Source organism: uncultured Methylovirgula sp. (genome assembly GCF_947646745.1).
In the GTDB taxonomy this organism is placed as follows: domain Bacteria; phylum Pseudomonadota; class Alphaproteobacteria; order Rhizobiales; family Beijerinckiaceae; genus Methylovirgula.
In genome coordinates, this window is record NZ_CANSHK010000001.1 from 57,672 (window position 1) to 112,518 (window position 54,847).

58 protein-coding genes, 1 tRNA gene, 2 pseudogenes and 1 riboswitch (2 of these 62 only partly in view) are annotated in these 54,847 nt (G+C 63.2%); of the genes and pseudogenes, 39 read left to right on the forward strand and 22 right to left on the reverse strand.

The genetic code is table 11. The annotated features are described in order from the left end of the window. Positions 1-778: the 3' portion of a fatty acid desaturase gene (locus Q0025_RS00270; RefSeq protein ID WP_297294988.1), read on the forward strand. It extends 230 nt beyond the left edge of the window; 778 of the gene's 1,008 nt are visible here — the last part of the coding sequence; the start codon falls outside the window, past its left edge; the stop codon is at positions 776-778. A gap of 29 nt (positions 779-807) precedes the next feature. Here the strand turns inward: Q0025_RS00270 and Q0025_RS00275 are convergent, their stop codons facing one another. The 3 genes from Q0025_RS00275 to Q0025_RS00285 form a co-directional block, all read right to left on the reverse strand. Further along, positions 808-1,668, reverse strand: a complete 861-nt coding sequence (locus Q0025_RS00275; RefSeq protein ID WP_297294989.1) for a DMT family transporter — start codon at positions 1,666-1,668, stop codon at positions 808-810. Between the two features lie 236 nt (positions 1,669-1,904). After that, positions 1,905-1,980 (reverse strand) — tRNA-Ala (locus Q0025_RS00280). Positions 1,981-2,125: 145 nt separating this feature from the next. Next, on the reverse strand, positions 2,126-2,488 hold the full coding sequence (locus Q0025_RS00285; RefSeq protein WP_297294990.1) for a TIGR02300 family protein: 363 nt from the start codon (positions 2,486-2,488) through the stop codon (positions 2,126-2,128). Positions 2,489-2,754: 266 nt separating this feature from the next. Between Q0025_RS00285 and aroA the strand changes: the two genes are divergently transcribed. Next, positions 2,755-4,107: a 3-phosphoshikimate 1-carboxyvinyltransferase gene (gene aroA / locus Q0025_RS00290; RefSeq protein WP_297294991.1), complete on the forward strand. Its 1,353-nt coding sequence runs from the start codon at positions 2,755-2,757 to the stop codon at positions 4,105-4,107. After that, a complete protein-coding gene (cmk, locus tag Q0025_RS00295; RefSeq protein WP_297294992.1) occupies positions 4,104-4,745 on the forward strand; it encodes a (d)CMP kinase in 642 nt (213 codons plus the stop codon). The genes aroA and cmk overlap by 4 nt, the downstream gene beginning before the upstream one ends. Here cmk and Q0025_RS00300 read toward each other — a convergent pair. Both Q0025_RS00300 and Q0025_RS00305 read right to left on the reverse strand, forming a co-directional pair. Further along, complete coding sequence (locus tag Q0025_RS00300; RefSeq protein WP_297294993.1) at positions 4,727-5,413, reverse strand: anti-sigma factor; 687 nt, start codon at positions 5,411-5,413, stop codon at positions 4,727-4,729. The genes cmk and Q0025_RS00300 overlap by 19 nt on opposite strands. Next, complete coding sequence (locus Q0025_RS00305; RefSeq protein WP_297294994.1) at positions 5,410-5,964, reverse strand: sigma-70 family RNA polymerase sigma factor; 555 nt, start codon at positions 5,962-5,964, stop codon at positions 5,410-5,412. The genes Q0025_RS00300 and Q0025_RS00305 overlap by 4 nt, the downstream gene beginning before the upstream one ends. A 198-nt stretch (positions 5,965-6,162) precedes the next feature. Between Q0025_RS00305 and Q0025_RS00310 the strand changes: the two genes are divergently transcribed. From Q0025_RS00310 to Q0025_RS00385, 16 genes are all read left to right on the forward strand, one after another. Continuing rightward, the gene (locus Q0025_RS00310) at positions 6,163-6,732 is read left to right on the forward strand and encodes a fasciclin domain-containing protein (protein ID WP_297294995.1); all 570 of its coding nucleotides are present in this window, start codon (positions 6,163-6,165) and stop codon (positions 6,730-6,732) included. A 227-nt stretch (positions 6,733-6,959) separates the two neighbouring features. Then, positions 6,960-8,714 (forward strand): 30S ribosomal protein S1, encoded by a 1,755-nt coding sequence (rpsA, locus tag Q0025_RS00315; protein WP_297294996.1) that lies wholly within the window; start codon positions 6,960-6,962, stop codon positions 8,712-8,714. Positions 8,715-8,969: 255 nt separating this feature from the next. Beyond that, positions 8,970-9,938: a signal peptide peptidase SppA gene (sppA, locus tag Q0025_RS00320; protein ID WP_297294997.1), complete on the forward strand. Its 969-nt coding sequence runs from the start codon at positions 8,970-8,972 to the stop codon at positions 9,936-9,938. Positions 9,939-10,079: 141 nt separating this feature from the next. Continuing rightward, complete coding sequence (locus Q0025_RS00325) at positions 10,080-10,370, forward strand: integration host factor subunit beta (protein ID WP_297294998.1); 291 nt, start codon at positions 10,080-10,082, stop codon at positions 10,368-10,370. A 21-nt stretch (positions 10,371-10,391) separates the two neighbouring features. After that, positions 10,392-10,676, forward strand: coding sequence for a LapA family protein (locus Q0025_RS00330; RefSeq protein ID WP_297294999.1), 285 nt, complete (start codon positions 10,392-10,394; stop codon positions 10,674-10,676). A 41-nt stretch (positions 10,677-10,717) separates the two neighbouring features. Next, positions 10,718-11,389: a phosphoribosylanthranilate isomerase gene (locus Q0025_RS00335; protein WP_297295000.1), complete on the forward strand. Its 672-nt coding sequence runs from the start codon at positions 10,718-10,720 to the stop codon at positions 11,387-11,389. 30 nt (positions 11,390-11,419) lie between these two features. Further along, positions 11,420-12,631, forward strand: a complete 1,212-nt coding sequence (gene trpB / locus Q0025_RS00340) for a tryptophan synthase subunit beta (protein WP_297295001.1) — start codon at positions 11,420-11,422, stop codon at positions 12,629-12,631. Between the two features lie 77 nt (positions 12,632-12,708). Beyond that, on the forward strand, positions 12,709-13,545 hold the full coding sequence (trpA, locus tag Q0025_RS00345) for a tryptophan synthase subunit alpha (protein ID WP_297295002.1): 837 nt from the start codon (positions 12,709-12,711) through the stop codon (positions 13,543-13,545). A 70-nt stretch (positions 13,546-13,615) separates the two neighbouring features. Further along, on the forward strand, positions 13,616-14,494 hold the full coding sequence (accD, locus tag Q0025_RS00350) for an acetyl-CoA carboxylase, carboxyltransferase subunit beta (protein WP_297295003.1): 879 nt from the start codon (positions 13,616-13,618) through the stop codon (positions 14,492-14,494). Beyond that, positions 14,491-15,834: a folylpolyglutamate synthase/dihydrofolate synthase family protein gene (locus Q0025_RS00355; RefSeq protein WP_297295004.1), complete on the forward strand. Its 1,344-nt coding sequence runs from the start codon at positions 14,491-14,493 to the stop codon at positions 15,832-15,834. The genes accD and Q0025_RS00355 overlap by 4 nt, the downstream gene beginning before the upstream one ends. Positions 15,835-16,104: 270 nt before the next feature. Next, on the forward strand, positions 16,105-16,194 hold the full coding sequence (gene pqqA, locus Q0025_RS00360; RefSeq protein WP_297295005.1) for a pyrroloquinoline quinone precursor peptide PqqA: 90 nt from the start codon (positions 16,105-16,107) through the stop codon (positions 16,192-16,194). A gap of 50 nt (positions 16,195-16,244) precedes the next feature. Further along, positions 16,245-17,144 carry a pyrroloquinoline quinone biosynthesis protein PqqB gene (gene pqqB, locus Q0025_RS00365; RefSeq protein WP_297295006.1) on the forward strand — a complete coding sequence of 300 codons (900 nt, stop codon included), beginning with the start codon at positions 16,245-16,247 and terminating at the stop codon, positions 17,142-17,144. Further along, a complete protein-coding gene (pqqC, locus tag Q0025_RS00370) occupies positions 17,141-17,899 on the forward strand; it encodes a pyrroloquinoline-quinone synthase PqqC (protein WP_297295007.1) in 759 nt (252 codons plus the stop codon). Before pqqB ends, pqqC begins: the two co-directional genes overlap by 4 nt. After that, positions 17,896-18,183: a pyrroloquinoline quinone biosynthesis peptide chaperone PqqD gene (gene pqqD, locus Q0025_RS00375; RefSeq protein WP_297295008.1), complete on the forward strand. Its 288-nt coding sequence runs from the start codon at positions 17,896-17,898 to the stop codon at positions 18,181-18,183. Before pqqC ends, pqqD begins: the two co-directional genes overlap by 4 nt. Then, the gene (pqqE, locus tag Q0025_RS00380) at positions 18,180-19,316 is read left to right on the forward strand and encodes a pyrroloquinoline quinone biosynthesis protein PqqE (RefSeq protein ID WP_297295009.1); all 1,137 of its coding nucleotides are present in this window, start codon (positions 18,180-18,182) and stop codon (positions 19,314-19,316) included. Before pqqD ends, pqqE begins: the two co-directional genes overlap by 4 nt. Positions 19,317-19,433: 117 nt before the next feature. Continuing rightward, positions 19,434-20,315, forward strand: a complete 882-nt coding sequence (locus tag Q0025_RS00385; protein WP_297295010.1) for an SDR family oxidoreductase — start codon at positions 19,434-19,436, stop codon at positions 20,313-20,315. Here the strand turns inward: Q0025_RS00385 and Q0025_RS00390 are convergent. After that, positions 20,309-20,683 (reverse strand): hypothetical protein, encoded by a 375-nt coding sequence (locus Q0025_RS00390; protein WP_297295011.1) that lies wholly within the window; start codon positions 20,681-20,683, stop codon positions 20,309-20,311. The genes Q0025_RS00385 and Q0025_RS00390 overlap by 7 nt on opposite strands. A 179-nt stretch (positions 20,684-20,862) precedes the next feature. On the opposite strand from Q0025_RS00390, the gene rph reads away from it, so the two are divergent. The 3 genes from rph (at position 20,863) to Q0025_RS00405 (ending at position 22,638) form a co-directional block, all read left to right on the forward strand. Next, a complete protein-coding gene (gene rph / locus Q0025_RS00395) occupies positions 20,863-21,576 on the forward strand; it encodes a ribonuclease PH (protein ID WP_297295012.1) in 714 nt (237 codons plus the stop codon). A gap of 1 nt (position 21,577) precedes the next feature. Next, the gene (rdgB, locus tag Q0025_RS00400; protein ID WP_297295013.1) at positions 21,578-22,213 is read left to right on the forward strand and encodes an RdgB/HAM1 family non-canonical purine NTP pyrophosphatase; all 636 of its coding nucleotides are present in this window, start codon (positions 21,578-21,580) and stop codon (positions 22,211-22,213) included. Between the two features lie 131 nt (positions 22,214-22,344). Continuing rightward, a complete protein-coding gene (locus Q0025_RS00405) occupies positions 22,345-22,638 on the forward strand; it encodes a hypothetical protein (RefSeq protein WP_297295014.1) in 294 nt (97 codons plus the stop codon). A gap of 9 nt (positions 22,639-22,647) precedes the next feature. Here Q0025_RS00405 and Q0025_RS00410 read toward each other — a convergent pair whose 3' ends face one another. Continuing rightward, on the reverse strand, positions 22,648-23,610 hold the full coding sequence (locus Q0025_RS00410; RefSeq protein ID WP_297295015.1) for an NAD(P)-dependent oxidoreductase: 963 nt from the start codon (positions 23,608-23,610) through the stop codon (positions 22,648-22,650). Positions 23,611-23,704: 94 nt separating this feature from the next. Between Q0025_RS00410 and Q0025_RS00415 the strand changes: the two genes are divergently transcribed. After that, on the forward strand, positions 23,705-24,496 hold the full coding sequence (locus Q0025_RS00415) for an SDR family oxidoreductase (protein WP_297295016.1): 792 nt from the start codon (positions 23,705-23,707) through the stop codon (positions 24,494-24,496). Positions 24,497-24,507: 11 nt separating this feature from the next. On the opposite strand, the gene queD is transcribed toward Q0025_RS00415, so the two are convergent. The 3 genes from queD to trxA form a co-directional block, all read right to left on the reverse strand. Beyond that, the gene (gene queD, locus Q0025_RS00420; protein WP_297295017.1) at positions 24,508-24,864 is read right to left on the reverse strand and encodes a 6-carboxytetrahydropterin synthase QueD; all 357 of its coding nucleotides are present in this window, start codon (positions 24,862-24,864) and stop codon (positions 24,508-24,510) included. Positions 24,865-24,911: 47 nt separating this feature from the next. Then, entirely contained in the window at positions 24,912-25,544 is a 633-nt protein-coding gene (gene queE / locus Q0025_RS00425; protein WP_297295018.1) for a 7-carboxy-7-deazaguanine synthase, read from the reverse strand. Positions 25,545-25,620: 76 nt separating this feature from the next. After that, positions 25,621-25,941 (reverse strand): thioredoxin, encoded by a 321-nt coding sequence (trxA, locus tag Q0025_RS00430; RefSeq protein WP_297295019.1) that lies wholly within the window; start codon positions 25,939-25,941, stop codon positions 25,621-25,623. A gap of 142 nt (positions 25,942-26,083) precedes the next feature. Between trxA and Q0025_RS00435 the strand changes: the two are divergent. Continuing rightward, positions 26,084-26,414, forward strand: a pseudogene (locus Q0025_RS00435) (tRNA-binding protein); the annotation flags it as partial. A gap of 25 nt (positions 26,415-26,439) precedes the next feature. On the opposite strand, the gene addA reads toward Q0025_RS00435, so the two are convergent. The 4 genes from addA to Q0025_RS00455 are packed head-to-tail and all read right to left on the reverse strand — an operon-like array spanning position 26,440 to position 33,713. After that, a complete protein-coding gene (gene addA, locus Q0025_RS00440; protein WP_297295020.1) occupies positions 26,440-29,868 on the reverse strand; it encodes a double-strand break repair helicase AddA in 3,429 nt (1,142 codons plus the stop codon). Beyond that, a complete protein-coding gene (gene addB / locus Q0025_RS00445) occupies positions 29,865-32,987 on the reverse strand; it encodes a double-strand break repair protein AddB (protein WP_297295021.1) in 3,123 nt (1,040 codons plus the stop codon). The genes addA and addB overlap by 4 nt, the downstream gene beginning before the upstream one ends. A gap of 57 nt (positions 32,988-33,044) precedes the next feature. Next, positions 33,045-33,413: a cell division protein ZapA gene (locus Q0025_RS00450; protein ID WP_297295022.1), complete on the reverse strand. Its 369-nt coding sequence runs from the start codon at positions 33,411-33,413 to the stop codon at positions 33,045-33,047. A gap of 18 nt (positions 33,414-33,431) precedes the next feature. Further along, positions 33,432-33,713 carry a DUF4164 family protein gene (locus Q0025_RS00455; protein WP_297295023.1) on the reverse strand — a complete coding sequence of 94 codons (282 nt, stop codon included), beginning with the start codon at positions 33,711-33,713 and terminating at the stop codon, positions 33,432-33,434. A 624-nt stretch (positions 33,714-34,337) separates the two neighbouring features. On the opposite strand from Q0025_RS00455, the gene gap reads away from it, so the two are divergent. From gap to Q0025_RS00480, 5 genes are all read left to right on the forward strand, one after another. After that, positions 34,338-35,345, forward strand: coding sequence for a type I glyceraldehyde-3-phosphate dehydrogenase (gene gap / locus Q0025_RS00460; RefSeq protein ID WP_297295024.1), 1,008 nt, complete (start codon positions 34,338-34,340; stop codon positions 35,343-35,345). Next, positions 35,342-36,565 (forward strand): phosphoglycerate kinase, encoded by a 1,224-nt coding sequence (locus Q0025_RS00465; RefSeq protein ID WP_297295025.1) that lies wholly within the window; start codon positions 35,342-35,344, stop codon positions 36,563-36,565. Before gap ends, Q0025_RS00465 begins: the two co-directional genes overlap by 4 nt. Before the next feature lie 39 nt (positions 36,566-36,604). Beyond that, entirely contained in the window at positions 36,605-37,627 is a 1,023-nt protein-coding gene (locus tag Q0025_RS00470; RefSeq protein WP_297295026.1) for a class I fructose-bisphosphate aldolase, read from the forward strand. Between the two features lie 141 nt (positions 37,628-37,768). Next, positions 37,769-38,389 (forward strand): thiamine phosphate synthase, encoded by a 621-nt coding sequence (locus tag Q0025_RS00475; protein ID WP_297295027.1) that lies wholly within the window; start codon positions 37,769-37,771, stop codon positions 38,387-38,389. Between the two features lie 83 nt (positions 38,390-38,472). After that, the gene (locus Q0025_RS00480; RefSeq protein WP_297295028.1) at positions 38,473-39,354 is read left to right on the forward strand and encodes a tetratricopeptide repeat protein; all 882 of its coding nucleotides are present in this window, start codon (positions 38,473-38,475) and stop codon (positions 39,352-39,354) included. On the opposite strand, the gene Q0025_RS00485 is transcribed toward Q0025_RS00480, so the two are convergent. Together Q0025_RS00485 and Q0025_RS00490 are read right to left on the reverse strand one after the other, a co-directional pair. Further along, on the reverse strand, positions 39,351-40,334 hold the full coding sequence (locus tag Q0025_RS00485) for a tyrosine recombinase XerC (RefSeq protein WP_297295029.1): 984 nt from the start codon (positions 40,332-40,334) through the stop codon (positions 39,351-39,353). The genes Q0025_RS00480 and Q0025_RS00485 overlap by 4 nt on opposite strands. A 51-nt stretch (positions 40,335-40,385) precedes the next feature. After that, on the reverse strand, positions 40,386-40,880 hold the full coding sequence (locus Q0025_RS00490) for a DUF1476 domain-containing protein (protein ID WP_366939368.1): 495 nt from the start codon (positions 40,878-40,880) through the stop codon (positions 40,386-40,388). A 234-nt stretch (positions 40,881-41,114) separates the two neighbouring features. Between Q0025_RS00490 and purC the strand changes: the two genes are divergently transcribed. The 4 genes from purC to Q0025_RS00510 all read left to right on the forward strand — a co-directional run bounded on the left by purC (position 41,115) and on the right by Q0025_RS00510 (position 44,245). Next, entirely contained in the window at positions 41,115-41,912 is a 798-nt protein-coding gene (purC, locus tag Q0025_RS00495; protein WP_297295030.1) for a phosphoribosylaminoimidazolesuccinocarboxamide synthase, read from the forward strand. Between the two features lie 107 nt (positions 41,913-42,019). Beyond that, positions 42,020-42,259 carry a phosphoribosylformylglycinamidine synthase subunit PurS gene (gene purS, locus Q0025_RS00500; protein ID WP_297295031.1) on the forward strand — a complete coding sequence of 80 codons (240 nt, stop codon included), beginning with the start codon at positions 42,020-42,022 and terminating at the stop codon, positions 42,257-42,259. Between the two features lie 8 nt (positions 42,260-42,267). Next, positions 42,268-42,954 (forward strand): phosphoribosylformylglycinamidine synthase subunit PurQ, encoded by a 687-nt coding sequence (purQ, locus tag Q0025_RS00505; RefSeq protein WP_297295032.1) that lies wholly within the window; start codon positions 42,268-42,270, stop codon positions 42,952-42,954. 34 nt (positions 42,955-42,988) lie between these two features. After that, positions 42,989-44,245 (forward strand): aminopeptidase, encoded by a 1,257-nt coding sequence (locus Q0025_RS00510; RefSeq protein ID WP_297295033.1) that lies wholly within the window; start codon positions 42,989-42,991, stop codon positions 44,243-44,245. Between the two features lie 28 nt (positions 44,246-44,273). On the opposite strand, the pseudogene Q0025_RS00515 reads toward Q0025_RS00510, so the two are convergent. Beyond that, positions 44,274-44,697 (reverse strand): annotated as a pseudogene (locus Q0025_RS00515) (cupin domain-containing protein). Positions 44,698-44,799: 102 nt separating this feature from the next. Next, positions 44,800-44,920: riboswitch (TPP riboswitch) on the forward strand. On the opposite strand from Q0025_RS00515, the gene Q0025_RS00520 reads away from it, so the two are divergent. The 4 genes from Q0025_RS00520 (at position 44,909) to Q0025_RS00535 (ending at position 47,504) form a co-directional block, all read left to right on the forward strand. After that, positions 44,909-45,934: an FAD-dependent oxidoreductase gene (locus Q0025_RS00520; protein ID WP_297295034.1), complete on the forward strand. Its 1,026-nt coding sequence runs from the start codon at positions 44,909-44,911 to the stop codon at positions 45,932-45,934. It overlaps the preceding riboswitch by 12 nt. After that, positions 45,903-46,100, forward strand: a complete 198-nt coding sequence (thiS, locus tag Q0025_RS00525; RefSeq protein ID WP_297295035.1) for a sulfur carrier protein ThiS — start codon at positions 45,903-45,905, stop codon at positions 46,098-46,100. The genes Q0025_RS00520 and thiS overlap by 32 nt, the downstream gene beginning before the upstream one ends. An 11-nt stretch (positions 46,101-46,111) precedes the next feature. Then, positions 46,112-46,912: a thiazole synthase gene (locus tag Q0025_RS00530; RefSeq protein ID WP_297295036.1), complete on the forward strand. Its 801-nt coding sequence runs from the start codon at positions 46,112-46,114 to the stop codon at positions 46,910-46,912. After that, positions 46,905-47,504: a thiamine phosphate synthase gene (locus Q0025_RS00535; protein ID WP_297295037.1), complete on the forward strand. Its 600-nt coding sequence runs from the start codon at positions 46,905-46,907 to the stop codon at positions 47,502-47,504. Before Q0025_RS00530 ends, Q0025_RS00535 begins: the two co-directional genes overlap by 8 nt. Before the next feature lie 111 nt (positions 47,505-47,615). Here Q0025_RS00535 and Q0025_RS00540 read toward each other — a convergent pair whose 3' ends face one another. Together Q0025_RS00540 and Q0025_RS00545 are read right to left on the reverse strand one after the other, a co-directional pair. Then, positions 47,616-49,355, reverse strand: coding sequence for a heparinase II/III family protein (locus tag Q0025_RS00540; protein ID WP_297295038.1), 1,740 nt, complete (start codon positions 49,353-49,355; stop codon positions 47,616-47,618). Between the two features lie 79 nt (positions 49,356-49,434). After that, complete coding sequence (locus Q0025_RS00545; RefSeq protein WP_297295039.1) at positions 49,435-50,802, reverse strand: transcription antitermination factor NusB; 1,368 nt, start codon at positions 50,800-50,802, stop codon at positions 49,435-49,437. Between the two features lie 265 nt (positions 50,803-51,067). Between Q0025_RS00545 and Q0025_RS00550 the strand changes: the two genes are divergently transcribed. Then, the gene (locus tag Q0025_RS00550) at positions 51,068-51,268 is read left to right on the forward strand and encodes a DUF1674 domain-containing protein (protein WP_297295040.1); all 201 of its coding nucleotides are present in this window, start codon (positions 51,068-51,070) and stop codon (positions 51,266-51,268) included. A 13-nt stretch (positions 51,269-51,281) separates the two neighbouring features. On the opposite strand, the gene pheS is transcribed toward Q0025_RS00550, so the two are convergent. Then, positions 51,282-52,364 carry a phenylalanine--tRNA ligase subunit alpha gene (gene pheS / locus Q0025_RS00555; RefSeq protein ID WP_297295041.1) on the reverse strand — a complete coding sequence of 361 codons (1,083 nt, stop codon included), beginning with the start codon at positions 52,362-52,364 and terminating at the stop codon, positions 51,282-51,284. Between the two features lie 111 nt (positions 52,365-52,475). Here pheS and greB point away from each other — a divergent pair, with 111 nt between their 5' ends. Next, positions 52,476-53,018, forward strand: a complete 543-nt coding sequence (gene greB / locus Q0025_RS00560; RefSeq protein ID WP_297295042.1) for a transcription elongation factor GreB — start codon at positions 52,476-52,478, stop codon at positions 53,016-53,018. 54 nt (positions 53,019-53,072) lie between these two features. Here greB and Q0025_RS00565 read toward each other — a convergent pair whose 3' ends face one another. Both Q0025_RS00565 and Q0025_RS00570 read right to left on the reverse strand, forming a co-directional pair. Then, positions 53,073-53,555 carry a hypothetical protein gene (locus Q0025_RS00565; protein ID WP_297295043.1) on the reverse strand — a complete coding sequence of 161 codons (483 nt, stop codon included), beginning with the start codon at positions 53,553-53,555 and terminating at the stop codon, positions 53,073-53,075. A gap of 177 nt (positions 53,556-53,732) precedes the next feature. Then, positions 53,733-54,847 carry the 3' portion of a fumarate hydratase gene (locus Q0025_RS00570; RefSeq protein WP_297295044.1) on the reverse strand. Its footprint extends 502 nt past the window's final position, so the window shows 1,115 of its 1,617 coding nt (coding positions 503-1,617); its start codon lies beyond the right edge, outside the window; the stop codon is at positions 53,733-53,735.

Consider the following 54,847-nt stretch of genomic DNA (forward strand, 5'->3'; position numbering starts at 1 on the left):
CGGCGGCGCCGTCATGGCCTGGATCACCGGCGCGTGTTTTGCCTCTTATTCCGGTCTCAAGGAAAAACATCTGCGCCACCATGCCGACCGGCTGGACGTGGCCACGTTCGATTATCGCGATATTCTGCTGAACGCGCCGGCCCCTGTCCAAAAGATCGTGTTGGCCCTGGAGTGGGCCTATATCCCGGTCGTCGAATTGCTGATGCATACGTTGGTCGTCGTCGCCCAATACAAAGGCAGCCCGGCGATGCGCCGGCGCGCCAGCCTGCTGATGGCATCGCGGATCGCGTTCTTCGTGGCCCTGGCGGCCATCGCCCCGCGCGCGCTCGTTTGCTATGCCATCGCCTATCTCATCATGCTGCAAGTGCTGCGCTTCATGGACGCATTCCAGCACACGTTCGATGTTTATATCGCCGGTTCTCTTGCTCGTCCCGCGGCAGAGAAAGTTCGCGACCGCGCTTATGAACAGGCCAACACCTACAGCAACGTGCTGTCGCTCTCGCATCCGTTCCTGAATCTGCTGACCCTGAACTTCGCCTACCATAACGCGCATCATGCGCGGCCGGCCGTGCCCTGGCATGATCTGCCGGCTTTGCATGACCAGCTTTATGGCACCGACGAGACGCAGGTGCTTACCGCACGCGAATTGTTCGGCAGCTATCACCGCAATCGCGTCAAACGCGTGTTGTCTCCCGATTATGGGATGGTCGCCCTATCGGGCGATCGTGCGCATGATTTTCTCGGGGCAGTCGGCGTTTCCTTCCTGACATCGGTTTAACCGCCGATCAGGACGCGCCCTATGCGCCATCAGCCGCCGGCGCGCAGCAAGACGACGCCGAGAATGACGGCTGACAGGCCAAGCCATTGCGGCAGGCTCAGACGTTCGCGCTGTAACGAGAGGCCGAGCACCGCGGTGACCGCGGCGGCAAAAGTGCTAAGCACCGCAACCACGGTTACCGCACCGGTCGCCATACCGACGGCGATGCTGCCATAACCGACGAGATTGCCGAGGCTCTGCAGACATAGAATCGGCAGGGCTTCGCGCGGCGGCAGCAGGCTTTCGCCACGAAGCGCAAGGACTGGCACCATGACAAGGGCGCCCAGGCCGAAAAACAGCCAGAGCGTCACCGCCGCGCCGAGTTGCGGGATGATGAAAGTCCCCTGAAGCCAGAGCCCGACGCCGAAGCACAAAGCCGCGGCGAGTGCGTAGCGGACGCCATCGTTGCGGGCGGATTTTGCGTCGCTGTCGTGCTTGGCCGCAGCGAGCGGCGCGCCGACAAGACAGACGATGACGCCAAGCAGACTTAACCCGCGGAGCGTCTGGCCGGTCGTCAAACCGAGAAGTGCAGTGACGACGGCATAGCTCGTTATCAGCGGCGCGACGAGAGCAGCCGGCCCGATCGTAAAGGCGCGAATCAGCGCCAGCGCGCCCACCACATTGCATGAGACGGCGGCAAGCCCATAGACCCAAGCCGACAGAGGCGCACCGCTCGCGGAGGCTCGCAATGCGGGGCTCGCCAGCAGCAGCAGGCTTACGGCGACAAAGCCCGCCGCTTGGGTGAAAAAGGCGGTTCTGCGCAGGCCTACGAGGCGCGCCGCGCCGCCTGCCAGATAGTCGGCAATCCCCCAGCCGAGCGCTGCGAGAAGCCCCATGAGCACGGCCGTCATCGCGCCGTCTCCCAAGCGATTTCCACGGCGGCGCCGATCGATCGCGACAAAAACCTCATGTCATTGCCTGCCTTCCGGGCGTTCCCCAGCCGGACGAAAGTGTCGCGCCTTCGGCAACATTCCGACGGCGCGCGCCAGCTCCGCCACTTCGCGCGGCGCGGATAACCTTTGTGTGCGCTGAGTGCGGCGAGCCAGTCTCGGTCGCCAAAGAGATTCCATTAGAGCGTTGATTTGATTGGTGGAGCCAGGCGGAATCGAACCGCCGACCTCTTCAATGCCATTGAAGCGCTCTCCCAACTGAGCTATGACCCCATGCCTTTGCGCCGCTCAAATCTTTGGGTGGATTTGAGAGCCGGTTTGGCCGGCGCGGAGCGGCTATATAGACGCAATGGCTGGCCGCCACAAGCAGCCATTGACGTGCACCGGCCGGTTGGCAACCGCACCGAGGTGTTGCGCTTTAAGGTTCTTCATCCGGCGCAATATCGCCGTCGATCAGGCCGGAGACGTCGTCGCTGTCCTCTTCTTCCTCTTCGAGGAAGGTATCATCATCATCGCCGCCCTCGTCCTCGATCTCGACGTCGTCCTCTGCCGTCGTCTCGAGAGCCGCTTCGCCCGCTTCGACTTCGTCGAGCGAGACGATTTCGACGCCCGTGTCGGCCTCTTCCTCATCCTTTTCGGCCGGAGCGGCGCGGGCCACGCGCGCGGCGACCTGCTGGACGGTGCCGCATTTCGGGCAGACGACAGGGCTTTTGTTCAGGTCGAAGAATTTCGTGCCGCAGTTCTGGCAGGTATGCTTGTTGCCGAGCTCGGGTTTCGCCACTTTGGGGCCTCTGGAAAAATCGTTGGGCGCCGTTTGGCGGACGGGTGTCGCCACAACCGCCAATCGGCGCGCTTGCGGCTCCGTTAGTAAGCCCTAGGGCGCCTGTCAATTGGAACTTCACCGGTCGATCCGCAAGGCTGGGCATAAGGCGCGAGGTGATCTTTTCGCCTTTCGAAAGGTCGAATTGGCCCATGACTTTCCCCCAAACCACGTGTTACGAGCGGCCAAACACATTTGCGAGACCGTTTGCCTGGCTTGGAGGGATTTTGGCAGTTTCCGTAAGCGTTTCGCCGCCGGCCGCGGCCGTCCGTGCGGCGCCGGGCGGGCCGCTCAAAGGCCGCTTGCGGCCGCCGGGCGACAAATCGATCTCGCATCGTGCCTTCATTCTCGGGCTTCTCGCGGTTGGACGCACCGAGATCGAAGGCCTGCTTGAGGGCGAAGATGTCCTCCACACCGGAGAAGCCTGCCGTGCTTTGGGGGCGCGGATTGAGCGGCACGGTGCGGGGGCTTGGCGGGTTGAAGGCGTGGGCCTTGGCGCCCTGCTCGAACCGCGCGGCACACTTGATTTTGGTAATGCCGGCACCGGCACGCGGCTGATGATGGGGGTCGTCGGCGGCCATGGAATCACCGCCGAATTCGACGGCGACGCCTCGTTGCGCAAGCGGCCGATGCGCCGCGTCCTCGATCCGCTGACGCTGATGGGCGCTGAAGTCCTGGCGCAAGGCGAAGGCGGACGCTGTCCGATTCTCTTGCAAGGCACGCCCGAGCCGCTGCCCATCGAATATCGCACCGCGGTCGCCTCGGCGCAGATCAAGTCCGCCGTGCTGCTCGCGGGTCTCAATTCGCCCGGCCGGACGGTTCTGATCGAGCCGCAGGCGAGCCGCGACCATACCGAGAAAATGCTCGCCCATTTCGGTGCAGTGGTTGCCAGCGAACCTTTTGGCCCGGAGGGCCGCAAAATCAGCCTCGAAGGACGGCCGGATCTGCGGCCTGCGCGCATTGTCGTGCCGGCCGATCCGTCCTCGGCGGCGTTTCCCCTGGTGGCGGCGCTGATCGTGCCGGGCTCGGATCTGGTCATCGAAGGCATGATGATGAACCCGCTGCGTATCGGCCTGCTGCAGACGTTGCTTGAAATGGGCGCACGGATCGACGTTCTCGATCGCCGCGCCGAGGGCGGCGAGAGCGTCGCCGATCTGCGGGTGCGCGGCTCGGATTTGCGCGGCGTCGATGTGCCGGCGGAGCGCGCGCCGTCGATGATCGACGAATATCCGATCCTTGCCGTCGCTGCGGCTTTTGCGTCCGGTGAGACGCGCATGCGCGGCCTTTCCGAACTGCGGGTCAAGGAATCCGACCGTCTCGCGGCGATTGCGGCGGGGCTCGCGGCCGCTGGGGTTGAAAGCGCCATCGAGGGCGACGACCTGATCGTTGCGGGCCGCGGCGGGCATGTGCCGGGCGGCGGCGTCGCTGCAACCCATCTCGACCACCGCATTGCGATGAGCTTCCTCTGCCTCGGCCTTGCGGCCGAGCGCGGCATGGCGATCGACGATGCGGCGATGATCGCGACGAGCTTCCCGGCCTTTCAGGCCTCGCTTGCCAGCCTCGGGGCGCGCTTTTCATGATCGTTGCGATTGACGGGCCGGCGGCTTCCGGCAAAGGCACTTTGGCGCGCCGCCTCGCCGTCTATTTGAACTTGCCGCATCTCGATACGGGCCTGCTCTATCGCGCGACGGCCCGGACGCTGATCGAGCATGGGCAAAACCTCACCGATGTGCGGGCCGCGGTGGCGGCCGCGCGGGGTCTGTCGCTCACCGACTTCGATCCGCGCCTTTTGCGCGGCCGCGATATGGGCGAGGCAGCCTCGATCGTCGCGGCGATCCCGGAGGTGCGCCAAGCCCTCGTTGATCTGCAGCGCGATTTTGCGGCGCGGCCGGGCGGGGCGGTGCTCGACGGGCGCGACATCGGCACGGTGATCTGCCCGCACGCCGAGGTTAAAATCTATGTGACGGCGGCGCCCGAGACGCGCGCCACGCGCCGGGCGCTGGAATTGAAGGGCCAGGGCGAAATGGTCGATTATCCGGCGATTTTGGAGGAGATCCGCCGCCGCGACGCCCGTGACGCCTCGCGCGCCACGGCGCCGCTGCGCCCGGCGACGGATGCGGTGGAGCTCGACACCACCGAGCTCGATATCGAGGCCGCCTTTAACAAGGCGCTGGCGATCGTAGAGGCTGGAAAAGAGCGTCATTCTTTCAACAATTGACCGGAATAAACGATCGGTCCCGTCGGGGCGCCGCTTGGCGAGCCGCCCGGCGGCTCGACGGAAACGGCGAAATTCGCCTTCTCGATGGGGGCGCTCTCGGGGAGAGGGATATTCCGCTCAGTTTTGTCGATGAGCCCCATCGACTTGGGCGATAGGCCACTGCCGATATACCAAAGCTCCAGGCTGCGGCCTTGCGGCACATCAGTGGCGACCGGACGGACGAAAACGGTGCGCGTCGCGAGATCGACGCGGATGATGAGCGCGGGCTGGTCGCCGCTGCGATTGACGACGGCGATATAACTGCCCTGCGGCTCGTTGTGGGCGATGAGCGCGCGATCGATGCTAAAAGCCGCGAGGCCAGCGGCGATCACGCCGGCCAGAAGCGCGCCTAGGCGCCAGCGGTTGCGCGATCGGCGCAGCAGGAGAAGCACTGGAGCCATATTGTCGGAAGGCGCGGCCAGCGCCTGCGCGATCGCGTGCCAGATATGCGCCGGAGGTGCGACCTCGCCGAGTGCGACGTTGAGCGGCGCAAGTCGGCGCTGCCAGGCTTCGACCGCGCGCTGCGCCGAGGCGTCGCTTTTCATCAGCGCCTCGAAGGCGCTGCGTTCTTCCGCCGAAAGCGTGCCAAGAACATATTCGGCGGCTTGCATATCGATTTCGCCGGTCATGTCGTCGCTTCCAGGCAGGACTTCAGAAGGGCGAGGCTGCGGTGCAGCCACGTCTTGATGGTGCCGACGGGGCGGCCGAAACGGTTGGCGAGTTCTTCACGCGAATAGCCCTCGTAATAAGCAAGCAGAATGCAGGCGCGGGCCTGCTCTTCAAGCGTTTCGAGGCAATGTTGCAGCGCGGCGAGCTCCGTCATCTGTTCTTCGCCGCCGGCCGTGTCGGCAATATTGGCAAAAATATCCGCCGTCTCCGTTGCGGCTGGTTCCGCAGGATTTTTCCTGCGCATAATATCGATCGCGCGATTGCGCGTGACCGAGATCAGCCACCCCATCGGCGGGCCAGCCTCCGCCGAGAAGCTCCCTGCATTCTGCCAAATTCTCAGAAACACGTCCTGCAGCGCATCTTCCGCCGCGCCTCTATTGCGAAGAATACGCAGCAGGATCGCAAAAAGTTTTGGCGCGGTGCGCTGATAAAGCTTGCCGAAAGCGTCGCGGTCGCCCCTCGCGACGGCGTCGATGAGCAGGATGAGCTTGCCATTATCCGCTTGCGTCAAGGTGACAACCCTGTCTTCGCAACTGGCTTCTTGGCTTTCCTTAGCGAAGTTGAGCCGACAGAGTCCAGTTGCCGGCGGCGGCGCGGGAATCTTTTTAAATCGTGAAACCGGTTTCCATCCTCCTCCGTAGATGCCGATGACGCGCATCGGCAGGCGAAGCCTCGCCATTGCGACGACGTCGCCTGAAGGAGAGAGATCATGCGATATTCCAAAGCGAGTGCGTTTGCGGTTGCCGTTCTGCTGACCGGGTCCTCCGGCTTCGCGGCTCGCGCGACAATGATGTCAGCAGATCCGATGGTTGGCGGTGCGGCGATGTACCCGACGCGGAACATCATCCAAAACGCTGTTCATTCCAAAGATCACACGATTTTGGTCACGGCGGTGAAAGCGGCGGGGCTCGTCGATACGCTCGAAGGACCGGGCCCCTTCACGGTCTTTGCGCCAACGAACGCCGCCTTTGCCAAATTGCCGCCGGGCACTGTCGATAACCTCCTGAAGCCGGAGAACAAGTCGACGCTCGTATCGGTGTTGACCTATCATGTCGTGCCCGGCCGGTATTCGGCGCGGCAGCTCAAGGAAATGGTGAAAATGGGCGGCGGCCATGCCGAGCTGAAGACGGTCGAAGGCGGGACGCTCACCGTCGAAGAATATGACGGCAAGCTCGAAATCATTGACGCCAAGGGCAATAAAGCCTGGGTGACGATTTCCAACGTTAATCAGAGCAATGGCGTCATCCACGTCATCAATACGGTGCTTCTGCCGGGTTGACAGCTCGGCCCGCACCGGGGCCACAATTGTGGCCCGCGGCGCCCGGCGGCTCTTGCCGGGCGCCCCTGCGCTTGCTACATAGCCGCCCGAACCCAGCTTTTTCCGCCGTCCGACGCCGGTCCGCCTTTTTGATGCGGGTGATCCTGCCCTTTGGCAGGCCACGGTGGGAAAAAGCTCCGTCAACACCAACCGCCGGCGTTCGCCCATTTGGGCTTTCAGGAGAACTTATGACATCAACCAATACCTACGCGCCCTCGCGCGAGGATTTTGCCGCGCTTCTCGATGAGAGCTATGGCGAGAATGAAGCTCTCGAAGGCGCGGTCATTAAGGGCAAGGTCGTTGCCATCGAAAAGGACGTTGCCGTCATCGACGTCGGCCTCAAGACCGAAGGCCGTGTCGCGCTCAAGGAATTTCAAGGTCCCGGCCGCGAAGGCGCCCCGAAAGTCGGCGACGAAGTCGAAGTCTATCTCGAACGCATCGAAAACGCGCTCGGCGAGGCGGTGATCTCGCGCGACAAGGCACGCCGCGAAGAGAGCTGGGTGCGGCTCGAACGGGCCTTCGAAAAGCAGGAAAAGGTCGAAGGCGTCATCTTCAATCAGGTCAAGGGCGGTTTCACCGTCGATCTCGACGGTGCCGTGGCCTTTCTGCCGCGCAGCCAGGTCGACATTCGGCCGATCCGCGACGTTACGCCTTTGATGCACGTGCCGCAGCCGTTCCAGATCCTCAAGATGGATCGCCGCCGCGGCAATATCGTCGTCTCCCGCCGCACCGTGCTTGAAGAAAGCCGGGCCGAACAGCGCCATGAGATCGTCGCCAATCTGGAAGAGGGGCAGGTCATCGACGGCGTCGTCAAGAACATCACCGATTACGGTGCGTTCGTGGATCTCGGCGGCATCGACGGCTTGCTGCATGTCACCGACATCGCCTGGCGGCGCGTCAATCATCCGAGCGAAGTGCTGACCATCGGCCAGACGGTGAAGGTCAAGATCATCAAGATCAACCACGAGACCCACCGCATCTCGCTCGGCATGAAGCAATTGCTCGACGACCCGTGGCAGGGAATCGACGCCAAATATCCCGTCGGCGCCCGCATCCACGGCCGCGTGACGAACATCACCGACTACGGCGCGTTCGTCGAACTCGAGCCGGGCATCGAAGGCCTGATCCACGTCTCGGAAATGTCGTGGACAAAGAAGAACGTCCATCCCGGCAAGATCGTCGCCACGAGCCAGGAGGTCGATGTTCAGGTGCTCGAAGTCGATCCGGTCAAGCGCCGTATTTCGCTCGGCCTCAAGCAGACGCTCACCAATCCCTGGGAAGATTTCGCTGAGAAACATCCCGTCGGCAGCGAGGTCGAGGGCGAGGTCAAGAACAAGACCGAATTCGGCTTGTTCATCGGTCTCGAAGGCGATGTGGACGGCATGGTCCATCTTTCCGATCTCGACTGGAACAAGCCCGGCGAGCAAGTGATCGACGAGTACAAGAAGGGCGACATCGTCCGCGCCAAAGTGCTCGATGTCGATCAGGAGAAGGAGCGCATTTCGCTCGGCATCAAGCAGCTCGCGAGCGATCCGTTCGCGGCGCCGGCTGCCGAAGAGGGCGGCGCCGACTTCAAAAAGGGTGCGATCGTCACTTGCGAAGTGATCGACGTGAAGGAAGGCGGCATCGACGTGAAGATTGCCGGCACCGATCTCGTTGCTTTCATCAAGCGCAGCGAATTGGCGCGCGACCGCGCCGATCAGCGGCCGGATCGTTTCGCCGTCGGCGAAAAGGTCGATGCCCGCATCACCCAGTTCGATCGCCGCGCCCGCAAGGTTGCGGTCTCGATCAAGGCGCTTGAGGTTGCCGAAGAGAAAGAGGCGATTGCCCAATTCGGTTCGGCCGATTCGGGCGCGGTGCTCGGCGATATCCTTGGCGCGGCGCTCAAGGCGCGCGACAGCGAAGCCAAAAAGGCCACCAAGAAGAAAAAAGACGAGGAATAGTCTCGTCAAAATTTAGCGATCGATCATCATCGATCCGAGCCCGCGCGGCATTGCCACGCGGGCTTTTTTGCGACTGCCGGGTGGCCCGCGCCAGGCGGCGAGCATGGCTTCGAGAAAGTTCCAAAAATTTGCCGGCTTTCTGATGAGAACGGCTGCCAACGTCATGAATTGGCGCGATTTCTTGTCGGGCGGATGTTCCCTCTGCGCGGAAAGCGCGCTAGGTTCGCGCCGGCTTCCACAGCCGAGGAATAAGGCATGTCGAACACGTCTCCCGCCGACTACATCGTCGATCGGCGGCTGCTGCAGCGAAAATTGTCCTTCTGGCGGTTGGTCTCGATCCTGCTGCTGATTGCCGGCCTCGTGCTCATTGGGCTGCGCTTCTCGGGGCGCGCCAACTTCGGTTCGCAGCATATTGCGCGGATCAGCATCAGCGGCCTGATCACCGGCGACCGGGCGACGCTGAAGCTCATCAACGACGTGTCGAATTCCAACGCCAAAGCTGTGATTCTCGCGGTCGACAGTCCTGGCGGCACGACGACCGGTGCGGAAAAACTCTTCATTGCCTTGCGTCGGCTGGCGGCGAAAAAACCGACCGTGGCGGTTGTCGGCACGATGGCGGCTTCGGGTGCTTATATTGCGGCGCTCGGCGCCGACCACATCGTTTCACCCGGCAACGCGCTCGTCGGTTCGATCGGCGTGCTGTTTCAATATCCGGATCTTTCCGGGCTTCTCGGCAAGGTCGGGGTGAAGGTAGATTCGGTGAAATCCTCGCCGCTCAAGGCGGAGCCCAGCGGCTTTGAACCGACCTCGCCGGAGGTCCGCGCCGCTTTAGCCTCGCTTGTCGCGGACAGTTACACTTGGTTCAAGGACCTGGTGAAGACCCGCCGCGGAATGACCGATGCGCAATTAGCGGCTGTCGATGACGGACGTGTCTTCACCGGGCGCCAGGCGATTGGTCTAAAGCTCGTCGATGAGATCGGCGAAGAGCGCGAAGCGGTGGCCTGGCTCGAACGGGTAAAGAAGGTTCCGCACGGGTTGCCGGTGCGCGATTGGAGCACGAAAAACAGCCTCCAGAAGCTTGGCATCATCAGCAGTTCCGCCAAAATTGCCGATGCTTTGGGCTTTTCGTGGCTGGCGCATGTGCTTGGCGGCACTGAAACTTACGCGCAGGGACAGTTACTTGACGGTCTTGTGGCGATTTGGCAGGTTGGCCCGACCAATTGAGGCCAAACGTCTTTTGGACGCTGGCGTTCAGCTTATGATCATGCGTTGAGAGAGCAAAAGGGCGCGCACCTGGGGGCGGGGCGCGCCGGCGGGTTTCGCCGGAGGCGAAGCCGGCTGATGGCGAGTGGCAGGGGGCGAAACATGATCAAGTCGGAGCTCGTGCAGCGGATCGCGGATCGCAATCCGCATCTTTATTTGCGCGATGTGGAAAAGATCGTGAACGCGATTCTCGATGAAATCGTCAAAGCGCTGGCGCGCGGGGATCGGGTGGAATTGCGCGGTTTCGGCGCCTTTTCCGTCAAACATCGCGATGCGCGTCTCGGCCGCAACCCGCGCACCGGCGCGCATGTGTCGGTCGACGAAAAAGCGGTACCGTTTTTCAAAACCGGCAAGGAAATGCGCGAACGACTCAACGACGGCTATATGGGCTAATCGCAGTCGCGAGTTTTGCGGATGAAACGCATTCTGGAAGTGCTCATTCTGCTGCCGCTCGCGATCGTCGGCATCGCGCTTGCGGTCGCCAACCGACAGGCCGTCACAGTCTCGTTCGATCCCTTCTCCTCCACCAAGGCCGGCGCGGTCGAGGCGCCGCTTTTCGTGGTGCTGATTGCCGCGATCGTCATCGGCGTGCTGGTCGGAGGCTTTTTTACCTGGCTGTCGCAGGGCAGGCATCGGCGTGCCCTGCGCGAGAGCCAGGCCGAGGCGGCGCGCTTACGCAGCCAGATTGGCCATTCCTAAATCCTCGTTTTTCGGCGCGGCAGCGTGTAAAAAGCCGCCGCATGAGCTTGATTGTCAAAATCTGCGGGCTTTCGACCGGAGATGCGCTGGCGGCGTCGCTTGCTGCCGGCGCCGATATGGTCGGCTTCGTCCATTATCCCAAGAGCCCGCGCCATGTGCCGCTCGCGGCCGCGCCCGCACTTACGCAGCGCGCCGGCAGCCGCGCCAAAAAGGTTCTGCTCACGGTCGACGCCGACGATGAGCTTCTTGTTGCAGCGATCGATGCCTTCGCGCCGGATATTCTGCAATTGCATGGGACGGAGACGCCGGCCCGGGTTGCTGGCGTACGGAAAATGTTCGGGCGCCCCGTGATGAAGGCGATTGCCCTTGGCACGAGTGCCGATTTCGTCCGGATCGCCGCCTATGAAGAGGTCGCCGATCTCCTGCTCTTCGATGCGCTGCCCGCCGACGCCGCGGCACTGCCCGGCGGCAATGGCCGCGCTTTCGATTGGGCGCTCTTGCGGGGGCGCCGTTTTGCCAAGCCTTGGCTGATCGGGGGCGGCCTGACGCCGGACAATGTCGGCGCGGCGGTCGCGGCGACCGGCGCGCCGGGCGTCGACGTCTCGTCCGGCGTCGAAAGCGGGCGCGGCGTCAAGGATATTGGCAAAATTGCCGGTTTCGTTGCGGCGGTGCGGGCCACGGAAACGCTTGGTTCGCTGGCCGAGAGCCGCTAGAGCAGGGACCTCATAAGGCGCGAGACGACATTGAAACGCGAAAATCCCAATTCTTTCCGCATCGGGCCGGATGAGCGCGGTCATTTCGGTATTTTCGGCGGCCGTTTCGTCGCCGAAACCCTTATGCCGCTCATCCTCGATCTGGAGCGTCACTACGAGGCGGCGAAACAAGATCCGGCCTTCCATGCCGAACTCAACGCCTTGCTTACCCATTACGTCGGTCGGCCGAGCCCGCTCTATTTTGCCGAACGGCTGACAGCGCATCTCGGCGGCGCCAAAATCTATTTCAAACGCGAGGAGCTGAACCATACCGGCGCGCACAAGATCAACAATGTGCTGGGGCAAATTCTGCTGGCGCGCAGGATGGGCAAGACGCGCATCATTGCCGAAACGGGCGCCGGCCAGCACGGGGTCGCGACAGCGACCGCCTGCGCGCGCTTTGGGCTCGAATGCATCGTCTATATGGGTGCCGTCGACGTCGAGCGGCAGAAGCCGAACGTCTTCCGCATGAAGATGCTCGGCGCCAAAGTCGTGCCGGTGCAGTCCGGCGCACGCACCTTGAAGGATGCGATGAACGAGGCCCTGCGCGACTGGGTCACCAATGTCGAGACGACGTTCTATTGCATCGGCACGGCGGCGGGCCCGCATCCCTATCCCGCCATGGTGCGCGATTTCCAATGCATCATCGGCGAAGAGACGCGCAGCCAGATGCAGGCCGCGGAAGGGCGCCTGCCCGACTCGCTTTTCGCCTGTATCGGCGGCGGCTCGAATGCGATCGGCTTGTTCCATCCGTTTCTCGACGACCGGCAGGTCGAAATCTACGGCGTCGAGGCGGCGGGCTATGGCCTCGACAAGGCGCATGCCGCCTCGCTCGCCGGTGGGCGGCCGGGCGTCTTGCACGGCAACCGCACCTATCTCTTGATGGATCAAGACGGGCAGATCGAGGAGGGCCATTCGATCTCGGCCGGACTCGATTATCCCGGCATCGGGCCGGAACATGCCTGGCTGAAAGAGACGGGCCGCGTCACCTATTTGTCGGCAACCGACGACGAGGCGCTTGCCGCCTTCCAGCTTTGCGCGCAGCAGGAAGGCATCATCCCGGCGCTCGAGCCCGCGCATGCGCTGGCGAAGGTGATCGAGATCGCGCCGCAAAAGCCGCGCGATCATCTCCTGGTGGTCAATATCTCGGGCCGCGGCGACAAGGATATTTTCACCGTCGCCGATCATCTCGGCGGGATGTAGCCGCTTTGTCTTTGGCTCCGATAGATCAGACATAGGGTCGGCTTCTTGGAAGCCGACCGTCATGCTAGCAAGGCCTCATGTCCAGCCGTATCGACACCCGTTTCGCCGAACTCGCCCGCCAGGGTCGCGCCGCTCTCGTGACCTTTATCATGGGCGGCGACCCTGATCCGGAAACCGCCCTGGCCTTATTGAAGGCGCTGCCGGCGGCAGGCGCCGATATGATCGAATTGGGCATGCCCTTCACCGATCCGATGGCCGATGGGCCGGCGATCCAGGCGGCGGGGCTGCGGGCGCTCGCCGCGCATACGACGCTGACCAAGGTGTTGGCGCTCGCCGCCGAATTCCGCAAGGCCGATGCGGCGACGCCGCTTATCCTGATGGGCTATTACAATCCGATCTACGTCTATGGCGTGGCGCGCTTCCTCGCCGATGCCAAGGCCGCGGGCGTCGATGGCCTGATCGTCGTCGATCTGCCGCCCGAAGAAGATTCCGAGCTTTGCTTGCCGGCGCTCGACGCGGGCCTAGCCTTCATCCGCCTGGCGACGCCGACCACGGACGATGCGCGTCTGCCCGCCGTGCTCGCGCATACGGCGGGCTTTGTCTATTATGTCTCGATCACCGGCATCACCGGCGCCGCGACGCCGGATTACGGCAAAGTCGCCGCCGCGGTTGGGAGGCTCAAGCAGCACACCCGTCTGCCCGTCGCGGTCGGCTTCGGCGTCAAGAATGCCGAAAGCGCCGCCGCCATCGCCAAGGTCGCCGACGGCGTCGTCGTCGGCTCGGCGCTGGTCGATGCTTTGCGCCGCTCGCTCGACGAAAATGGGCAGGCGACCGCGGGCAGCGTCGCGGCGGTCACCGCCCTCGTGCGCGACCTTGCCGCGGGGGTGCATCGCGCCGCCCGCCAGCCGGTCTGAGGCTTTGCGTCAGGCCGAGCAAATGCCTAGACTGGCGGTTCTTGCGCCCCGCTCCCTGTAAAGGACTGGCATGAACTGGATTTCCAACGTCGTTCCACCGAAAATCCGCTCTTTCCTGCGCCGCGAGACGCCGGAGAACCTGTGGGTCAAATGCCCCGACAGCGGCGAACTGATCTTCCATAAAGATCTCGAATCGAACCTCTATGTCGTGCCCGGCTCCGGCTATCACATGAAGATGCCGGTCAAGGCACGGCTCGATACGCTCTTCGACAATTCCGTCTATGAGACGCTGCCGACGCCGGACGTTCCGCTCGATCCGCTCAAGTTCCGCGACGTGAAACGCTATGTCGACCGGCTGAAGGAAAACCGGCTCAAGACCGGGGCGCCGGATGCGGTGAGAATCTGCACCGGGCAGATCGAGGGCCTCGACGTCACCGTCGGCATACAAGATTTCGAATTTCTCGGCGGCTCGCTCGGCATGGCTGCGGGCGAGGCGATCGTCACCGGCATGCTGCATGCGGTCGCGCAGCGGACGCCTTTCATCATCTTCACCGCCTCCGGCGGCGCGCGCATGCAGGAGGGCATGTTCTCGCTGATGCAGATGCCGCGCACGACCGTCGCCGTGCAGCGCCTGCGGGCTGCGAAACTGCCCTATATCGTCGTATTGACCAATCCGACGACCGGCGGGGTCACGGCGTCTTATGCGATGCTGGGCGATGTCCATATCGCCGAGCCGGGCGCTGTCATCGGCTTTGCCGGGGCGCGGGTCATCGAGCAGACGATCCGCGAGCGGCTGCCGGAAGGCTTCCAGCGCGCCGAATATCTGCAGACGCACGGCATGGTCGATATGGTCGTGCGCCGGCACGAGATGCGCGCGACGCTCGCCCGGCTTTGCGCGCTGCTGACGCATCGCCCCGGCATCCAACAGGTCGAGCAAGAAGCCGCATGAGTGCGCCGCCGTCGGAGCGGCCGGGCGATCAATCGGACCCGATCCTCGAACGCCTGCTCGATCTGCATCCCAAGAAAATCGATCTCTCGCTCGGCCGCGTCGAACGCCTGTTGAAAGATCTCGGCGCGCCGCAGGATCATCTGCCGCCGGTGATCCATGTTGCCGGCACGAACGGCAAAGGTTCGAGCATCGCCTTCATGCGTGCGATCCTCGAAGCCGCAGGCAAGACCGCGCATGTCTATACCTCGCCGCATCTGGTGCGCTTCCATGAACGCGTCAGGCTCGGCCATCCGGGCGGCGGCCGGCTGGTCAGTGACGAGGAACTCGCGGCGACGCTGAGCTTATGCGAAAAGATCAATGCCGGCGCGCCGATCACCTTCTTTGAAGTGACGACTGCGGCGGCCTTCGTGCTTTTCAGCCGCCATCCTGCGGATTATCTGCTGCTCGAAGTCGGCCTCGGCGGCCGTGTCGATGCGACGAATGTAATCGCGCGTCCGGCCGCGAGCCTGATTACGCCCGTGTCGATGGATCATCCGGAGTTTCTCGGCAATACGGTCGCCGAAATCGCCCACGAGAAGGCAGGAATCCTAAAACGCGGCGTCCCGGCGGTGCTCGGCTTTCAGCAACCCGAGGCGCGCACGGTGCTTGAGGCCGAGGCTGCAAACGTCGGCGCGCCATTGCATATCGCCGGACAGGATTTCTTCGTCCGCGAGGAGCATGGCCGGCTCATCTACGAGGACGAGGGCGGCCTCATCGATCTGCCGCTCCCGCGGCTTGCCGGGCGACATCAGCATCAAAATGCGGCGGGCGCGATCGCGACCCTGCGCCTCGTGGCACCCGACCTGCCGCCGAGCGCGTTCGAAATCGGCTTGGCGACAGCGGAATGGCCGGCGCGCCTGCAACGCTTGAGCAAGGGCAATCTCGTCGCGCTCGCTCCAGCGGGCGCCGAGATCTGGCTCGACGGTGCGCATAACGAGGATGGCGCGCGGGTGCTGTCGCAGGCGATGGCCGACCGCGAAGAGAAAGCGCCGCGCCCGCTCATCGTCGTCACCGGCACGCTGGCAACGAAGGATACGGCCGCTTTTCTGCGCGCCTTCAAAGGGCTCGCCCAGGAAGTCCTCGCGGTGCCGGTGCATGGCGAGCATGCGGCGCGCACGCCGAACGATATTGCCGCGCTCGCCAATATTGCGGGCTTGCCTGCGGTCGCCTGCGAAAGCGTCGAATCGGCTTTGCGCTTTTTGACAGCGCGCAAATGGGCGCTGCCGCCACGCGTGTTGATTGCCGGTTCGCTTTATCTCGCCGGCGAGGTGTTGCGCCTCAACGGTACGCCGCCGCAGTGACGCGTGGCCCGAAAAGACGCAGCACCTTTTCGGAAAATCGTGCTTCGAAACTCTGACTTGCAGCATGATTTGCGGCAAGACTTGCGGCAAAGCCTGCCGCATGCAGACGTTACAAAAATCTGAAAATCCGGACCGTCTGAAAGCCGCGTAAACGCTTGATTGTAATACATCTGTAAGAAAGAAAGCGGCGGCCTAACTTCCCGTGGCGCGAAGCATTATTTTGTGTCACATGCGCTGCGGATAGGTACGCCTGTCCGAACGGAAAAGCTAATGGAGGAAATCATGGCCTGGACTGCTCCGGTTGCCGTCGAAGTGTGCGTCGGCATGGAAGTCACCAGCTACGAGTCGGCCGAGATCTAATCGGTCCGAAATCGGTGCTGGTTTCCCAACGATAAACCGGGGGCGCTGCTTTGCAGATTATCGTCCTCGGCTCGGCAGCCGGGGGAGGCTTCCCGCAATGGAATTGCCTCTGTCCCGTCTGCCAACTCGCCTGGAAAGGCGACAAGCGCGTCACGCCGCGGACGCAGTCGAGCCTTGCGATCAGTGCCGACGGCCAGCATTGGCTCTTGCTCAATGCCTCGCCTGATCTTCGCCAGCAGATCCTGGCAACACCGCAATTGCAGCCGCGCGGCGCTAAGCGTCAATCGCCGATCAGCGGCGTCTTCGTCACCAACGGCGATGTCGATCACCTGACCGGGCTGCTGACGTTGCGCGAACAGCAGAGCTTCTCGATTTACGGCAGCAAGGCAACGCTCGCGGAAGTCACGGGCGGCAATATTTTCGGCGTTTTGAATCGCGACCTCGTGAAATTCTATGCGGCCGAGCTCGACGAGACAGTCGATACTGGGTTTGGGTTGCGGGTGACGGCTTTTGCCGTGCCCGGCAAAGTGCCGCTTTATCTCGAAAAGGCGTCGGTCGAGATCGGTGCCGAAGGCGAGACGACGGTGGGTCTTGAAATCACCGACGGCGACAAGACGCTGTTCTACATTCCCGGCTGTGCCGAGGTGACGCCGAAACTGCAAGAGAGATTGCGTAACGCGGATCTTCTTTTCTTCGATGGCACGACATTCACCGACGACGAAATGGTCGCCCTCGGTCTTTCGACCAAGACTGCCTGGCGCATGGGCCACACCGCCATGGCCGGCGAAAAAGGTTCGTTGGCGCAATTGTCCGGCATCAATATCGGTCGGAAAATTTTCGTGCATATCAACAATACCAATCCCGTGCTGATCGAGGATTCGCCCGAGCGCGCCAAGGCCGAGGCGGCGGGATGGGAAATTTCTTATGATGGGATGGAGGTCTCCCTATGAGCCAGACACTTTTGAGCCCGGAAGAGTTGGAAGCCGCGCTGCGCAAAGTCGGCGCCGAGCGCTATCACAACAAGCACCGTTTTCACGCCCGCCAGTACAGTGGCAAGTGCAGCTATGAAGAAATTCAGGCCTGGGCGCTCAATCGTTATTATTATCAATCGATGATCCCGATCAAAGACGCGATCGTGCTGACGCGCCTGACCGATGCCGAGGACCGCCGGCAATGGCGCAAACGCATCGAGGATCACGACGGGCTGAAGCCCGGCGACGGCGGCATCGAGCGCTGGCTGAAGCTCACCGATAGTCTCGGCTTCCCGCGCGATTATGTGGAATCGACCGCCGGAATTCTGCCGGCGACGCGCTTTGCAGTCGATGCCTATGTCGCTTTTGTCCGCGACAGAAGCCCGGTTGAGGCGGTGGCCTCTTCGCTGACCGAACTGTTCTCGCCGACCATTATCGGCGAACGCATGTCCGGCATGCTGGCCAATTACGATTATGTCAGCAAGGACACGCTGGCCTATTTCTCCTACCGGCCGACGCAGGCGAAGCGCGATGCCGATTGGGCGCTCGAATTCGTCAAGACACAGGCTAAGACGGTCGAGCAGCAGCACGCGGTGATCAAGGCGCTCGAATTCAAATGCAACGTGCTCTGGGCGCAGCTCGATGCGTTGTGGAGCGGCTATGTCGATAAATATTTGCCGCCCGATGCCTGGCTGCCGGGCACGGTCGCCGCGCCGCGCAGCAGGGCGGCATGAGCGAGCCGGCTGCCATCAGCGCGGAGTCGAAGCCGCATTTGCCGCGCGGCATGCATCTGAAACATGATGCGACGCGCGGCGAATGGTTGCTGATGGCGCCGGAGCGCGTCTTGAAACTCAATGCCGTCGCGGTCGAAATCTTGAAGCGCTGCGACGGCAAGGCCACATTGGGCGAAATCATCGATCAGCTCGCTGCGGCCTTCGCCGCAGATCGCGAGCGGATCGAAACCGATGTGCGGGCGCTCCTCGCGGAGCTCACCGCCAAACGGATGGTGGACCTATGAATGCGCCGCAGAAAGTATCGGAAGCGGTCGCCGCGCCGGTCGGCATTCTTGCCGAGCTGACGCATCGCTGTCCGTTGGCTTGCCCCTATTGCTCGAACCCGGTCGAACTCGATGCGCGCGAGGGGGAGCTTGATACGCTGACGTGGACGCGCGTGTTCTCAGAGGCGGCGGCGATCGGTGTCTTGCACGCGCATCTCTCCGGTGGCGAGCCGGCGTCGCGCCGCGATCTCGTCGAGATCGTCAAACATTGCCACGAGGTCGGCCTTTACACCAATCTCATTACCTCAGGCGTCGGCATCAGCGAGGCGCGCATGCGCGAACTCGCTGATGCGGGGCTCGATCACGTCCAGCTTTCGATCCAGGACGCCGAAGCCGAATCCGCCGACCGGATCGGCGGCTACAAGGGCGGCTTCGCCCGCAAGATGGATGTTGCAAAATGGGTGAACGAGGTCGGCATTCCGCTGACCGTCAACGCGGTGATCCATCGTGCCAACATTGCGCGCGCCGGCCGCATGGTCGAATTCGCAGTGGAGCTTGGCGCGCGCCGCGTCGAAATCGCCCATACGCAATATTACGCCTGGGCCTATCTCAACCGCAAGGCGCTGATGCCGTCGCGCGAACAGGTCGAAAAGGCCGTCGCGGAAGTCGAAGCCATGCGCAAGACCTATACTGGCAAGATCGTCATCGACCATGTTGCGCCGGATTATTACGCGCGCTATCCCAAGGCCTGCATGGGTGGCTGGGCCAAGCGGACGTTGAACATCACGCCGCACGGCAAGGCCTTGCCCTGCCACGCGGCAGAGACGATCCCCGGCCTCGAATTCTGGAATGTGCGCGATCACTCGATCGCCGACATCTGGTTCAATGCCCCGGCCTTCAACGCCTTCCGCGGCGACGATTGGATGCTTGAGCCGTGCCGGTCTTGCCCGCGCAAGCATCAAGATTACGGCGGCTGCCGCTGCCAGGCGATGGCGCTGACCGGTGATCCGCGCAATGCCGATCCGATCTGCCATCTCTCGCCGCATCATGACAAAGTCGCCGCCATTGCCGCGACTTTCGAGGAAGTCGATGCAAATGTGCCGGCGACGGATTATGTCTATCGCACCCTGAAGACACAGGCGCCCGCGGCGTAACCCTTCGGGTGGTGAGAACTGCCGCCCATCAGAAGGTTCTGGGCGTGCGTTTGTCTGGAGCGTTTCCTCTCGGCGAAGAAGTCTCTTTGCGGAAACGCAACCAACCGAGGTGCGATCATGCAAGGTAAAACTGTCGTCGTCACTGGCGCGACCTCCGGCATCGGCGAGGTTGCGGCGCTTGAACTCGCGGGCAAGGGAGCGCGCATCGTTTTCATTGCCCGCGATCGCAATCGCGGCGAGGTGACCTTGGCCAAGCTCAATGCCACGGCGCCGGGTCTTTCGCATAAAGTTCATTATGCCGACCTGACCCTGCTCGCGGAGATGAAACGGGTCGCCGCAGAGATTGCGGCGAGCGAGCCGCGCGTCGATGTCCTCATTAACAATGCCGGCGCGGCTTTCGCCCAACGCCAGGTGACCGCTGACGGCTTCGAACTGACCTTCGCGCTCAACCATCTTTCTTATTTTGTCATCACCGCCGGTTTGCGCGAGCGGTTGCTCGGCTCCGCGCCGGCACGAATCGTCAGCACCTCGTCCGCTGCGCATCGCGGGATGAATATCGATCTCGATGATCTGCAGAGCGCGAAAAACTATTCCAGCATCAAGGCCTATGGCCGCTCGAAGCTCGAAAACATTCTGTTCACGCGCGAACTGGCGCGGCGGCTGCAGGGAGCCGGCGTCACCGCCAATTGCCTGCATCCGGGCTTCGTTGCGACCCGCTTCGGCCATGAGAGCGGCGGCGTGCTCCAGCAGCTTCTGAAAGCCGTGCAGATCTTCGCAATCACGCCGGAGAAGGGTGCCGAGACCATCGTCTATCTCGCTGCGTCACCGGATGTTGCAGGCATCAACGGCGAATATTTCATCAAGAATCAAATCGCCAAGCCGTCATCCGCCGCGCGCGACGGGGCTATGGCCGCGGCGCTGTGGCGAAAGACGGCCGAACTGACCGGCGTCGACTGGCCTGAGCCAGCCGCGCCGGTGCTTCGTGCTGCTTCTCAGTAAGAATTCGCCGCGTGTGCGAGACCCGCAGCCGTGTCTTCGGGATTAAGCCGGATGAGCTTGCTTTCGTCGACGCAGCCGTCATCGACGATGGCTATCGCGTCATAGCCTAAGGCCGGGAAACGGCCGATGATGACGCCGTCACCCCAATATTCGGTGTGGCGGCCGACATCGTCGTTGATGAAGTCGAGGAAGCGTTCGGCTTGATCGCCCGAGAGGCGAATGGCATTGCCGCCGCTTTGCTCGGAGGCCATTTCGGTGCGCATCTGCGCCGCGTCGGCCGATTCGCAGCCTTCCTGCGCCTGGACGACCGGGCTGAAGCCGACCACCGTTGCGGCAGCGAACAGGCTTGTGAAGAGGAAGCGTTTCATCCTGCACCTCATTCCTTGCGGTAATGTGCCCCATCCGCGCGTGGTCTCTGCCGCGCACGGGACCCGCGCCCGCAACGTCGCGGCCGTTGCGATAGTTCCGCGCCGCGCTGCAGTTGCATAGGCCGGCCGAACAGCCTAAGCAGGAGGCCATTTTTGCCAACGGTTTAGGTTGAAGCTGAATGCGTCCTTCCCAGCGTGCGCCGGATCAGATGCGCCAGGTCATCATCGAGCGCAATGTCGCGCGTTATGCTGAAGGGTCTTGTCTCATCAAATTCGGCGAGACCCATGTGCTCTGTACGGCTTCGCTTGAAGATAAGCCGCCGCTTTGGCTGCGTGGACAAGGCCGCGGCTGGGTGACGGCGGAATATGCCATGTTGCCACGTGCGACGCATACGCGGACGCGCCGCGAGATTGCCGCCGGCCGACCCTCCGGCCGTACACAGGAGATCCAGAGGCTCATCGGCCGCAGCCTTCGCGCGGTCACCGATCTGCAGGCGCTCGGCGAGCGCCAGATCACCATCGATTGCGATGTGTTGCAGGCCGACGGTGGCACGCGGACCGCATCGATCACCGGCGGCTGGGTGGCGTTGCGCGAATGTCTCAAATGGATGCACGCGCGTTCGATTCTAAAAGAGATACCGCTGCGTGATCACGTCGCCGCGATCTCGTGCGGCATTTCCAACGGCGAGGCGGTGCTCGACCTCGATTATGCCGAGGACAGCGCGGCGCAGACCGATGCGAATTTTGTCATCACCGGGTCCGGGTCGCTTGTTGAAGTGCAGGCGACAGCCGAAGCGGCGGTGTTCAGCGAGGCCGACTTCAACGCCATGCTGGGCTTGGCACGCAAAGGCGTGATCGAACTCATCGCCTTGCAGAAGCAGGCGATTGCCTGACATGACAAAACGCCTGACGGGCCGGTTGGTCATCGCGACGCATAACCGCGGCAAGCTGTGGGAGATGCAGGAGCTGCTTAAGCCGCACGACATCGACGTGGTTGCGGCCGGTGAACTGGGCCTGGCCGAGCCGGAGGAAACCGGCGCGACGTTCGCAGCCAATGCGGTGCTGAAGGCGCGCGCGGCGGCGGACGCGGCGCAGCTTCCGGCGCTTGCCGATGATTCTGGGCTTTGTGTCGATGCGCTCGGTGGTGCGCCCGGGCTGCATTCGGCACGCTGGGCGGAACTTGCGCCGGGAGGCGCGCGCGATTTTGCTGCGGGAATCAAGAAGGTCGAAGCGGCGCTTCACGAAGCCGGCGCCGCGCCGCCCTATAATGCGCATTTCATTTCTGTCCTTGCCCTCGCCTGGCCCGACGGGACGACCGAGATTTTCGAAGGCAAGATCAATGGCACGCTGGTCTTTCCGCCGCGCGGCACGAAAGGCTTTGGTTATGACCCGATCTTTCTACCGAACGGATTGTCGCGGACCTTCGGCGAAATGATGATGGAAGAAAAGCAGGCGATTCCAGCCGATGGTTCGCCGGCGCTCTCGCATCGTGCGCGCGCCTTTCAGGCTTTTGCGCGCGTTTGTCTTTAAACGTTCAAAATCGCAGGGTTCAAAATTGCGATGTGCGAAGGATCACCAAATGTCGCGGGCATGTGTCTTGCTGCGCTGCGGCCAACCAGTAATAATGCTTCTCCCTCGGGGTGACTGGAATACCGGAATCAATGTCTGAGATTTGGGAAACGAAATATGGTCTGCGCCGGGTGCGGCACGATCCGCCGACGCTCGAGGAAGCGATCGCCGCGGCGCAAGGCCTATCCGACGAATTGGATGAGCAGATCGAAATCGCGGCGGGCCTCATGGCTCTGCCCGCCGATGTGGTGCGTGCCGAAGTGTTGAAAGCGGCGAAGCCGGTCAAGTCCGCGCGCGTGGTCGTGACGCCGAGCCGCGAGGGTGCCGCGCGCACGGTCATCGTCGAGCGCAAACCCTCGCGCCGCCTGCGCCCGACAGGCCTCTGACAGCGCGTTTCAGAGCGTCTCGACATCGAAGCCAGCGGCGCCAAAAATAGCAGGATCGATACCGCTGACATCGCGCAGAGCGAGCCAAACAACGCGCCTGCCGTGCTGCGCCTCGGCGAGGATGCGGGTGGCAATATCTTCATCCGCGCAGGTGGTCTTGATGGATTCGCGCCGCGCCATTTCGATGATCTGAGGCGGAACGCCCCGATCATAGAAAACGACATCGGCGGCCTGCAGAAGCCGCAGCGCTTTTAGCGTGAGGCGCTCCGGATCGTCGGATGTGATGGCGAGAATTGTCATCGCGCCGTTTTGCGCATCGGCTTCGCGCCGCGCGGCTGCAATCAAGGCGTCGAAATCTTTATCGCTTGGCGCCTGCGTGGTCAGGGCGCGGGCGACGAACAGCTCCCAGAAACGCCGCCGCGACGTCGGATCGGCCAACTTCGGCCGCCAGGCCTGCGCGGCTTTCGCCCAGGTCTTGAGGCTCGGCGGCAGCAGAGCTTCCAGCCGGCCGCGTAAGGCGAGAGCAAGGACGGGCGCGGCACCGCCGGTCGAAATCGCCGCGATCAGCGGCGAACGGTCAATGATCGTGCCAAACTGAAAATCGCAATAGGCCGGCTTGTCGATGATGTTCACCGGCACGCGGGCGCGGCGTGCCGCATCGGCAAAGCGCGCGGCTTCCGTCTTCGTCGCGAAATCACCGATAGCCAGCGCGGCGCCGATGAAATCGTCGTCTTGCCAGTCGCGAGGGACGAGCGTGAGCGTCGGAACTTGCGCTGCCAAAGCGCGCATTTCGGGCCCCGGTTCAGCGCTGACAACATCAAGCTTCGCACCCGCTGCCTGCAGGAGTTCGGCCTTCCAGGCTGCGCCAGCCGCGCCACCGGCGAGGAGAACGCGTTTGCCGCGAAGGTCGAAAAACACCGGCAGGCTGGCCAGTCCCTGCATCGGCCGCTGTGGATCGTCTGCGTCGCTCACTCAGAGTCCTCGATCAATTTGGCGTTGCCACTATAGCGCGGCGCTTCTTCAAGCCCTAAATCCCCCCGAGGTTTCATCCCGAACGGAGAGGGCAGTGCTGATCGATCTTTCTGGCAAGAGCGCCATCGTGACCGGCTCGACACGGGGCATCGGCTTTGCGGTTGCCAAGGGCCTGGCGTTGTCGGGCGCCCGCGTCACCGTCAACGGGCGCGGCCAGAAGGCCGTGGACCAGGCCTTGGCCGAACTGAAAAAGGTCGCGCCGAAGGCTCACTTTCAGGGCGTCGCTGCCGATCTCGGCACGGAAGCCGGCTGTGATGCTCTCATCAAGGCCGTCCCGTCGACCGATATTCTCGTCAACAATGTTGGCATTTTCCAGCCGCAGGATTTCTTTGAGATCCCAGATTCGGAGTGGCAGCGCTTCTTCGAAGTCAACGTGCTCTCCGGCGTGCGGCTGACGCGCGCCTTGCTGCCGGGCATGATCAGCCGCAATTGGGGCCGGGTGATCTTCATCTCCTCGGAATCGGGGCTGAACATTCCCGTCGAGATGATTCATTACGGCTTCACCAAAACGGCGCAGATTTCGATCGCGCGTGGAATCGCCAAGCGCGCGGCAGGCACCGGCGTGACGGTCAATTCCGTTTTGCCCGGGCCGACGTTGTCGGAGGGCGTCGTCGATTTCCTCGCGAAAATGTCGAGCGGAGGCGAATCGGTCGAAGCAGCGGGCGCCGCTTTCGTCAAGAAACACCGGCCGAGCTCGATCATCCAGCGTGCCGCAAGCGTCGAGGAAGTCGCCAATATGGTCGTCTATATCGCCTCGCCGCAGGCCTCGGCGACGACCGGTGCGGCCTTGCGCGTCGACGGCGGCGTGGTCGATACGATTGCTTGAGATAATGAGGGTTAGCGCCCCTCATATTCCGCGGAGCAATCCTTCGTCTCGTAGACGATGACGGCGGAAAGCTCGGGAAAGGTCGGTTTGATCCTGTCGTAGATCCAGACCGCGATATTCTCGGCGGTCGGATTGTCGAGGCCTTCGATTTCGTTCAAACAATGATGATCGAGTTGCGCGTGGAGCGGTGCGAAAGCCTTTTCGATGGCGAAGAAATCGACGACGAAGCCGCTCTCCTGATCGACTGGGCCTTCGAGCTTGAGTTCGACGCGGTAGGAATGGCCGTGCAGATTGCGGCAGCGATGCGTCGGCGCGACCTTCGGCAGGAAATGCGCCGCCTCGAATGAAAAAGCTTGGGTGATCTTCATAGCGTCAATCTTTTACTCGGGCCGATGCAAAGCATCGCGTCGGCATTTTACGGCAAGCCGATCAGCTTGTGGGTTTGCAGGCTCAGCCGCCAACGCGGATGCTTCAGGCAATAGGCTGCCGCCTTGGCGGTATTGGCTTCCTGTGCCGGCCCGTCCATCGGTTGCAGGAAGAAGTGCCGGAAGGCAAGTCCGGCGAAATTTTCGGGGTCGAGGCCGTCCTGCGGGAAGACCAGTTTCAGTTCGTCGCCGGCCCAGAGCGCCAAAGGCGCGCCGGCCTTGGGACTGACGCAGATCCAATCGAGCCCATCCGGCGGCGCTAGCGTGCCGTTTGTCTCGATGGCGCAGGCGAAGCCGCGTGCATGCAGAGCCTCGATCACTGCCGCATCGAGCTGGAGCAAAGGCTCACCGCCGGTAAAAACGGCAAAGGCGCTTGCTCGGTCGGCCGGCCATTTGGCCGCGATCGCATCGGCCAGCGCCTCGGCATCGGCGAATTTGCCGCCGCCCGGGCCGTCGGTGCCGACAAAATCCGTGTCGCAGAAGCTGCATTGCGCCTCGGCGCGGTCGGCTTCGCGGCCCGTCCAGAGATTGCAGCCGGCGAAACGACAGAAGACGGCGGCACGGCCGGCCTGCGCGCCTTCGCCTTGCAGCGTGTAATAGATTTCCTTCACCGCATAGGTCATCGGGCTGCCTATCGCGCCAATAAGCAAAAGGGACCTCTTGCGAGGTCCCCTGCCAGGCTGCAATCGCGTGTGCGGCTCAGAGAGCGGCGGCGATCCATTTCTTCAATTCGCCCTTGGGCGCAGCGCCGACCTTCTGCTGGGCGAGCTTGCCGTCCTTGAAGATGAGCAAGGTCGGGATGCTGCGGATGCCGAACGCGCCGGCCACACCGGGGTTCTCATCGACATTGAGCTTAACGATCTTCACCTGGCCCTTCATTTCCTCGGCGATCTCTTCGAGCGAGGGGCCGATCATTTTGCAGGGGCCGCACCATTCCGCCCAGAAATCCACCACGACGGGTTCTTTGGCACCCTCGACCTCGGTCTTGAACGTGGCATCGGTAACTTTCACGGTGGCCATGGACGCCTCTTAAGTTCCTGCTGCGGGACCAAATTCTCGCAGTTTTTCTGGCTTCAAGGTAGGAAGCGGGCGCCGAAGCGTCAAGTTGCAGCAGGTCGGCGCATTCGGCCTCAAAACCCAGAAAACACGCCCATGAACTTGATTGACTGGGACGGCTTTACCCAAATCGGACTTTACCCAAATCGAACTGCGCGTCGGCCGCATCGTCCGTGCGGAGCCGTTTCCCGAAGCACGCAAGCCCGCCTATAAGCTCGTGGTCGATTTCGCGCCAGATATTGGCCAGCGAAAATCGAGCGCCCAGGTCACCGATCTTTACGGTTTGGACGATCTTAATCGGCAAACTGGTCGTTGCCGTCGTTAATTTTCCGCCAAAGCGAATCGGGCCGTTTTTATCCGAATGTCTGGTGACGGGCTTCCATGACAAACAAGGACAGGTCGCGCTCTGCGTGCCGGACCGACTGGTGCCGTTGGGGCTAAACTCCTGTAATGACGCCGGCTTCAGCCGAGCTCGGCCAAAGCGGCATCGAGTTGCGCGGCGGCCAGCTCCGCCACGTTCGGCCCTTGCGTCCAAATCAGCAGCATTCTGAGGGCCTTGCCCGGCCAGAGCGGCGCCAGCACGGCGCGGTAGAGCGCCATCTGGCGCAGATAGGTTTGCGGCACTGATTCGGCGGGCGGCGCGCCGGTTTTGAAGTCGGCGACGAGCACTTCGGTCTCCGATTCGGCAATGCGGTCGAGCCGCCCGAGCACGTCGCGGGTCTTTCCGCGCGGCAGGGTGACGGTGCCGGCCAGAGCGACCTCGGCGCGGGCACGAGGCCCGAAAAGCTCGGCCAGGTCCGGCCGTTCGAGCACGCCAAGCACCTGCTCGATCAGCGCATGGCGCGCGCTGCGCTCCAAGCCCGACGCTTGTGCGCCCAGGAAGGTTTCCGCCGCGGCGCGACGCCGGATTTGTTCGACCTCCGGCAGATATTGCAGCAAGCTGTGGATCAGCCGGCCGCGTTCCAGCGCCGCGTGGCGTGCGCTGCCAGGTAGCGGGATGTCCGGCTCGCCCGCGGCGAGCGTGTTGGACGGCCGCAAGGGCGGCACGGGCGATGCCTCCGCCGGTGCCTGGGTCCGAAGCCAAGCGGGGACAGCGATCTCGGCGCGCGCGGCGGCGTCGGCACCGGCTGCGGGCTGCGCAATTTCGCCCGGCGTCTGATAGCGCCAGATCGTCTCGTTCCCATCCCAGAACGCAGGCACCGCGACGAATGCATCGCTGCGGGTTGCCTCGATCATCGCCCCCCAGCACAGCGCGCTGGGCTCGGTCTTGCGGTAGAAGCCGCTGATATAGAGCCGTTCTTCGGCGCGGGTCATGGCCACGTAAAGGAGGCGGCGATATTCGTTTTCGGCCTCGTCGCGCGCCGCTTGCCGCGCCCGGGCGACGGCTTCGGGATCGTCGTCCTTGCGGGGCGACCAAGCGAGAATTTTGCGGTTCTCCGCGCCATCGAGCAGATGAATCTTGGCGTCCTGCTGCGGGCGCGGCGCGCTGCAGGTATCGGGCAAAAAGACGATCTTCGCCTCGAGCCCTTTGGCGCCATGCACGGTCATTACCCGCACCGCATCGGCGGCAGATTCCATGTCGCGCTTGATCGATAGGTCGAGGCTTTCGATCTCGGCCAGAAAGCTGGGCAGCGAGCGCGTGCCATCCTTTTCGGCGCGCAAAGCCAAGCGCAGGAACTCGTCCATCGCGTCGCAGGCTTCGAGGCCGAGCCGTGCCTCCATCGCGCGCCGGCCACCGTCTTCGGCGAGGAGCCGTGCGTAGAAGTCGAACGCGGCGCCGGTGGCGCGCGCCCGCCAGCGCACGATCGTTTGATAAGCGGCTTTGTCTCTTGCCCCGGCCGATTGGCCGAGCGCGGCAAAAAGCGACGCTTTCCGGTGCGGCGCAAGCCGCAGCAGATCATCGTCGTCGAAGCCGACGAGCGGCGATTTCAGCACGGTGGCCAAGCTCAGATCGTCTTGCGGCAGCAGGGCTACGCGGCCGGCGGCGATCAGGTCCATCACGGCGATATGGGCGAGAAGATCGAGTCGGTCGGCGCCGGCCACCGGCACGCGCGCTTGTTTTAGAGCGCGGATGATCGCATCGAACAAAGCGTTGCGCGTGCGCACCAGGATCAGAATGTCACCGGCCGTGACGGCGCGGAAACGCTCTGTTTTCGAATCATAGACACGTTCGCCCGAACCCGGCGCGACGAGCGCGGCAATCTTTCTGGCGATGCGCTGGGCGAGAATATTGGCGGGATCGTTCTCGTCGAGAAGATCGAGCGGCAGTTTCCAATCCTCCGGCTCCGGACGCTCCGGCGCGGTCACCGGCTGCCAGATTTCGATGAGGCCGGGGAGGGTTTGCTTGAGCGATTCGTGCCCCATCCATGGATCGTCAGAGACGAGGCCGCGTTGATGCGCCTGAAAGTCGAAGACCCGGTCGACGGCGTCGAGAACGGCCGGTACCGAACGGAACGAGGTCTTGAGCTGCACATGCGCGAAGCTCTTTTGCGCTTCCGCGAATTTTTTTGCGAAGCGGGCGCGCATCGCATGGAACATGTCGGGCGCTGCGCCTTGAAACGAGAAGATCGATTGCTTCTCGTCGCCGACCGCGAAGAAGGTTCGCATCTGGCCGCGGCTGCCGGCGCCGGCGAAGAACTCGCTCGCCAAGTGTTCGAGTATGCGCCATTGCGCCGGGCTCGTATCCTGCGCCTCGTCGACGAGGATATGATCGATGCCGGAATCGAGTTTATACAGCACCCAACGCGCATCGGAACGCTCGAAAAGCGCCAGCGTGCGGTCGATGAGATCGTCGAAATCGAGTTTGCCGCGCATTGCCTTCAAGGCTTCGTAACGGGCGAAAACCGACGCGACGAGCGTCCCGAGCGCCAGCGATTTTTCGAGGCATTCGGCGGCTTTGCGCAGGACGCGCAGACGCTCGAGGCGGTCTTGTTCTTGCGCCAGAGCGTCGACGAGATCAGGACGTCTGGCGGCCGGCGCCTTGGTGACGAGAGATTTGCGCCTCTCGCCCTTGAGCGTGAAGAAAATCTCGAAATAGGCGTCGAGGCAGCCCCTATGGTCGCCGCGCTGATGCGCTTCGATTGCGGTGAGAAAGAAGTCGGCCTTTTCGCGATCGCTCACAAGACCTGCATTGAGAAAATCTGCGAATTCGCGCCAGCGCGCCGGGGCGATGCCGCCGTCGATCATCGCGGCGTCGAGCGTGGCGACATTCGCGCCGTCCGGGACGCCGAGGGCGGTGCTGAGATCGCGGCCGGCGTGCTCGACGTAATCGTGCCGCAGATGTTCGCGATGCCTCAAGGCGCTTTTCAGAAGCCCGGTGAATTCGTCCTCCGAGGTTTCCGCCGCGAGGGTTTTCAGCGCGGCGCCGAGCGCGCCCTTATCTTTTTGCGCGCCGGCCAGAGCTTCGCGCCGCGCGAGCGTGAGAAGCTCGGCTTCGCCGAGATCGTCGAGCACCTCGAAACGCCCCGGCACATTGGCCTCGAACGGGAAGAGATGCAGAAGCCGCTCGCAAAAGCCGTGGATCGTGTGGATCTTCAGGCCGCCCGGCGTCTCGACGGTGCGGGCGAAGAGGCGGCGCGCGAAGATCAGCGTCGCGGCATCGACCTTCGGCGCGCCGATCGCGGTGAGCGCCTTGGCAAGGCCTGCGTCGTCGAGCGCCGTCCAATCGGACAGCGCCTTGAAGACGCGCTCGGCCATATTCGCCGCCGCCGCCTTGGTAAAGGTCAGGCAGAGGATTTTTGCCGGCGGCACGCCGTCGAGCAGAAGCCGCAGGACACGCTGCGCCAGCACATGCGTCTTGCCCGAGCCGGCGTTGGCCGAGACCCAGACGGAAGCCGCAGGATCGGAGGCCACGCGCTGCTGATCGATGACGTGGCGCGGAATCGGCCTCATGCGCCGTCCTCGCGGCCTGCGGCCCATTCTCTAACGCGCGCCAGATGATCATAGGCGTTGTAGCGCGCCGCGAATTTCGGATAGGGCCGCGCCGGATAGCCGACCGTCGGATCGCGGAATTGATTGAGCAGCGCGGCGAGTTCGGCGAAATGTTTTTCGGATATGTCGGCAAGCGGCGCATCCGGCCGCGTGAAGAGAAGCGGGCGTTCGCGCCCGCCGCCTTTGGCGAAGAGCTTCACATAGATCGCTTCGGCCACTTGCGTGCCGGGCGCGAGCCCGAAGGCGCCGCGGTTTGCCATGGCCGCTTCCAGCGTCAATTGCGGCGCGAACCCGGCGCGTACTTCGTCCATGCCCGGCGGCGTGCCGGTCTTGTAATCGATCAGGCTCACGCGCCCGTCGGCATGGTGTTCGATCCGATCGGCCGTGGCGGCGAGCGTAAAGAGCGTGCCGTCAGCCAGCGGAATGTCCCATTCGCCCTTTTGCTCGACGACGAGCTTTAGAAGGTTCGACCGGCGACGCTTTTCGAAGTCGAGATAGAAGGCGGCCGCCGCCTGGAGACGCGGCCAGGCGAAGGCCGCAAAATCCGGGTCGTCGCGCTCGTCTTTGAAGGCCTCGGCAAGAAGCGCTGCAAAGATGACCGCGGCTCCATCGGGCAGAGCGCCTTCGGCGCAAAGCCTACCGAATTGCTCCAGCGTCCGGTGCAGAAGCGTGCCGATATTGCGCCGGTCGCCGATCTCTGCGGGCTCCGGCAATTCGCGCAGGTTCAGGCAATATTCGGCGTAGATCGCATAAGGATCGCGGCGGAGCGTTTCGATCCGCGTGACGCTCAAACGGCGTGGCCGCAGGTCGAGCGGCGGTTTCGGCGCCGGGCGGCCGATCGGCGGGGTCTCCGCCTTCGGACGATCGAGCGCGTGAGCGAGATCGAGATAACGCCCGCCGCGCTCGCGGCAGGCTTTGAAGTGGTCGCCCGCGAGCGCCGAGAGCCGCTGGACGAAGCGCGATTCGACCATCGGCGTGCCGTCGCGCTTTTTGGCGCGGCTCAGGATCACGCGTTCATGCCCCATCGCCATGATGAAATCATGCGCCGTCTGGCCGATCCGCCGCTCCGGCGGCGTCAAGCCCAAAGCCTGGCGCATGGGCCGGTTGAGAAAGGCATCGCTTTGGACTTGCGGCGGCCAGATCGTCTCGTCGAGGCCGCCGAGCAGCATCACGTCCGCCGGCATAAGCCGCGCCTCGAGCAGGCCAAAAATCTTCAGCCGAGGATGCGTGCGGCGCGCCCGTCGCAGGACGTGCTCGCCCATCACCTGCGCGAGAAAAATGCCATAGGCCTCGGCATCGAAGCGCAGGTCCGGTTGCGCGGCGTGCAAAAGCGCGTCGAATAGGCCTTCGAGCGCCGCGGCATCGTCGCCGAAGGCTGCATCTTCGCCGCGCGTCACATCCGCGAGGGCGGCGCGATGCGCGTCGATCCAGGGCCGCAGATCCTGCTGGCCGCCGACGGCGCGCAGCGGCGCGAGTGCCGCTTCGATCCGCTCAAGCAGATCAGCGATCTCTTCCCAATCCTTATCGTCGAGCGCGCGTTGCGCCGGGTGGGCGAAGGGGCCGCAAGCGGCTTGCCGATAGGCGGCAATCGCCGCGGCGCGGGTCGGGTAGGTCGAGAAACGCCGCTCCTGCCGCAGTGCGCCGATTTCGAGCAATGGCGCGCGCCGCAGAATTTCGGCGCGGGGGAGACCGAGCCGTGTCATTGGATGGGTGATCAAAGCGACAAGTTCGGCCTCACCGCCCGTCGTCGCGGCCTCGATGATCCGCAGCGCCAGAGTACCATAGGCGCTGGCGCTTAAGGGCTCGCCGGCGGAATCGTCGATCTCGATGCCGAAGCGGGTCAGTTCCGCACCGACGCGGCGGGCGAGGTCGCGGTCGGGTGTTACCAGCGCCGCAGTTGCGTCGGGAGTTTCCAGAACCTCCCGCAAGACAATCGCCAGTGCGAGCGCCTCTTCGCGCTCATCCGCCGCATCGATGAGGCTTACGCGCGCGAGAGCGGCGTCGATTTGCGCGAAGGTTGGCATATCGCGGAAGCTTGCCCATTCTTCTGTCGTGTCGGCGGGACGCAGCGCCTCGGAGACGAGGCGCACGCGGGCGGCGCAGCTTGGCCCTGGTTCGCCAAGTTCGTTCACCTCGGCGCGCGTGACGCCGAGGATCGGCAGCAGCCGGCGCAGCGCTGCCTGCGGATGGCCGAAACCAGTGGTGCTCGCATCGGCGGTGCCGATTTGCCGCCAGGCCGCTTCGTCGAGGTCTTGGTCGAGGCCGGGTAAAACCACCGCGCCTTGCGGCGCCGCGGCCAGCGCCGCAAGCAGCCGTGCGGTCGCGCGATTGGTGCCGGTCGAGCCGATCGCAATCAGCGGGCCCTTGGTGCGGCCTGCGGCGATCTCGGCAATCTGGGCTTCGACGAGCAGCACGTGCCGGCGCGCCGCATCGACCAGATTGTGATCCGCCAGGACGAGTGGCCATTGCTTGATCGCAATATTGAGGAAATCGAGCGTGATGCGCCAGTAGAGATCGAAGTCCGGCAGCACAAGCGGATCGAGCTTCTCCCAGGCGACATCCTCGATGGTCAATTCATCGATCAGGCCAGCCAATTCACCGGCCATGTGCCAGGCATCCGGCGCCGCCGAGCCGACAAGGCAGGGCTCGCGATCATCGGTCTTGACCTTTCCATTGCCGTCAATGCTGACGATGGCGCCTCGCAGCGCTTTCGCCCAGATATGCACCAGCCGGGCGAGTTGCATCCGCCGCCAGAGGTCGCCTGCCGCCTGGGGCAAAGCGGCGCGCGGCGCTTCGAAACCGGAGGCCGAAAACATAAGGTCAGTCTCGGTCGCCTCAAGGCCGCCGAGCGGCAGAATGCGGGGCAGAAGTGTCGCCGGGCGACCGAGCGCGCGGGCGAACTCCTCGGCAAGTGCCCGCGCCGCGCGCTGGGTCGGCACATAGATCGTCGCATCGGCCATCGCGAGCGGGCTCAAGGCGCGCGAAAAGCCTGCGACAATCCGGCCGTCGAGCAGCGCCGCGACGAAACATTCGAGGAAAGGCGCCCCGGGCGCGATGGTGAAGACGTGTCTTATGGGCATATGTCATCCGCCGCCGCGACTCGCAGCGTGCATCGTTCATTCTGCCCGAAAAAGCGCCTAGCTGCGACCGAGCCCGTTGAGATTCTGCGTCACGCGCTCGATCCGCGCCGCCGTCTCGCCGATCGTGTCGGCCAGCTTCTCGGCCCATTCATCGCGTTGGCTGGCGCGATCGGTTTCTTTGGCGTTGAGATTGAGGATCTCGACATCGAGTTCGGCGATCCGCCGCTTTGCCTCGACGAGTTCGTCGGCAATGGTGATGGCGGCCATGATGGTCAGCCGCTGATCGCCGATTTCGCCGAAGTCTCTTTTGAGCTTTTCGATCCGCTGGTCGACTTGCCGCGCGAGACCTTGCAAATGGGCTTCTTCGCCCTCACCGCAAGCAACGCGATAGACGTGCTTGGCGATGGTTACGGTTACCTGCGCCATGGCGCACCCCCTCAGACGCTACATCACGACATGCGACATCATCTCTTCGATTGCTTCGCGCGCCTTGGCCAGCCGGCGCGCCACTTCGTTATTGGCCAGCTCCAGAGATTGCGAGCGTGCGACCGCACCGTCAAGTTCGACGGCAAGCCGCGCCCGATCATCCTGCAGCACGGCGAATTCTTCTTCGATATCGCTGCGCTGCTCGGCCATTTTCGAACGCCGCTCGGCGGCCGCCTCAAGTTGATCCAATGCAACCGCGAGACGCTTCAGCGCACTATTCAATCGATTCGTAATTGTCATGGAAGTCGCAGCCCGACTGGCGGCGATTAGGCGCTGCTTCGCGCGCCCCGTCAACGCTATGCCGAATATCTATTCACAGCCAATTCATGTGCGCCGATTGATACTTAACCGTGGCGGCAGACCGCGGCAGCGGCAAGATCAGTTTGCGTGCGGTGCAATATCGTTCTGTCTAGACTTGCGGCGGGGCTCTTTTGCGCAATTTTCGACTCGAAATCATGGCTTTAAACCACGGCAGCGGCCAATTTCGCCCTTCACCCAGGCGCCGATTGCCGATAAGCGTTTGCGCCGGTCGGATGGGAACGGCATGGGCCAAAAAATGTTCTGCGGCTTTGGCAAAGAGCAAGCTGGCCGTCGCCGGGGCGTGCCAATGAGGGGGAGGGTCTCGCCGAGACGGGGCTTCGAGAGTGACGGCGATGCAGGCTTCGAATCACCGGCCAAAATCTAACTTTCTGGAAAAGCGAGCATATCTTATTTGCGGCGGGGTTTTCAGCGCCGCGGCAGCCGGCCGCATCACAAAAACCCAGCCGATCGGTGGACAAATTGACTTTCAAACGGGCGCTGATCTGCCTAACAGGGAGCGCCAGCTGAACCTGAGCTTTAGCTAGCGATGAGGAGCAGACGTTTATGGCGGTGAATGTTGCAATCAACGGCTTCGGACGCATCGGCCGCAATGTCTTGCGCGCCATTGTCGAATCCGGTCGTCGGGACATTAACGTCGTCGCCATCAATGATTTGGGGCCGGTCGAAACCAATGCGCATCTCTTGCGTTTCGATTCGGTTCACGGCCGCTTTCCCGGCGAGGTGAAGGTCGACGGCGATACGATCGACGTCGGCCGAGGCCCGATCAAGGTGACGGCCTTGCGCGATCCGGCCGAACTGCCGCATGCGGCGCTTGACGTCGAGATCGTGCTCGAATGTTCCGGCGTCTTCACGTCGAAGGCCAAAGCCTCGGCCCATTTGAAGGCCGGAGCGAAGCGTGTTCTCGTGTCGGCGCCGGCCGACGAAGCGGATTTGACGGTGGTCTATGGCGTCAATCACGATAAGCTTGCCCCTGAGCATCACGTCGTCTCCAACGCCTCCTGCACCACCAATTGCCTGGCGCCCGTCGCCAAAGTGCTCAACGATGCGATCGGCATCGAGCATGGCTTCATGACGACCATCCATTCCTATACCGGCGACCAGCCGACGCTCGATACGCTGCACAAGGACCTTTACCGCGCCAGGGCTGCGGCGCTGTCGCTGATCCCGACGACGACGGGCGCTGCGCGCGCGGTCGGTCTCGTCCTGCCCGAACTCAAGGGCAAGCTTGATGGCTCCTCGATCCGGGTGCCGACGCCGAACGTCTCGATGATCGATTTCAAATTCGTCGCCAAGCGTGCGACCAATTCCGATGAAATCAAGGACGCGATCAAGCGCGCCGCCGAGCAACAGCTGAAGGGCATTCTGAGCTATACGGAAAGCCCGAATGTCTCGGTCGATTTCAATCATGATCCGCATTCGTCAATCTTCCATGTCGATCAGACCCGGGTCATCGACGGCACGCTGGTGCGCGTCGTCGCCTGGTATGATAACGAATGGGGCTTCTCCAATCGGATGGCGGATACGGCAGTGGCGATGGGGAAATTGGGATGACACGGACGGCACCGCTTGCACCTTTTCCGATTCTGGACGACGCCGAACTGGCGGGGAAAAGGGTTCTGATCCGCGTCGATCTCAATGTCCCGATGGATGCCGGCAAAGTGTCGGACGCGACCCGCATCGACCGTATCCTGCCCAATCTGCAGGAAATCGCGGCGAAAGGCGCAAAGGTCATCATCCTCTCTCACCTCGGCCGCCCGAAGGGCTGCGAGGAGAAATATTCGCTCCGCCCGGTCGTCGCTGAACTCGAAGCGCGGCTTGGCAAACACGTTGCCTTCGCCTCCGACTGCATCGGCGAGGAAGCGGAGAAAGCCGTCGCCGCCATGCAGGAGGGCGATTATCTTCTGCTCGAAAACACCCGCTTTCACACCGGCGAGGAAAAGAACAGCGAAGCCTTCATCGATGCGCTCGCCTCGCTCGGCGATGTTTATGTGAACGATGCCTTCTCCTGCGCGCACCGCGCGCATGCCTCGACGGAAGGGCTGGCGCACCGGCTGCCGTCTTTCGCCGGGCGTTCGATGCAGGTCGAGCTTGAGATTCTGACCAATCTGCTCTCGCATCCGGTACGCCCGGTGATGGCCATTGTCGGCGGCGCCAAAGTCTCCACCAAGCTCGAATTGCTCGGCAATCTTATGCGCCGGGTCGATATTCTCGTTATCGGCGGCGGCATGGCCAATACGTTCCTCGCCGCGCAAGGCAAGAAGATCGGCAAGTCGCTCTGCGAAATGGAACTTGCCAATGTCGCGCGCCAGATCGTGGCCGATGCGGCGGCGGAAAATTGCGAGGTCGTCCTGCCGGACGACGTCGTCGTTGCGCAGAAGTTTGCCGCGGGTGCGCCGTCGCGCGTCGTCTCGGTCGATGCAGTCGGCGAGGACGACATGATCCTCGACATCGGGCCGAAATCGGTCGCGCGGGTCGAGGCGCTTCTGGAAAAGACCCGCACGCTCGTCTGGAACGGGCCATTCGGCGCTTTCGAGATTCCGCCCTTCGATGCCGGCACGATGGAGATTGCGGCGGCAGCGGCGCGGCTGACGAAATCCGGCCAGCTCGAGAGCATTGCCGGCGGCGGCGACACCATCGCGGCCTTGAACAAAGCCGATGCGGCGAAGGAATTTACCTATATCTCGACGGCAGGCGGCGCCTTCCTCGAATGGCTCGAAGGCAAACGGCTGCCGGGCGTCGAGGCGCTTCGCTTGCGCGTGCGGCGGCAGTAAGCTGCGAACCAATTTGTCACGAACCGATAGGAAAGAGCGGTGAACCAGCATCAACTCGCCGAGACGGCACAGGCTTTGGTCGCCCCCGGCCGGGGCATTCTGGCGGCGGATGAGAGTTCTTCGACAATTGCCAAGCGATTCACCGCCATCGGCGTCGAATCGACCGCAGAGTCGCGCCGCGATTATCGCGAATTGCTGTTCCGCGCGACCAATGCGATGCAGAGATATATTTCGGGCGTCATTCTTTACGACGAGACGATCCGGCAAAAGGCCGTCGATGGCACGCCGCTCGTCACGTTGATCGAAAAGGCCGGCTCGATCCCCGGCATCAAGGTCGATCTCGGTGCCAAGCCGCTGCCGGGCTTTCCGGGCGAGACGATCACCGAAGGTCTCGATGGCCTCGCCGGACGCCTGAAAGACTATTATGGGTTGGGGGCCCGCTTCGCCAAATGGCGCGCCGTCATCGATATCGCCGAGGGCATTCCTAGCCGTGGCGCGATCCTCGCTAATGCCGAGGCTTTGGCGCGCTATGCCGCGCTCTGCCAGGAGGCGAATATCGTCCCCATCGTCGAGCCAGAAGTGCTGATGGACGGCAATCATTCGCTCGATCGTTGCTACGAAGTCAGCGAAGCCGTGCTGCGCACCGTCTTCGCCGCGCTTTACGACTTGCGCGTCTTTCTCGAAGGCATCGTCCTGAAGCCGAACATGGTCGTTCCGGGGATGAAGTCCGGCCGGCCTGCGAGCCCGGCGGAGGTCGCGGCGGCAACGGTGCGGCTGTTCAAGAACGCCGTTCCGGTGGCGGTGCCCGGCATCGCCTTCCTGTCGGGCGGCCAGTCGGATTTCGACGCCACCGCCAATCTCGATGCCATCGCCCGCGCCGCGCCCCCTTGGGCCGTCACCTTCTCCTATGGCCGCGCCCTGCAGGCGGCGCCGCAGAAGGCCTGGTCCGGCAAGGCGGCGAATGTTGCGGCGGCGCAGGCGGCCTTCGCGCATCGGGCGCAGATGAACAGCCTTGCGGCGCTTGGCCAATGGTCGGAAACCTTGGAGAAGGCTGCGGCCTGAGCGTCGATCCGGCGATGCGCCGCGGTTTTCGGTCAAATCCCATGCGATCGAGGGCCATCGCGCTTTCGCCCTAATTCTTGGCGAGGAGTTCTCCTGGTCCGCCCGCGCGGCGGTGCTGGTTTTTGAGCAAGACTCGCCACGATGTCCGAGGACGATCCGCGCCTCTATCTGATCACGCCGCCGCTCGCTGAGGCGAAAAGCTTCGTTGCGCCCTTTGCCGCGGCCCTTGCGGCGGGCGATGTCGCCTGCGTCCTGTTGCGGTTCGATGCCAAAGCAGACGCTAAGGCGATCGCCAAAGCACTGGTTCCGTTGGCGCAGCAGCGCGGCATCGCTTGCCTCGTTGGCGACCCGCAACTGGCGGCGCGGGCCGAAGCCGATGGTGTGCACATCGATGGCCCCGGCGAGGCGCTTGACGCCACACTCAAAGCCATGAAGCCCAAGCATATTGTTGGCGTCGGCGGTATCGTCACCCGCGATGACGCCATGCGCGCCGGCGAGACCGGCGTCGATTATCTGATGTTCGGCGGGCCCGAGGCGAAACAGAGCTTCCTGGAGATTCGCGAGCGGGTCGCGTGGTGGGCGGAGATTTTCAACCTTGCCTGCGTCGCCTATGCGCATCAGCTGGCGGAGGTTGCGGCATTGGTCGCGGCCGGCGCCGATTTCGTCGCGCTGGAAACCGCGGTTTGGGACGATCCGCGCGGGGCGGCTGCGGCCGTGGCGGAGGCCGACCGGCTGTTGGCGCCGGGACGCATCGGCGCATGAGAGCGTCCACCCCTTTACTGATCTGCATGTTGTTTTGGCTAGCTGCGCCCGTTCGCGCGGCAGAGCTTGCCGAAGCGCCCGCCGTGGCGCCCAGCGAGCCCAAACCAGCGAAAACGGCGGATCAAGCCAATACACCGGACCTTGCTTATGGCGCATTTCAGCGCGGCCATTATCTGACGGCTCTGGCCGAAGCGAAAAAGCGGCTCGCCGCCAATCCCAAAGACGGCGTCGCGATGACCCTCATCGGCCAGCTTTACGATCAAGGCCTTGGCGTTGCGCAAGATCCGAAACAGGCGGCGCATTGGTATGGCGAGGCGGCAAAGCAGGGCGACATGGAAGGCACGTTCCTTTACGGCCTCGCCAAGCTCACCGGCAAAGGCCTGCCGCAGGACCGCGCCGGCGCCGCTGCGCTCTTTACCAAAGCAGCGGCGATGAACCATCCGGGGGCGCTCTACAATCTCGGCGTGCTCGCGGTCGAAAACAACGGCATCGTGCCGGATTATTCGCAGGCGGCGGATTATTTCCGGCGCGCCGCAAACCTCGGCTATCCCGATGCCGCCTATGCGCTCGCCCTGTTTTATCGCGAGGGCAAGGGCGTGCCGCAGGACGATGCGATGGCCGCGGAATGGATGAAGCGCGCCTCAGACGGGGATCAAGTCTCCGCCGAAGTCGAATATGCCATCATGCTCTTCAACGGCGTCGGGGTCGGAAAGGACGAGGCCGCCGCCGCCCGGCTCTTTTTGAAGGCCGCGCAGGAGCAGAACGTGGTCGCGGAGGATCGCGCGGCGCGGCTGCTCGCCATCGGGCGCGGCGTACGCAAGGATGTCATCGAAGCGATGAAATGGCATTTGCTGGCGAGCCTTGCCGGCGAAAAGGATGCCTGGCTCGACAGCATCTATAATGCACTGACGCTGAAGCAGAAGATTGAGGTCGAGGCCGAAGTCCGACGGGCGCTTGGCCGCTAACGTTGCGTTAGCGCGCGCGGGTGCGCGCCGCGATAGGCTTCGAGCAGCCGCGTCGAATCGATCGCCGTATAGATTTGTGTCGTCGAGAGCGACGCATGGCCGAGCAACTCCTGGATGGTGCGCAGATCGCCGCCCTTGCCGAGGAGATGGGTCGCGAAGGAATGACGCAGGGCATGCGGTGTTGCCGTCTCCGGCAAGCCGAGCGCGCCGCGCAATTGCTCGACCGCGAGTTGGATGACCCGCGGCGACAGCGGGCCGCCCTTGGCGCCGATGAACAATGGGCCGTCCGCCGCCGCGGGAAAAGGACAGAGGTCGAGATAGGTGGCAATGGCCCGCTGCACCGGCGCAATCACCGGCACGCTGCGGGTCTTGCCACCCTTGCCGATGACGGTCACGACATCGATGCGGCCCACCGGCGCGTCGCGGCGTTTGATCGACAGCGCCTCGGAGATACGCAGGCCGGCCCCATAAAGCAGGCCAAGGACCGCCGCATCCCGCGCCAGAATCCAGTTCGGCCGCGAATCGCCGGCGCGCGAATCGGCATCGACGAGCGCCCGTGCCGCGCCCGCAGGCAAAGCCTTCGGCAGGCGGCGCGGCGCCTTCGGACTACGGAGCGCCGAAAAAGCCGCCACATGGCCCAGTCCCTTGCGCTCCAGATGACGGGCGAAGGAGCGCAGACCGGAAAGCTGGCGCAAGAGCGACCGGCTGCCAACGCCGCTGGCGCGGCGGCTCGCGAGAAAGCTGCGCAGATCGGCGGGGGCGATGTCGCTTAGGGCGGCGAGCTTCGGCGGAGCGCCGAAATGGTCGCGCAGAAAAGCGAAAAATTGGATGAGGTCGCGCCGATAGGCCGCGAGCGTATGGGCCGAGACGCGGCGCTCGCCGGCGAGTTCATCGAGCCACTCGCCGGCCGTCGCGGCAAGTTCCGCGTCGGCGCCGCCGAAGGCGAGGGCAGGGGCAGGATCGGGCGTGGCGCGGACCATTGCCGCACCTTATCGCCGCCCGCCTGAAATAAAGGTTAGTGAATTTGGCTCTTAGTGCGCTTGGCTCGTGCCGGCAACGACGTCCTTTGTTGCCTTGGCCAGCAATTCGGCCATTTCCCGGTGGATCTGGTGGTCTGAATCCGGCAGGCCGGCGGCGCTGAAGTCGGCCCGCAGCTTGGCGAAGACGGTCTCATCGCCATTCTGTTCAAGATGCGCCTGGATCAGGGCGTTGGCGTAATCTTCCGCGGCTTGCCCGGACTTGCCAAGCTTTTCGGCGGCCCAAAGGCCAAGCAGGCGGTTGCGGCGTACATAAGCCTTGAATCTTAGGTCTTCATCATGCGCAAGCTGAGCTTCATATCCCTTTTCGCGCTCATCGAACGTGGTCATCGCCGCCTCACCGGAAGTCTTGCAGAAAGGCGCGGAACCTAGCCCGGAACAAGCCGTCTGGCCATAGGGCTTGCTGCCAGATTCGGCCGAGCCGGCGGCTATTTCCGCGACGGGCGGGAATAACCATATAGGGTGATGGAGGTCCGCCCGTTCCGACACGCGCGCTCGGCAGGCGACAGTCAAGGCATTGATATTTGGTAAGGAACGGCTAAAGCAAAGGTAAAGCTTCGGCTGGTCCTTTATGAGCCGGGAGGCCGCGATCCGCTTGTGTTGAACGGCCGAAAAAGCTAGGACCGTCCCGGACCCGCGGCGCCGCAACGCCTCATACAGCCTGCCCGGTCTCGATCGCCAAAAGCCGGGCCGGACATTCCTGAAAGGAGCCAGGGCCATCCCATGGATCACCTCAAGCCACGGTTAATTCCCATGAATCGCCGCCGCCGCATTTACGAGGGCAAGGCCAAGGTCCTCTATGAGGGACCCGAACCGGGTACGCTTATCCAGCATTTCAAGGACGATGCCACCGCCTTCAACGCCAAGAAGCACGAGGTCATCGACGGCAAAGGCGTGCTCAACAACCGGATTTCCGAGTTCGTTTTCCAGAACCTCAACGATATCGGCGTGCCGACGCATTTTATCCGCCGGCTCAACATGCGCGAGCAATTGATTCGCGAGGTCGAGATCGTGCCGCTCGAAGTCGTGGTGCGCAATGTCGCGGCCGGCTCGCTGTCGACTCGTCTCGGCCTTGAAGAAGGTACGCAACTGCCGCGTTCGATCATCGAGTTCTATTATAAGAACGATGAACTCAACGACCCGATGGTGTCGGAAGAGCACATCACCGCCTTCGGCTGGGCGACGCCGCAGGAGATCGACGACATCATGGCGCTTGCCATCCGCGTCAACGATTTCCTGACCGGGCTTTTCCTTGGCGTCGGCATCCGCCTCGTCGATTTCAAGATGGAGTGCGGACGGCTTTGGGAAGGCGATTCGATGCGCATCGTCGTCGCCGACGAAATTTCTCCCGATTCGTGCCGCCTCTGGGACATCAAGTCGAACGACAAGCTCGACAAGGACCGTTTCCGCCGCGACATGGGCGGCCTCGTCGAAGCCTATACGGAAGTGGCCCGCCGACTCGGCATTTTGCAGGACAACGAGCAGCCGCGGGCGAGCGGGCCGAAGCTCGTGCAATCGTGAAGGTTCCGCCTTGCTGAGAATGGACCCCGCCGCTGAAACGGCGGGGTTTTGTTTTGCTGCATCCTGCCCCTATACTGCCGGGCAATGCGGGGCATGGGGATCAAGTCTTGAAAGCCAACATCATCGTCACTTTGAAGCACGGCCTGCTTGATCCGCAGGGGAAGGCCATCGAGGGCGCGCTGAAATTGCTCGATGTCCCGGGCGTCGAAAGCGTCCGCCAGGGCAAGATTTTCGAGATTGAGCTCGCCGAGCAGGACCGCGCCAAGGCGCAGGATTTGCTCAAGACGGCGTGCGAGAAATTGCTCGCCAACACGATCGTCGAAAATTATCGCATCGAACTCGTCTGAGGTTTGCGTTGCGCGCCGCGATCATCCTCTTTCCCGGCTCCAATCGCGAAGGCGATGTATTCCGTGCGCTGGCTAGCGTCACCGGCCGGCCGCCGGCGATCATCTGGCATGGTGAGCATGACCTGCCCGTCGGCACCGATCTCGTGGTCCTGCCGGGCGGCTTTTCCTATGGCGATTATTTGCGCTGCGGCGCCATTGCGGCGCGCTCGCCGATAATGGATGCCGTGCGCGTCCATGCCGCGCGCGGCGGCCGCGTGCTCGGCATCTGCAACGGTTTCCAGATTGCTTGCGAGGCGGGCCTTTTGCCGGGTGTGCTCATGCGCAACAAGAATTTGCGCTTCGCCTGTCACATGCAACATTTGCGCGTCGAGCGTGCCGACACCGCCTTCACCGCGCATTATCGAAAATTTCAGGTGATCAAAGTGGCGATTGCGCATGGCGAAGGCAATTACACTGCCGATGCCGAGACGCTCGCGCGGCTCGAAGGCGAGGGACGTGTCGCTTTTCGCTATTGCGATGACGTCGGCCTCGTCGGCGGTGCGGCCAATCCCAACGGCTCGGTGCACGATATTGCCGGTATCTATTCCGAGAGATTGAACGTGCTCGGGCTGATGCCGCATCCCGAAAATCTCATCGACCCGCTCGTCGGCGGAACCGACGGGCGGGCGCTCTTCGAAAGCCTGCTCGCGGCGTAAGTCGCCGACCTCTTCTCGAACCCAGCGGATGCCTATGACAACGCATGAGCGAAACATCGCCGCCGCCATCGATCCGGCAAAACTCGACAAGCTCGCCGAAGTCGCGATCAAGGTCGGTTTAAATCTTCAGCCGGGGCAAGACCTTTTTCTCACCGCGCCGGTCGCGGCGCTGTCTTTGGTGCGGCGGATTGTCGAACATGCCTATAAGGCCGGCGCCGGCCTCGTGACGCCGATCCTTTCGGACGAGGACATCACCCTGGCACGTTTCCGCTTCGCGCAGGATGCGAGTTTCGACCGCGCGCCGAGCTGGCTTTACGAAGGTGTCAGCAAGGCCTTCGCCGCGAATACTGCACGCCTCGCCATTGTCGGCGACAATCCGATGCTGCTCTCGGGCGAAGATCCGGCTAAGGTTGCGCGGGCCAACAAGGCCAATTCGCTCGCCTACAAGCCGGCCTTGGAAAAGATCGCCGGCTTCGACATCAATTGGAACATCGTCGCTTATCCCGGCGGCGCCTGGGCGCATCAGGTGTTTCCGCACGACGAGCCGGATGTGGCGGTGGCGAAGCTGGGCGATGCCATTTTTGCCGCTTCGCGCATCGATACCGCCGATCCGGTCGCGGCCTGGGCCGCGCATAATGCGGCGCTGCACGCGCGCACAAAATGGCTGAACGGCCAGCGCTTCGCCGCTTTGCATTATACGGGGCCGGGCACCGATCTCACCATCGGCCTCGCCGATGGCCATGAATGGGAAGGCGGCGCCTCGGCCGCCAAGAATGGCATCATTTGCAATCCCAACATTCCGACCGAGGAAGTCTTCACGACGCCGCATGCGCATCGCGTCGAGGGCCGTGTCGTCAGCACCAAGCCGCTGTCCTATCAGGGCACGCTCATCGACCGGATCGCGGTGCGCTTCGAGGCCGGCCGCATTGTCGAGGCGACGGCGGCCCACGGCCAGGACGTTTTGCGCAAAGTGCTGGAGACGGACGAGGGCGCGCGCCGCCTCGGCGAAGTCGCGCTGGTGCCGCATTCCTCGCCCATCTCGGCGAGCGGCCTCTTGTTCTTCAACACTTTGTTCGACGAGAACGCCGCCTGCCATATCGCGCTCGGCCAGTGCTACGCGAAATGTTTCGTCAACGGCGACAAACTCTCGCCCGAAGAGATCGAGGCGCAGGGCGGCAACAAGAGCCTTATCCATATCGATTGGATGATCGGCTCGGACAAGATCGACATCGATGGCATCAAGCCCGACGGTTCGCGCGTGCCGGTCTTCCGCAAGGGCGAATGGGCTTGAGATAAAGTCTGCGCCGCGATCCCGCTGCCTATCGGTGGATGCCGTCGAGTTCCGGCATGAGCACGACGCTTTCCTGCTCGTTCGGATCGGTGCGTGCGATCACCGCCGTGCAGGGCTCGGTTTCGCTCACATTGTAAGGCAGGTGCGGCACATTCGCCGGGATGTAGACGAAATCGCCGGCCTCCGCGATCGCGTGATGTTCGAGCCTTTCGCCATAATACATCGCGCTGCGGCCGCTCAGGATATAGATCGCGGTTTCATGCGCTTCGTGTTTATGCGCCTTGGCGCGCCCGCCGGGCGGTGGTGAGCAATTGCATGTGAATGGCGGAGGCCCGCACCGTCTCTGCCGAGACCGCGGGAGCATAGGATAGGCCCTGCTTGCCGATGAACGGCTCCTGTGCGCGCAAGACTTTGCAAACGGGACGTTCGAGCGTCGCGGTTTCTTTCGGCATTGGCGTCTCCTCGGCGGTTTCGCCATTTTACCGCATATGGCGGCCGATAACACGGCGCTTTCCGGGCGGCTTGACCAGTCCGGTTGGAAAGCCCTATTTAAGGCCTGTACCTAGGGGATCCCCGGCAGGGGGCTGAGAGGCTGGCAGCGCTGAAGAAGCGGCCCGGCGACCCTTCGAACCTGATCCAGTTTGCACTGGCGTAGGGATGGTCATGAGTGCATCTCCGCAAAAGATCCGTATCCTTGGTGCTGGCGTGGCCGGGCTGACGGCGGCGTACGAATTCGCCATGGCTGGCCAGACGGTCGAGATCGTCGAGCGCCAAGCGGGCCCGGGCCTCGGCTGTTCGCATTTCGCCGGCGGCATGCTCGCCCCTTGGTGCGAGGCCGAGAGCGCGCCACCGCTCGTTGTCGAATGGGGGCTTGAAGGTCTCGCCTTCTGGAGCGAGACGCTGAAGCTTGCGGTGGTCAACGGCAGTCTGCTCGTCGCGCCGGCGCGCGACCGCGCCGATCTCATGCGCTTCTCGCGGCGCACCTCCGGCTTCGAATGGCTCGATGCCGATCAGCTTGCGATGCGTGAGCCGCATCTTGGTGGCCGTTTTGATCGCGCCTTGTTCTTTCCCGGCGAGGCACATCTCGATCCGCGCGAAGCGATCGACAGGCTCGCGCAGCGCCTGCGCCAATTCGACCGGGTGCGGTTTCGTTTCAATACGACGGCGGAAGACGCCAATGAGCCCGCCGACTGGATCATCGATTGCCGCGGCATTGTCGCCAAGGATGCGCTGGCCGATCTGCGCGGCGTCAAAGGCGAGATGCTGGTCGTGAAAACCGCCGAAGTGTCGTTTGAGCGGCCGGTGCAATTGCTGCATCCGCGTCACCCCGTCTATGTGGTGCCGCGCGGCGATGGACGGTTCATGGTCGGCGCGACCGCGATCGAGAATGAGGAGCCTCCGCGCGTCACGGCGCGCTCGGTGCTCGAGCTTTTGAGCGCGGTCTATGCGCTGCATCCGGCCTTCGGCGAGGCCGAAATTGTCGAGACCGGCGCCGATCTTCGGCCGGCGTTTCCCGACAATCTGCCGCGTATCCGGCGCGAGGGCCGGATGCTCTACATCAATGGGCTTTATCGTCACGGTTTTTTGCTGGCGCCGGCGCTGGCGCGGCGCGCCGTCGCCGTGGCGCTGAAAGACGAAACGTTTCCGGAGGTGATGGATGCAAATCCGCGTCAACGGCAAAGCGCATGAGGTTGCAGCGACGACGCTTGCCGCGCTGCTTGCCGAGCTCGACTATCAGGATAAACTCGTCGCGACCGCGGTGAACCAGACTTTCATCCGCGTCGCGGACCGGCCGTCGACGCCACTCAGCCCCGGCGATGCGGTTGAGATTCTTGTGCCGCGCCAGGGCGGCTAAGGGATCGATTGATGCAGGACACGCCCGTCAAACTCTACGACACCATGCTTCGCTCGCGCCTTTTGCTTGGCACGGCGCAATATCCTTCACCCGCAGTTCTTGCCGCAGCGGTCAAGGCCTCCGGCGCCGAGATTGTGACGGTCTCATTGCGGCGTGAGGCGGGCGCAAGCCGCGCGGGTGAAAGTTTCTGGACTTTGATCCGCGAACTTGGCGTGCGCGTCCTGCCCAACACGGCCGGGTGCCGCAGCGTCAAGGAGGCGGTGACGACAGCGCATATGGCGCGCGAGGTCTTCGCGACCGATTGGATCAAGCTCGAAGTCATCGGCGACGACGATCTGCTGCAGCCGGACGTTTTCGGCCTGGTTGAGGCCGCCGAGAGTCTCGTCCGCGACGGCTTCAAGGTCTTTCCTTACACGACGGAAGATTTGCGCGTCGCCGAACGGCTCCTCGGCGCCGGGTGCGAAGTGCTGATGCCTTGGGGCGCACCGATCGGCTCGGGGCGCGGGCTCAATAATGTTTTCGGCCTGCAGGCGCTGCGCAAAAATTTCGCCGCGACGCCCTTGATCATCGACGCCGGCATCGGCACGCCCGCCCATGCCGCGGCGGCAATGGAACTCGGCTACGACGCGATCCTGCTCAATACAGCAGTGGCCAAAGCCGGCGATCCCGTCGCGATGGCGCGTGCCTTTGCGCTCGGGATCGAAGCCGGCCGGCTTGCCTATTGCGCCGATCCGATCCCGCCACGCGACATGGCCGAGCCGTCAACGCCGCAGATCGGCCGCGCCTTTTCCGATTTGCCCAAACGTGCTTGACCGCTTTTATCCCATCGTCGACAGCGCCGACTGGATCGCGCGGTTGCTGCCATGCGGCATCAAGGGCGTGCAATTGCGGGTCAAGGATCGGCCGATCGAAGATGTGAGGCGCGAGATCAGGACGGCGCGGACGCTCTGTCTTGCGGCGGGCGCCCAGCTTGTCGTCAACGATTATTGGCGCGAGGCGATCGATCTCAGTTGCACTTGCGTGCATTTGGGGCAGGGCGACCTCGATGCGGCCGATATTGCGATGATCCGCGGGGCAAATATCAAGATCGGCCTTTCAACGCACGACGAGGCCGAGCTCGCCCGCGCGCTTGCCTTGCGGCCCGATTATATTGCGCTCGGCCCGATCTATCCGACGATCCTGAAGGCGATGGCCTTCGCGCCGCAAGGCCTCGATCGGATCGGCGAATGGAAGCAGAAGATCGGCACGATTCCGCTCGTTGCCATCGGCGGCATTACGCTCGAACGGGCCCCGGGCGTCTTTGCCGCGGGGGCGGATATTGTCTCGGTTGTCACGGACGTGACACGACACGCCGATCCGGAGGCGCGCACGCGCGCCTGGGTCGCGGCGACAAGGCCGGCATAGATCACGATGATTTCGGATCAGATCGATCCGAAATCATAAACCCGTGATCGATTCTCATCGTTAGAGCGGGATTTATTGCGAAAAACCGCTGACACTTTTTCGCATCCCGCTCTAGTCCACGTCCTCGAGAGCTTCTTCTTCCTCTTTGGCCATGAAGGCCCGCAAGCTCCAAGCGACGGACAGCGCTTCATCCGCTGCACGATAGATCACGAGCTGCTGGCTGGCGCGTGAGCCGTCCGGTACGGCGAAGAAGATGCTCTCTTCGATTTCGATGGGCTCATCCTGCGCGCTGAAAATCCAGCGCGTGCCGTCCGGCAGGTCGAGCAGCGCCGCTTGGCCTTCGAGGACGCCGTAAACCTGGATGCTCGGATGGATGTGGAAGCGGATCGCAAACGGATAGGTCTTCGATTTTTTCGACACGGATTTCAGCCGGTCTTCACCGTCGAGGCGCAGGCCGTCGGCGCTGATCGTCAAGAGCCGTTCGTGAATGAACCCGAAGCGCGTCTTATAGCCGTCATGGGACAGGACGAGCCGCGTCTTTCCCGGCTGGATCTGCCGCTCGACGTGAACCTCGCGCGGCCCGGAAATGATTTCGTCGCCCAGCCATTTCTCCCATCCTTCATTGCGAGCGAAGCGGCATGAGGACGTATCGTCCAAAACGAGCGTCGAATGCGCGGCGGTGGTGCGTGCTGCGCCACGCGCCGCGACAAGCTCGCTGTCCGGTGCGCCGCAATTGACGATCAATCGCTGCGGTCCGACCGAAAACTCGAACGATAATGTCCCGGCATGGGCGCGCGTCGAAAATTCCGGCGGCGGCGGACCGCCGCTGTCGACGATCAAGACGCTATCGCCGGATTCGACGCGCTGGTAGCCGCTGTAGGGTGCGTTGATCAGGGGTTTGGCGCGCGGGTCCTCATAAGCGAGCACAGTGGCGAGCGCGTCGACGGGCGTCACGCCCATGCCGTTGAACAACGCGAGCGCGCCGTCGCCGTGCAGCAGGAGCCGTAGCATCGGCAGCATCCGATCGATCGCGTTCAAGAGCTCCGGCGGTGCCGGCACGGCGCGCGCCGCATAGGCTTGCCGCAAAGGCAGAAGATCGAGCAGAAGGCGAACCAGCGTATCGGCAGCGCGGCTGATATGGCCGCCGTCGGGACGGATTTGCCGCGCAAGTTCGGCAGCAAGCAACCGCGTGCTGCGTCGCTGGACGCTGGCGCTGACCTGGGCGCAAAGACCGAGTTCAGCCAGGCTTATTGCTGCAAAAAGCCGCTCTTCGCCTTCGATACGGCCCGTTGCGACCTGCCGCTCGAGAAAATATTGCAGCCGCATCAGCGCGCGCATGAAGCGGCGGTAAAAGGCGCGGTCGGCATTCTCCAGAATGATCGGCGATTGCGAGAGGAACGACAGCGTGCGCCGCACCGCGACCCGCGCCTCCCATGCCGACGAATGATCGGGCTTTTCGCTGCGGTTGAGAAAATCGCTCACCAGCGCTCGCGCATTGGCGCGCGCCAATGCGGTATCGGCTGCGCGCAAATGGCGTAGCCAGCCGAAGCTCGCCAGAGCCCGAGCCCAATTCGCCGACGGTGCAACGGCATCGAACGGCGAGACGCCACGCAGATTCACGACTTTACCGGCGAGTGCAAAATAGCCGGAATAGATTTCGCTGGCGATCGTCGCATCGGTCGTGCGCAGATCCTGCGGCGCAATCAACAGCCGTTCCGGAACATTGGCGCGCAAAGAAGCGAGCGCGGCCAGGGGCGCCGTGACGGTACGGCGCGCAAAACGGCCCGCGCGTCCGGCGATTCGGCGGCCGATATGAAACTTCTCTTTCAGGCTCACGCGTTCGGCACCCATCCGCCGGCCTTGCCGCCGGCCGGTGATTTAATCAATTTCGGCTAAAATGCTGACTGGGTCTAGAGAGAGAGCCGAAGAACTAGGCGCGGCGCACAAGTCTTGCGGCGAAGAAACCGTCGATGCCCGAAAGGCGCGGATCGTCCGAAGGCAGATAGGGCTGGAGCGTGCGCAATTCGCCTTGCGCATTGATGAAGCCGGATTGGCCTCCGACGTCTTCGGCTGTAATCGGGGCGCGGCTGACATCGGGATTGCGGCGCAGAAGATTGGCGATCTGCTGTTCGCCTTCTTCCGGCTCGATGGAACAGACGCAATAGATCAACGTGCCGCCCGGCCTGACCAGTTCAAAGGCTTTGTCGAGCATCTTCGTTTGCAGCGCCGCGAGCTTGGCGATGTCGCCGGTCTTTTTCGTCCAGGCGATGTCGGGATGGCGGCGGATCGTGCCGGTGCCGGAACAGGGCGCATCGAGCAGGACGGCGTCGAAAGCGTAGCCGTTGAGCGTCGTCACGTCGGCGACGACGACTTCGGCTTCGAGGCGAAGGCGCTGAAAGTTGGTCGCAAGGATCTTCAACCGCTCGGCGGAACGGTCGACGGCCGTTACGCGTGCGCCGCGCGCCGCGAGTTGCGCCGCCTTGCCACCCGGCGCCGAACAGAGATCGCCGACATGAAAACCGGGCGAGACCTCCAGAAGCTGCGCCGGCAAGGCTGCGGCGGCATCCTGCACCCACCAAGCGCCCTCGTCATAGCCCGGGAGGTCATGCACGGGCGCGTGGGTCTTGAGCCGCACCGAGCCCGTCGGAAGCAGGACGGCGTCGAGCTTTTCGGCCCAGAATGCGGGATCGGATTTAACGCTGATGTCCAATGTCGGCTCGAGCCGGTTGGCGGCGGCGATCGCTTGCGCGGTCTCTTCGCCATAAGCTTTGCGCCAGCGCGCAGCGAGCCAGGCCGGCGTGTCGATATCGAGCGCCGTGCCCGACGCAAGAAATTCGTCCCGCCGGCGGGCGAGATTGCGGGCGACGCCGTTGACGAGCGCAGCATAGGGCGCGCTTTTCGGATCAAGCCGTGTCATCCGCACGGCGAGATCGACGGCTGCATGATCGGGGACGTCGAGAAACAGGATCTGTGCGGCCGCCGCCGTCAGAATCCATTCGAGCTGCGGCGCCGGGCGCGGAAAGCCGTTGTCGAGCAAAGCGGCGAGCGCGAGGCGGATCGTGCCGAGCCGACGCAGCGCCGCGGTGACGATCGAGCGGGTTAGTGCGATGTCGCGCGGCGCCAGGCCGCCGAGCCGCGACAGGCCCGCGGGCGCGGCAAAGATCTCATCGAGCGTATGGCCGTTGACGATCACGTCGCGCAAAATCGCGGCTGCGGCGAGGCGCGCCGCGAGACCGGGGATTTTGACGGCTTCCTGCTTGGCGAGGTCGGCGGCGGCGAGGCGCGGCGGCTTCTTCATCAAGAATGTCTTAGAGCATGTTCGAAAAAAGTTGCATGACTTTTCCGGCGAAAACAGCCTCAATCGGCTGAACTCTGATTTATCCGCGCAACGCCCGTTGTGCGTGCGCAGACACACAGTCGCGCGATTCGGCCGCGCACGATCCGACAATGCCACCATTGCCGCGGCTTGTGTCGGAAATCAGACGCGTATGCAGGCGTTATAGTTCCGCCACTTTGGTGGATTTCAGAACACCGTTGGGTCTTTGCCGTGGAAGGAATCGAGGATGCAGGACGAAAAGCCGGCTGAGCCGAAGGGCCAAGCGCATAAGCTGAGTGCGGCGGCGCAACGCGCTTTGGCCGAGGCTGCGGCACGCCGCGCAGCCAAGGACGACAGTCCACGCCCGCGGGAAATCGGCGGCCGCGACGGCCCCGATCCGGTTCGCTACGGCGATTGGGAGGTGAAGGGCATCATCAGCGATTTTTAATCGCGAAGCTGCGCTAATTGCTCAGGCCCGCGAGCAGGGTCGGAATGTCGAGCGGCCGGAAGCCGTAGTGCTGCAGCCAGCGGACATCGGCGTCGAAAAAGGCGCGCAAGTCCGGCATGCCATATTTGAGCATGGCAATACGATCGATCCCGATGCCCCAGGCAAAGCCCTGATAGACATTCGGATCGAGGCCGCAATTGCTGAGCACATTCGGGTGGACCATGCCGCAGCCGAGGATTTCGAGCCAATCCTCGCCCTCACCGAAGCGGATCTCGCCGGCTTTGCGCGCGCATTGGATATCGACCTCCATCGACGGTTCGGTGAACGGAAAATAGCTCGGCCGAAAACGCATCGTGACGTTAGGCACTTCGAAGAAAGCTTTGCAGAACTCGCTCAATACCCATTTGAGATTGCCGAGGTGTGCTTGCTTGTCGATGACGAGGCCCTCGACCTGATGGAACATGGGCGTATGCGTCTGGTCGGAATCGCACCGATACGTGCGGCCAGGACAGATGACACGGATCGGCGGGCGCTGGGTCAGCATGGTGCGCACCTGCACAGGACTTGTGTGCGTGCGCAGCAATTTGCGTTCGCCTGATGCGTCCGGCTTCAGGAAGAACGTATCGTGCATCTCGCGGGCCGGATGATCCGGCTGAAAATTCAGCTTGGTGAAATTATAGTCGTCGGTCTCGATGTCCGGCCCTTCGGCGATGGCGAAGCCGAGATCGGCGAAGATCGCCGCAAGTTCGTCCATGACCTGCGAAATCGGATGCACACGGCCAAGGTCGAGCGGGCTGGTGCGCGCCGGCAGGGTGACGTCGAGCGTCTCATGGGCGAGCCTCGCTTCGAGCGCGGCTTCCTTGAGGACGCCGCGGCGCTCGGCGAGCGCGGCGCTCACCCGGTCTTTGACCATATTGATGACCGCGCCCTGTACCTTGCGCTCGTCCGGGGCCATTTTGCCGAGGCCGGCGAGCAGGGCCGAGATCGACCCTTTCTTCCCAAGCGCGGCAACCCGCACGGTTTCGAGCGCCGGCTCGTCCGCGGCGGCGGCTATGGCGGTGAGGATTTCCTGTTCGAGTTGGGCGATTTCGGACATAGGCTCGGCGCGGCGGGGGATCCAGAGCGGCGCTTTTGCCATGCGGGCGCGGCGAAGTCCAGAAAAGGCCAAGCCCTTGTCAGAGGCCGAATTTGGACCAACTATCCGGGGATGAGCAAAGCTTTTACGAAGGAAGACGACAGCGAGGTCGAATTCGAGGACGAGGCTGCCGAGCTTCCCGGCGGCGTCACGAATTATATGACTCCGGATGGGCTGCAGCGATTGCGCGACGAATTTCGCCGCCTGCAGCAAGACGAGCGGCCGAAAGTGGTCGAAACCGTCGCCTGGGCGGCGGGTAATGGCGACCGCTCCGAGAATGGCGATTACATCTATGGCAAGCGCCGCCTGCGCGAAATCGACCGGCGCATGCGGTTTCTGCTGAAGCGGATCGAGAGCGCCGAAGTCGTCGATCCGAAAAAGCAGAAGGACAAGTCGCATGTCTTTTTCGGTGCGACGGTGACTTATTTGAACGGCGAGGGCGAAGAGAGGACCGTCCGTATCGTCGGCATCGACGAGGCGCGCGCGGAATTCAACGAGATCAGTTGGATTTCGCCGGTTGCCCGGGCGCTGCTCAAGGCCGAGGAAGGCGATGAGGTCGAAGTGCGCGTGCCGAAAGGCATCGACCGGCTGGAGGTTCTGAAGATCGCTTATTGAAACGGCCGGGCGAAACCCCGGCCGTGAAAGAGCAGCGATCGAACGCGTGACTTGCTAATGCGCGGCGCCGTGGCCACCACCGCCACCGTGACCGCCCCCGCCATGACCGCCTCCGCCGCCACCACGGGGCCGTCCGCCACCAGGTCGTCCGCCACCGTGCCAGCCACCGCCGCCGGGCCGTCCGCCGCCGCCGTGCCAGCCGCCGCCACCACCACCGTGCCAACCGGGTCTCGGCCGCCATCCGTGGCGATAGCCAGGCGCATACCCGCCGTGCCAGCGCCAGCCATGCCAACCGACAGGGCCGCCCCAACCGGCACCGTAATTATAGGCATAGCCGCACCAGTACCAGCCAGGGCCATTCCAGCCGTTGTCGTACCAGCAGTAGTTGCGGCCGCCGAAGGCGAAGGCGCCGGCGATACCTGTGAGAAGGCCCGCCGCCACGTCACCGGCATCTTGGGCTTGCACCGGTTCGGAGACAGCGAGCGTACCGGCAACGAAAGGCACGAGCGCGACAAGCGAAAGTTTGGAACGAGGCATAAATCCCCCTTGCTCGATGAAACGAGGCGCAGATCGAACCACGCCGATCTTGACGGGTCAATCTGGCCAACGGCGAAGCATCCTGTGCCAAGTCCGATCTCGGTCCGAAGCAGAGGATGCCGCATGTTCAAAAGATCCGGCATCCTCGCGGTGCATCGCCGCACATCAGTCGACGCTTCAGCCGAGATTAAGTTCCTTGAAGAAGTCATTGCCCTTGTCGTCGATGACGATGAAAGCGGGAAAATCCTTCACTTCGATTCGCCAGATGGCTTCCATGCCAAGCTCTGGATAGGCGAGAACGTCGACCTTGGTGATACAATCCTGCGCCAGCTGCGCTGCGGCGCCGCCGATCGAGCCGAGATAGAAGCCGCCATGTTTGGCGCAGGCCTCGCGTACTTGTGACGAGCGATTGCCTTTCGCGAGCATCACCATCGAACCGCCGGCCGCTTGAAACTGATCGACAAACGAATCCATGCGTCCGGCCGTCGTCGGGCCGAAGGAGCCCGAAGCATAACCTGCCGGCGTCTTCGCTGGGCCGGCGTAATAGACCGGATGGTTCTTAAAATAATCCGGCAGCGGTTCGCCGCGCTCAAGCTTTTCGCGCAGTTTCGCATGCGCGAGATCGCGCGCAACGATCATCGGGCCATTGAGCGAAAGCCGCGTCTTGATCGGATAGCGCGACAAGGTCGCAAGAATCTCGGACATCGGCCGGGTGAGATCGATGTTCACCACATCGCCGCTGAGATCATCCGTGGCAACAGACGGCAGATATTTTGCCGGATCGTGTTCCAGCTCTTCGAGGAAGACGCCGTCCTTGGTGATCTTGCCAAGTGCCTGGCGGTCGGCCGAACAGGAGACGCCAAGGCCGATCGGCAGCGACGCGCCATGTCGCGGCAGCCGGATGACGCGCACGTCATGGCAGAAATATTTGCCGCCGAATTGCGCCCCGACGCCGAGATTTTGCGTCAGTGCAAAAATCTCCTCTTCGAGCGCGCGATCGCGGAAGGCCTGTGCCGCCGCGCTGCCGGTTTCGGGCAGCGTATCGTAATAGCGCGTCGAGGCGAGCTTCACCGTCTTCAAATTGAGCTCGGCCGATGTGCCGCCGATGACGATAGCGAGATGATAGGGCGGACAGGCCGATGTGCCGAGCGTCAAAATCTTTTCTTTGAGGAAGGCGATCAGCCGATCGTGCGTCAACAGCGATGGCGTGCCTTGATACAAAAACGTCTTATTGGCCGAGCCGCCGCCCTTGGCCATGAACAGAAACTTGTAGGCGTCATCGCCATCGCTGA

Excerpts from the sequence above, each read along its gene's own strand:
- pqqA (WP_297295005.1), top strand. The coding sequence starts at position 16,105 with ATGGAGGAAATCATGGCCTGGACTGCTCCGGTTGCCGTCGAAGTGTGC.
- pheS (WP_297295041.1), bottom strand. The coding sequence starts at position 52,364 with ATGTCCGAAATCGCCCAACTCGAACAGGAAATCCTCACCGCCATAGCC.
- trxA (WP_297295019.1), bottom strand. The coding sequence starts at position 25,941 with ATGGCCACCGTGAAAGTTACCGATGCCACGTTCAAGACCGAGGTCGAG.
- pqqD (WP_297295008.1), top strand. The coding sequence starts at position 17,896 with ATGAGCGAGCCGGCTGCCATCAGCGCGGAGTCGAAGCCGCATTTGCCG.
- Q0025_RS00335 (WP_297295000.1), top strand. The coding sequence starts at position 10,718 with ATGAGCTTGATTGTCAAAATCTGCGGGCTTTCGACCGGAGATGCGCTG.
- trpA (WP_297295002.1), top strand. The coding sequence starts at position 12,709 with ATGTCCAGCCGTATCGACACCCGTTTCGCCGAACTCGCCCGCCAGGGT.
- Q0025_RS00455 (WP_297295023.1), bottom strand. The coding sequence starts at position 33,713 with ATGACAATTACGAATCGATTGAATAGTGCGCTGAAGCGTCTCGCGGTT.
- Q0025_RS00475 (WP_297295027.1), top strand. The coding sequence starts at position 37,769 with ATGTCCGAGGACGATCCGCGCCTCTATCTGATCACGCCGCCGCTCGCT.
- Q0025_RS00390 (WP_297295011.1), bottom strand. The coding sequence starts at position 20,683 with ATGAAACGCTTCCTCTTCACAAGCCTGTTCGCTGCCGCAACGGTGGTC.
- Q0025_RS00510 (WP_297295033.1), top strand. The coding sequence starts at position 42,989 with ATGACAACGCATGAGCGAAACATCGCCGCCGCCATCGATCCGGCAAAA.
- greB (WP_297295042.1), top strand. The coding sequence starts at position 52,476 with ATGAGCAAAGCTTTTACGAAGGAAGACGACAGCGAGGTCGAATTCGAG.
- Q0025_RS00355 (WP_297295004.1), top strand. The coding sequence starts at position 14,491 with ATGAGTGCGCCGCCGTCGGAGCGGCCGGGCGATCAATCGGACCCGATC.
- queE (WP_297295018.1), bottom strand. The coding sequence starts at position 25,544 with ATGACCTATGCGGTGAAGGAAATCTATTACACGCTGCAAGGCGAAGGC.
- Q0025_RS00275 (WP_297294989.1), bottom strand. The coding sequence starts at position 1,668 with ATGACGGCCGTGCTCATGGGGCTTCTCGCAGCGCTCGGCTGGGGGATT.
- Q0025_RS00465 (WP_297295025.1), top strand. The coding sequence starts at position 35,342 with ATGACACGGACGGCACCGCTTGCACCTTTTCCGATTCTGGACGACGCC.
- queD (WP_297295017.1), bottom strand. The coding sequence starts at position 24,864 with ATGAAGATCACCCAAGCTTTTTCATTCGAGGCGGCGCATTTCCTGCCG.
- Q0025_RS00405 (WP_297295014.1), top strand. The coding sequence starts at position 22,345 with ATGTCTGAGATTTGGGAAACGAAATATGGTCTGCGCCGGGTGCGGCAC.
- thiS (WP_297295035.1), top strand. The coding sequence starts at position 45,903 with ATGCAAATCCGCGTCAACGGCAAAGCGCATGAGGTTGCAGCGACGACG.
- rph (WP_297295012.1), top strand. The coding sequence starts at position 20,863 with ATGCGTCCTTCCCAGCGTGCGCCGGATCAGATGCGCCAGGTCATCATC.
- pqqC (WP_297295007.1), top strand. The coding sequence starts at position 17,141 with ATGAGCCAGACACTTTTGAGCCCGGAAGAGTTGGAAGCCGCGCTGCGC.
- Q0025_RS00385 (WP_297295010.1), top strand. The coding sequence starts at position 19,434 with ATGCAAGGTAAAACTGTCGTCGTCACTGGCGCGACCTCCGGCATCGGC.
- Q0025_RS00450 (WP_297295022.1), bottom strand. The coding sequence starts at position 33,413 with ATGGCGCAGGTAACCGTAACCATCGCCAAGCACGTCTATCGCGTTGCT.
- cmk (WP_297294992.1), top strand. The coding sequence starts at position 4,104 with ATGATCGTTGCGATTGACGGGCCGGCGGCTTCCGGCAAAGGCACTTTG.
- Q0025_RS00530 (WP_297295036.1), top strand. The coding sequence starts at position 46,112 with ATGCAGGACACGCCCGTCAAACTCTACGACACCATGCTTCGCTCGCGC.
- gap (WP_297295024.1), top strand. The coding sequence starts at position 34,338 with ATGGCGGTGAATGTTGCAATCAACGGCTTCGGACGCATCGGCCGCAAT.
- rpsA (WP_297294996.1), top strand. The coding sequence starts at position 6,960 with ATGACATCAACCAATACCTACGCGCCCTCGCGCGAGGATTTTGCCGCG.
- addA (WP_297295020.1), bottom strand. The coding sequence starts at position 29,868 with ATGAGGCCGATTCCGCGCCACGTCATCGATCAGCAGCGCGTGGCCTCC.
- Q0025_RS00330 (WP_297294999.1), top strand. The coding sequence starts at position 10,392 with ATGAAACGCATTCTGGAAGTGCTCATTCTGCTGCCGCTCGCGATCGTC.
- purC (WP_297295030.1), top strand. The coding sequence starts at position 41,115 with ATGGATCACCTCAAGCCACGGTTAATTCCCATGAATCGCCGCCGCCGC.
- pqqE (WP_297295009.1), top strand. The coding sequence starts at position 18,180 with ATGAATGCGCCGCAGAAAGTATCGGAAGCGGTCGCCGCGCCGGTCGGC.
- Q0025_RS00300 (WP_297294993.1), bottom strand. The coding sequence starts at position 5,413 with ATGACCGGCGAAATCGATATGCAAGCCGCCGAATATGTTCTTGGCACG.
- rdgB (WP_297295013.1), top strand. The coding sequence starts at position 21,578 with ATGACAAAACGCCTGACGGGCCGGTTGGTCATCGCGACGCATAACCGC.
- Q0025_RS00540 (WP_297295038.1), bottom strand. The coding sequence starts at position 49,355 with ATGGGTGCCGAACGCGTGAGCCTGAAAGAGAAGTTTCATATCGGCCGC.
- Q0025_RS00550 (WP_297295040.1), top strand. The coding sequence starts at position 51,068 with ATGCAGGACGAAAAGCCGGCTGAGCCGAAGGGCCAAGCGCATAAGCTG.
- Q0025_RS00520 (WP_297295034.1), top strand. The coding sequence starts at position 44,909 with ATGAGTGCATCTCCGCAAAAGATCCGTATCCTTGGTGCTGGCGTGGCC.
- Q0025_RS00565 (WP_297295043.1), bottom strand. The coding sequence starts at position 53,555 with ATGCCTCGTTCCAAACTTTCGCTTGTCGCGCTCGTGCCTTTCGTTGCC.
- Q0025_RS00485 (WP_297295029.1), bottom strand. The coding sequence starts at position 40,334 with ATGGTCCGCGCCACGCCCGATCCTGCCCCTGCCCTCGCCTTCGGCGGC.
- Q0025_RS00310 (WP_297294995.1), top strand. The coding sequence starts at position 6,163 with ATGCGATATTCCAAAGCGAGTGCGTTTGCGGTTGCCGTTCTGCTGACC.
- addB (WP_297295021.1), bottom strand. The coding sequence starts at position 32,987 with ATGCCCATAAGACACGTCTTCACCATCGCGCCCGGGGCGCCTTTCCTC.
- accD (WP_297295003.1), top strand. The coding sequence starts at position 13,616 with ATGAACTGGATTTCCAACGTCGTTCCACCGAAAATCCGCTCTTTCCTG.
- Q0025_RS00545 (WP_297295039.1), bottom strand. The coding sequence starts at position 50,802 with ATGAAGAAGCCGCCGCGCCTCGCCGCCGCCGACCTCGCCAAGCAGGAA.
- Q0025_RS00325 (WP_297294998.1), top strand. The coding sequence starts at position 10,080 with ATGATCAAGTCGGAGCTCGTGCAGCGGATCGCGGATCGCAATCCGCAT.
- sppA (WP_297294997.1), top strand. The coding sequence starts at position 8,970 with ATGTCGAACACGTCTCCCGCCGACTACATCGTCGATCGGCGGCTGCTG.